The 52,252-nt window shown below is 41.7% G+C and carries 44 protein-coding genes and 1 tRNA gene; 17 read left to right on the forward strand and 28 right to left on the reverse strand.

Annotation, left to right across the window (positions count from 1 at the left end; all coding sequences use genetic code 11):
* Nucleotides 1-169 precede the first annotated feature (169 nt).
* From Aso01_RS12780 to Aso01_RS12795, 4 genes are all read left to right on the forward strand, one after another.
* On the forward strand, nucleotides 170-703 hold the full coding sequence (locus Aso01_RS12780) for a fimbrial protein (RefSeq protein WP_004938351.1): 534 nt from the start codon (nucleotides 170-172) through the stop codon (nucleotides 701-703).
* Between the two features lie 85 nt (nucleotides 704-788).
* The gene (locus Aso01_RS12785) at nucleotides 789-1,523 is read left to right on the forward strand and encodes a fimbrial biogenesis chaperone (RefSeq protein ID WP_004938353.1); all 735 of its coding nucleotides are present in this window, start codon (nucleotides 789-791) and stop codon (nucleotides 1,521-1,523) included.
* Between the two features lie 58 nt (nucleotides 1,524-1,581).
* Entirely contained in the window at nucleotides 1,582-4,143 is a 2,562-nt protein-coding gene (locus Aso01_RS12790; RefSeq protein ID WP_004938354.1) for a fimbria/pilus outer membrane usher protein, read from the forward strand.
* Nucleotides 4,140-5,156: a fimbrial protein gene (locus Aso01_RS12795; protein ID WP_004938357.1), complete on the forward strand. Its 1,017-nt coding sequence runs from the start codon at nucleotides 4,140-4,142 to the stop codon at nucleotides 5,154-5,156. Before Aso01_RS12790 ends, Aso01_RS12795 begins: the two co-directional genes overlap by 4 nt.
* Before the next feature lie 426 nt (nucleotides 5,157-5,582).
* On the opposite strand, the gene Aso01_RS12800 is transcribed toward Aso01_RS12795, so the two are convergent.
* The 7 genes from Aso01_RS12800 to efp form a co-directional block, all read right to left on the reverse strand.
* Nucleotides 5,583-5,659, reverse strand: a tRNA-Val gene (locus Aso01_RS12800).
* Nucleotides 5,660-5,677: 18 nt separating this feature from the next.
* Nucleotides 5,678-7,678, reverse strand: a complete 2,001-nt coding sequence (locus tag Aso01_RS12805; protein WP_004938358.1) for a transglutaminase TgpA family protein — start codon at nucleotides 7,676-7,678, stop codon at nucleotides 5,678-5,680.
* 1 nt (nucleotide 7,679) lies between these two features.
* The gene (locus tag Aso01_RS12810; RefSeq protein ID WP_228127982.1) at nucleotides 7,680-8,588 is read right to left on the reverse strand and encodes a DUF58 domain-containing protein; all 909 of its coding nucleotides are present in this window, start codon (nucleotides 8,586-8,588) and stop codon (nucleotides 7,680-7,682) included.
* Between the two features lie 8 nt (nucleotides 8,589-8,596).
* Nucleotides 8,597-9,559, reverse strand: coding sequence for an AAA family ATPase (locus Aso01_RS12815; RefSeq protein WP_004938360.1), 963 nt, complete (start codon nucleotides 9,557-9,559; stop codon nucleotides 8,597-8,599).
* Nucleotides 9,560-9,636: 77 nt separating this feature from the next.
* Nucleotides 9,637-9,939 carry a YbdD/YjiX family protein gene (locus tag Aso01_RS12820; protein WP_004938361.1) on the reverse strand — a complete coding sequence of 101 codons (303 nt, stop codon included), beginning with the start codon at nucleotides 9,937-9,939 and terminating at the stop codon, nucleotides 9,637-9,639.
* A gap of 2 nt (nucleotides 9,940-9,941) precedes the next feature.
* The gene (locus Aso01_RS12825) at nucleotides 9,942-12,041 is read right to left on the reverse strand and encodes a carbon starvation CstA family protein (protein ID WP_004938363.1); all 2,100 of its coding nucleotides are present in this window, start codon (nucleotides 12,039-12,041) and stop codon (nucleotides 9,942-9,944) included.
* Nucleotides 12,042-12,203: 162 nt separating this feature from the next.
* Nucleotides 12,204-12,773 (reverse strand): elongation factor P, encoded by a 570-nt coding sequence (efp, locus tag Aso01_RS12830; protein ID WP_004938364.1) that lies wholly within the window; start codon nucleotides 12,771-12,773, stop codon nucleotides 12,204-12,206.
* A 70-nt stretch (nucleotides 12,774-12,843) separates the two neighbouring features.
* Here efp and epmB point away from each other — a divergent pair, with 70 nt between their 5' ends.
* From epmB to Aso01_RS12845, 3 genes are read left to right on the forward strand one after another with little or no spacing between them, the layout of a single operon-like run.
* Nucleotides 12,844-13,860, forward strand: a complete 1,017-nt coding sequence (gene epmB / locus Aso01_RS12835; protein ID WP_004938366.1) for an EF-P beta-lysylation protein EpmB — start codon at nucleotides 12,844-12,846, stop codon at nucleotides 13,858-13,860.
* 21 nt (nucleotides 13,861-13,881) lie between these two features.
* Entirely contained in the window at nucleotides 13,882-15,585 is a 1,704-nt protein-coding gene (locus tag Aso01_RS12840; RefSeq protein WP_004938368.1) for a cyclic-di-GMP receptor FimW-related protein, read from the forward strand.
* A 24-nt stretch (nucleotides 15,586-15,609) separates the two neighbouring features.
* Complete coding sequence (locus tag Aso01_RS12845; protein WP_004938369.1) at nucleotides 15,610-17,742, forward strand: EAL domain-containing protein; 2,133 nt, start codon at nucleotides 15,610-15,612, stop codon at nucleotides 17,740-17,742.
* A 56-nt stretch (nucleotides 17,743-17,798) separates the two neighbouring features.
* On the opposite strand, the gene rpmE is transcribed toward Aso01_RS12845, so the two are convergent.
* The 4 genes from rpmE to Aso01_RS12865 all read right to left on the reverse strand — a co-directional run bounded on the left by rpmE (nucleotide 17,799) and on the right by Aso01_RS12865 (nucleotide 21,964).
* On the reverse strand, nucleotides 17,799-18,023 hold the full coding sequence (gene rpmE / locus Aso01_RS12850; RefSeq protein WP_004938371.1) for a 50S ribosomal protein L31: 225 nt from the start codon (nucleotides 18,021-18,023) through the stop codon (nucleotides 17,799-17,801).
* A gap of 203 nt (nucleotides 18,024-18,226) precedes the next feature.
* Nucleotides 18,227-19,219, reverse strand: coding sequence for a bile acid:sodium symporter family protein (locus Aso01_RS12855; protein ID WP_004938374.1), 993 nt, complete (start codon nucleotides 19,217-19,219; stop codon nucleotides 18,227-18,229).
* Nucleotides 19,220-19,361: 142 nt separating this feature from the next.
* Nucleotides 19,362-19,763, reverse strand: coding sequence for a lactoylglutathione lyase (gloA, locus tag Aso01_RS12860; RefSeq protein ID WP_004938378.1), 402 nt, complete (start codon nucleotides 19,761-19,763; stop codon nucleotides 19,362-19,364).
* A gap of 2 nt (nucleotides 19,764-19,765) precedes the next feature.
* The gene (locus Aso01_RS12865; RefSeq protein ID WP_004938380.1) at nucleotides 19,766-21,964 is read right to left on the reverse strand and encodes an AmpG family muropeptide MFS transporter; all 2,199 of its coding nucleotides are present in this window, start codon (nucleotides 21,962-21,964) and stop codon (nucleotides 19,766-19,768) included.
* Nucleotides 21,965-22,120: 156 nt separating this feature from the next.
* Between Aso01_RS12865 and Aso01_RS12870 the strand changes: the two genes are divergently transcribed.
* Nucleotides 22,121-24,769: a Lon protease family protein gene (locus Aso01_RS12870; RefSeq protein ID WP_004938381.1), complete on the forward strand. Its 2,649-nt coding sequence runs from the start codon at nucleotides 22,121-22,123 to the stop codon at nucleotides 24,767-24,769.
* A 71-nt stretch (nucleotides 24,770-24,840) separates the two neighbouring features.
* On the opposite strand, the gene yaaA is transcribed toward Aso01_RS12870, so the two are convergent.
* On the reverse strand, nucleotides 24,841-25,620 hold the full coding sequence (yaaA, locus tag Aso01_RS12875) for a peroxide stress protein YaaA (RefSeq protein ID WP_004938384.1): 780 nt from the start codon (nucleotides 25,618-25,620) through the stop codon (nucleotides 24,841-24,843).
* A 134-nt stretch (nucleotides 25,621-25,754) separates the two neighbouring features.
* On the opposite strand from yaaA, the gene Aso01_RS12880 reads away from it, so the two are divergent.
* The gene (locus tag Aso01_RS12880) at nucleotides 25,755-26,387 is read left to right on the forward strand and encodes an alpha/beta hydrolase (protein ID WP_004938386.1); all 633 of its coding nucleotides are present in this window, start codon (nucleotides 25,755-25,757) and stop codon (nucleotides 26,385-26,387) included.
* A gap of 73 nt (nucleotides 26,388-26,460) precedes the next feature.
* Here the strand turns inward: Aso01_RS12880 and pepD are convergent, their stop codons facing one another.
* The 4 genes from pepD to pheA all read right to left on the reverse strand — a co-directional run bounded on the left by pepD (nucleotide 26,461) and on the right by pheA (nucleotide 31,985).
* A complete protein-coding gene (gene pepD / locus Aso01_RS12885) occupies nucleotides 26,461-27,936 on the reverse strand; it encodes a beta-Ala-His dipeptidase (RefSeq protein ID WP_004938389.1) in 1,476 nt (491 codons plus the stop codon).
* Nucleotides 27,937-28,015: 79 nt separating this feature from the next.
* Nucleotides 28,016-28,393, reverse strand: coding sequence for a hypothetical protein (locus Aso01_RS12890; protein WP_004938392.1), 378 nt, complete (start codon nucleotides 28,391-28,393; stop codon nucleotides 28,016-28,018).
* A gap of 139 nt (nucleotides 28,394-28,532) precedes the next feature.
* Nucleotides 28,533-30,779 carry a bifunctional prephenate dehydrogenase/3-phosphoshikimate 1-carboxyvinyltransferase gene (locus tag Aso01_RS12895; protein WP_004938396.1) on the reverse strand — a complete coding sequence of 749 codons (2,247 nt, stop codon included), beginning with the start codon at nucleotides 30,777-30,779 and terminating at the stop codon, nucleotides 28,533-28,535.
* Nucleotides 30,780-30,875: 96 nt separating this feature from the next.
* Nucleotides 30,876-31,985: a prephenate dehydratase gene (gene pheA, locus Aso01_RS12900; protein ID WP_004938399.1), complete on the reverse strand. Its 1,110-nt coding sequence runs from the start codon at nucleotides 31,983-31,985 to the stop codon at nucleotides 30,876-30,878.
* Between the two features lie 170 nt (nucleotides 31,986-32,155).
* On the opposite strand from pheA, the gene Aso01_RS12905 reads away from it, so the two are divergent.
* Both Aso01_RS12905 and Aso01_RS12910 read left to right on the forward strand, forming a co-directional pair.
* A complete protein-coding gene (locus tag Aso01_RS12905; protein WP_004938402.1) occupies nucleotides 32,156-33,127 on the forward strand; it encodes an alpha/beta hydrolase in 972 nt (323 codons plus the stop codon).
* 149 nt (nucleotides 33,128-33,276) lie between these two features.
* The gene (locus Aso01_RS12910) at nucleotides 33,277-33,795 is read left to right on the forward strand and encodes a DJ-1/PfpI family protein (RefSeq protein WP_004938406.1); all 519 of its coding nucleotides are present in this window, start codon (nucleotides 33,277-33,279) and stop codon (nucleotides 33,793-33,795) included.
* 44 nt (nucleotides 33,796-33,839) lie between these two features.
* Here the strand turns inward: Aso01_RS12910 and Aso01_RS12915 are convergent, their stop codons facing one another.
* Nucleotides 33,840-34,985 (reverse strand): acyl-CoA dehydrogenase family protein, encoded by a 1,146-nt coding sequence (locus Aso01_RS12915; protein ID WP_004938410.1) that lies wholly within the window; start codon nucleotides 34,983-34,985, stop codon nucleotides 33,840-33,842.
* A gap of 165 nt (nucleotides 34,986-35,150) precedes the next feature.
* A complete protein-coding gene (locus Aso01_RS12920) occupies nucleotides 35,151-36,497 on the reverse strand; it encodes a dicarboxylate/amino acid:cation symporter (protein WP_004938414.1) in 1,347 nt (448 codons plus the stop codon).
* Nucleotides 36,498-36,950: 453 nt separating this feature from the next.
* On the opposite strand from Aso01_RS12920, the gene Aso01_RS12925 reads away from it, so the two are divergent.
* The gene (locus tag Aso01_RS12925) at nucleotides 36,951-37,952 is read left to right on the forward strand and encodes a glycosyl transferase family protein (protein WP_004938417.1); all 1,002 of its coding nucleotides are present in this window, start codon (nucleotides 36,951-36,953) and stop codon (nucleotides 37,950-37,952) included.
* 44 nt (nucleotides 37,953-37,996) lie between these two features.
* Here the strand turns inward: Aso01_RS12925 and Aso01_RS12930 are convergent, their stop codons facing one another.
* Nucleotides 37,997-38,269, reverse strand: a complete 273-nt coding sequence (locus Aso01_RS12930) for a YeaC family protein (protein WP_004938419.1) — start codon at nucleotides 38,267-38,269, stop codon at nucleotides 37,997-37,999.
* Nucleotides 38,266-39,189 carry an NAD(+) kinase gene (locus tag Aso01_RS12935; RefSeq protein ID WP_004938422.1) on the reverse strand — a complete coding sequence of 308 codons (924 nt, stop codon included), beginning with the start codon at nucleotides 39,187-39,189 and terminating at the stop codon, nucleotides 38,266-38,268. The genes Aso01_RS12930 and Aso01_RS12935 overlap by 4 nt, the downstream gene beginning before the upstream one ends.
* 427 nt (nucleotides 39,190-39,616) lie before the next feature.
* Between Aso01_RS12935 and mrcB the strand changes: the two genes are divergently transcribed.
* Nucleotides 39,617-42,010, forward strand: coding sequence for a penicillin-binding protein 1B (gene mrcB, locus Aso01_RS12940; protein ID WP_004938426.1), 2,394 nt, complete (start codon nucleotides 39,617-39,619; stop codon nucleotides 42,008-42,010).
* An 18-nt stretch (nucleotides 42,011-42,028) separates the two neighbouring features.
* The gene (locus Aso01_RS12945; protein ID WP_004938429.1) at nucleotides 42,029-42,592 is read left to right on the forward strand and encodes a tetratricopeptide repeat protein; all 564 of its coding nucleotides are present in this window, start codon (nucleotides 42,029-42,031) and stop codon (nucleotides 42,590-42,592) included.
* 30 nt (nucleotides 42,593-42,622) lie between these two features.
* Here the strand turns inward: Aso01_RS12945 and Aso01_RS12950 are convergent, their stop codons facing one another.
* A complete protein-coding gene (locus Aso01_RS12950) occupies nucleotides 42,623-43,519 on the reverse strand; it encodes a thiamine phosphate synthase (protein ID WP_004938431.1) in 897 nt (298 codons plus the stop codon).
* Nucleotides 43,520-43,658: 139 nt separating this feature from the next.
* Between Aso01_RS12950 and hemP the strand changes: the two genes are divergently transcribed.
* Entirely contained in the window at nucleotides 43,659-43,826 is a 168-nt protein-coding gene (hemP, locus tag Aso01_RS12955) for a hemin uptake protein HemP (protein ID WP_004938433.1), read from the forward strand.
* A gap of 81 nt (nucleotides 43,827-43,907) precedes the next feature.
* Here the strand turns inward: hemP and Aso01_RS12960 are convergent, their stop codons facing one another.
* The 4 genes from Aso01_RS12960 to tfpB form a co-directional block, all read right to left on the reverse strand.
* On the reverse strand, nucleotides 43,908-45,245 hold the full coding sequence (locus tag Aso01_RS12960; RefSeq protein ID WP_004938435.1) for a sensor histidine kinase: 1,338 nt from the start codon (nucleotides 45,243-45,245) through the stop codon (nucleotides 43,908-43,910).
* Between the two features lie 4 nt (nucleotides 45,246-45,249).
* Nucleotides 45,250-45,906: a response regulator transcription factor gene (locus Aso01_RS12965; protein WP_004938437.1), complete on the reverse strand. Its 657-nt coding sequence runs from the start codon at nucleotides 45,904-45,906 to the stop codon at nucleotides 45,250-45,252.
* Between the two features lie 110 nt (nucleotides 45,907-46,016).
* Nucleotides 46,017-46,373, reverse strand: coding sequence for a NirD/YgiW/YdeI family stress tolerance protein (locus tag Aso01_RS12970; RefSeq protein ID WP_004938439.1), 357 nt, complete (start codon nucleotides 46,371-46,373; stop codon nucleotides 46,017-46,019).
* Nucleotides 46,374-46,458: 85 nt separating this feature from the next.
* Nucleotides 46,459-48,216: a type IV pilus assembly ATPase TfpB gene (gene tfpB / locus Aso01_RS12975; RefSeq protein ID WP_004938441.1), complete on the reverse strand. Its 1,758-nt coding sequence runs from the start codon at nucleotides 48,214-48,216 to the stop codon at nucleotides 46,459-46,461.
* A gap of 178 nt (nucleotides 48,217-48,394) precedes the next feature.
* Here tfpB and Aso01_RS12980 point away from each other — a divergent pair, with 178 nt between their 5' ends.
* The gene (locus Aso01_RS12980) at nucleotides 48,395-49,348 is read left to right on the forward strand and encodes a sensor domain-containing diguanylate cyclase (protein ID WP_004938445.1); all 954 of its coding nucleotides are present in this window, start codon (nucleotides 48,395-48,397) and stop codon (nucleotides 49,346-49,348) included.
* On the opposite strand, the gene tsaA is transcribed toward Aso01_RS12980, so the two are convergent.
* A complete protein-coding gene (gene tsaA, locus Aso01_RS12985; protein WP_039910079.1) occupies nucleotides 49,340-50,059 on the reverse strand; it encodes a tRNA (N6-threonylcarbamoyladenosine(37)-N6)-methyltransferase TrmO in 720 nt (239 codons plus the stop codon). The genes Aso01_RS12980 and tsaA overlap by 9 nt on opposite strands.
* 104 nt (nucleotides 50,060-50,163) lie before the next feature.
* Between tsaA and Aso01_RS12990 the strand changes: the two genes are divergently transcribed.
* Nucleotides 50,164-50,943, forward strand: a complete 780-nt coding sequence (locus Aso01_RS12990) for a ferredoxin--NADP reductase (protein WP_004938452.1) — start codon at nucleotides 50,164-50,166, stop codon at nucleotides 50,941-50,943.
* Nucleotides 50,944-50,995: 52 nt separating this feature from the next.
* Here Aso01_RS12990 and Aso01_RS12995 read toward each other — a convergent pair whose 3' ends face one another.
* Both Aso01_RS12995 and Aso01_RS13000 read right to left on the reverse strand, forming a co-directional pair.
* Entirely contained in the window at nucleotides 50,996-51,826 is an 831-nt protein-coding gene (locus Aso01_RS12995) for a DODA-type extradiol aromatic ring-opening family dioxygenase (RefSeq protein WP_004938454.1), read from the reverse strand.
* Nucleotides 51,827-52,059: 233 nt separating this feature from the next.
* On the reverse strand, nucleotides 52,060-52,252 hold a 193-nt coding region (locus tag Aso01_RS13000; RefSeq protein WP_042065499.1), incomplete at its 5' end, for an FAD-dependent oxidoreductase.

Genomic DNA, 52,252 nt, shown 5'->3' on the forward strand with positions numbered 1-52,252 from the left:
ACTCAAGTTAAATCAAAAAGTATCAGTATTCTGCTTTCCACCTAAAATAGTGTGACATAGTTTGCATTTTGTTAAAAAAGTGTTATTATCATCGCATTACTTTTCAGAATTCTAACCTCTGGAAAAGTAAGAGATTAAACTTTTATCCAGACTTTTTTGAGAAAACACTATGAAAAAACTTGCCTTAATCGCTGCTCTTTCGGTTGTAGGGATTGCGAATGCTCAAGCGGCTGATGGTACAATTACAATTAATGGCTTAGTAACAGATAAAACTTGTAATATCGTAACACCTGCTGGTAAAGACTTTACAGTTACTCTTCCAACTGTTTCTAAACAAACTTTAGCAGCTGCCGGAAATGTTGCTGGTCGTACTCCTTTCCAAATCAAGTTAGCTAACTGTTCAGAAGGTAAAGTCGCAACTTATTTTGAACCTGGTGCAACTGTTGACTTTAATACTGGTCGTTTACTTAACCAAGATGCTACTGGCGCTAAAAACGTTAATGTTCAACTTTTAGGTAACAATAACCAAGTAATTCCAGTTCTTGCTGCTGGTGCAAACGGTGCTCAAGCTAACTCACAATGGGTTGACGTAGCTGCAGCAGGTAGCGCAGATCTTAACTATTATGCTGAATACTATGCAACTGGTGCTTCTACTGCTGGTAAAGTGAACACTTCTGTTCAATATACAATTATCTATCAATAATTGATGGTCGATAGGGTTTCTATATACGTATAGAAATCCTATTTTGAGTAGCAATTTACTAAACTTCATTGGCTGAGAATCTGAAATGAAATTGAACAATTATAATTTTTTGTTAGGTTTGACATTTGCTTCGGCGTTAGTTGTACCTGTCACTCATGCAGAAATTGTAATTCATGGTACTCGAGTAATTTATCCGTCAGATGCTCGTGAAGTGACGCTACAAGTTAGCAATAACGGTTCAAAACCATCACTGGTTCAGGCTTGGATTGACGAAGGTGATGCAAAAAGTACTCCTGACCAATCAAAAGTTCCTTTTATGATTGCTCCTCCAATTTCTCGTGTTGAAGCCACCAAAAGCCAGACTTTTCGTATTACGGCACTTCCCACTGCTTCTCAATTAAATCAAAAGCAAGAAACAGTTTTATGGTTGAACGTTTTGGATATTCCACCAAGACCGACATCAAAAAGTGCAGATACAATACCCGATAATTTTCTGCAATTAGCCATTCGTTCACGTATCAAGTTCTTTTATCGTCCTGCTTCGATTAAAGATGACGCGAATTTAGCAGCAGATAAACTTCAATGGGCTAAATCTGGCCAAAATTTAGTGGTGAAAAATCCTACACCTTTTCATATCACAATGACTTCTATTTTTCAGAAAGTTGGCGATAAAAAAGTTGATTTATTACCTGAAGGGCTAATGGTTAAGCCTTTCTCTGATGCATCCGTTCAGCTTAAGAATGGCAATGTTCAGGATATGAGTTTTATTAATGTGAATGACTACGGTGGTCGAGTAGAACACACAATAAAACTTCAATAATCAGATTTATATTTTTAACAAATTTAAGCACCTATTATGTGAGTAGGCGGACTTAGCTATGCCAAAAAAACGGCAAGAACCTTATAAATTATTAAAACGCCATATTTTTTATTATTTGGCTTCTGGCGTTGTTACAATGACAATGCCTGTATTCGTGCACGCTGAAGAAACAGCCGCTAGTGCTCCTGTCGAAGCTGAGTTTGATTCTGCTTTTTTAATTGGCGATGCCAAAAAAGTTGATATTTCTCGTTTTAAATATGGTAATCCCGTTTTACCTGGCGAATATAATGTTGACGTGTATGTAAATGGTCAATGGTTTGGTAAACGTCGAATGGTATTTAAAGCATTAGATTCGACACAACAAAATGCTATGACCTGCTTCACAGGAATGAATCTTCTAGAATATGGTGTAAAACAAGAGATTTTGTCTAAGCACGGTCCAGTTCAAAAAGAAAATAATACGTGTTACAAAATAGAAGATTGGGTAGAAAATGCATTTTATGAGTTTGATAATTCTCGCTTACGTGTAGATATCTCAATTCCTCAAGTTGCATTACAAAAAAATGCTCAAGGTTATGTCGATCCAAGTGTATGGGATCGCGGTATCAATGCTGGCTTTTTATCTTACAATGGTAGTGCTTATAAAACATTTACTAACTCTAACAATAGAAGTGAAACATCCAATGCCTTCATGGGGATTACAGCTGGACTAAATTTAGGTGGCTGGCAATTACGTCATAATGGTCAGTGGCAATGGCAAGATACTCCTGCTGAAAATCAGTCTAAATCAAGTTACGAAGAAACCAGCACCTATTTACAACGGGCATTTCCTAAATATCGTGGTGTTTTAACACTCGGTGATAGCTTTACTAACGGTGAAGTATTTGACTCTTATGGCTATCGTGGTATCGATTTTTCAAGTGATGATCGAATGTTACCAAATAGTATGTTGGGGTATGCTCCACGTATTCGTGGAAATGCCAAAACAAATGCAAAAGTGGAAGTTCGTCAACAAGGTCAGCTGATTTACCAAACAACTGTAGCACCAGGTAACTTTGAAATTAACGATCTATACCCTACTGGTTTTGGTGGAGAAATTGAGGTTACTGTTATTGAGGCAAATGGTGAAATACAAAAATTTGCCGTGCCTTATGCATCCGTTGTACAGATGCTACGCCCTGGTGTAAATCGTTATTCATTAACAATTGGTCAATTCCGTGATAATGATATTGATATCAATCCTTGGATAGTTCAAGGTAAATATCAACAAGGAATTAACAACTACTTAACTGGTTATACTGGAATTCAAGCTTCTGAAAACTATACAGCCTTATTGCTAGGTGCTGCTTTTGCAACCCCTATTGGTGCTGTTGCATTTGACGTTACCCACTCTGAAGCAGACTTCGAAAAACAAGCTTCTCAATCAGGTCAAAGTTTCCGTTTAAGTTATAGTAAGTTAATTTCTCCAACCAATACAAACTTAACACTTGCAGCTTATCGCTACTCAACAGAAAACTTCTATAAATTACGTGATGCTCTGCTGATTCGTGATTTAGAAGATAAAGGGATCAATACTTACGCTGCTGGTCGCCAACGCAGTGAATTCCAAATCACCTTAAACCAGGGTCTTCCTGAGGGTTGGGGTAACTTCTACATGGTAGGTTCATGGGTCGATTATTGGAACCGTAGTGAAACGACTAAACAATATCAAGTTGGTTATAGCAATAATTACCATGGTTTAACTTATGGCCTATCTGCAATTAACCGTCAAGTTGAATATGGTTCAAACACTCAATCGCGTGATACGCAGTACTTGATGACACTATCATTCCCAATGAATTTTAAAAGGAATTCAGTCAATGTCAACATTACTGCATCTGAAGATAGTCGTACAGTGGGTGCAAGTGGTACGGTGGGTGATCGCTTTAGCTATGGTGCTTCTATGTCGCATCAAGACTATACAAATCCATCGTTTAACGTAAATGGTCGTTATCGTACTAACTATGCAACTGTTGGTGGTTCTTATAGCGTAGCTGACTCTTATCAACAAGCGATGATGAGCTTAAGCGGTAGTGTTGTTGCACATTCAGAAGGTGTTTTGTTTGGCCCTGAACAAGGACAAACGATGGTACTTGTTCACGCACCTGAAGCAGCAGGAGCAAAAGTGAGTAATACGGTTGGTCTAAGTATCAATAAAGCGGGTTATGCTGTAGTGCCATATGTTACTCCTTATCGTCTTAATGACATTACGCTTGACCCTCAAGAAATGTCGAGCAAAGTAGAACTTGAAGAAACGAGTCAACGAATTGCACCGTTTGCTGGTGCAATTGCTAAAGTGGACTTTGCAACCAAAACGGGTTATGCAGTTTATATTAATACTAAAACTGTAGATGGCAACAGCTTACCGTTTGCAGCACAAGTCTTTAATCCAAAAGACGAAGCTGTGGGTATTGTTGCACAAGGTAGTATGATTTACTTACGTACTCCACAAGCTCAAGATCGCCTCTATGTAAAATGGGGTGATGAAAGCAATGAGCGTTGTTCGGTTGAGTATAATGTGAGTAACCAGTTGCAAAATAAGCAACAAAGCGTGGTAATGACTGAGGCTGTCTGCAAATGAAAAGAATATTATTAACGGGTGCTCTATTTACCGCTGGTCTTGGAGTGTATGGTGAAGCTAATGCATACTGTACACTTAGTTCTGGTTTTACAACTGTTGATATTTCAATGGCTGTTGGCCGAGTCGTAGTACGTCCAAGTGACGCGGTTGGTAAAGTTCTAACAAAAGCCACTTTTCCTATTAATTCAAATGGTTCAACAGTACGTTGTACTTCATATAGCGATACCATTACAGCTTCCTTGACTCAAAACTATCCTTTAAGTCCTCTAGGAAATAGTATTTATTCTACAAATATTCCTGGTATCGGTATCCGTTTATATCGTGAAGCTGAAAATGCGAGTAACTTTTCTGGATACTATCCATATACCCGTAATTTGACTCCTGGAACTACTTATAACCTTGCTCAAGGTTATTTTGTTGTTGAGATCGTAAAAACTGCTACTCAGACAGGTTCTGGTACTTTGGTTCCAGGTTTATATAGTCGTTATTACGTTAATGGCAATACGAATCGCCCTTTTTTAACAAGCACTGTGTATGGCAATGCAATTACTATTGCTTCATCTTCATGTGAAATCCAAGGTAATATCAATAAAGTTGTACAGCTTCCTACAGTTACAAAGACTGGTTTCAAAGGTATTGGTTCAACTCAAGGTGAACAAACATTTGATATGAATATTCTATGTAATGGTGGTATTAATCCTACTGGTTACGAAGAGAAAAATCTGATTAGTTTAACTTATGACTATACTCAAGATGGAACAAATAATCAGGTTTTAACAAATACTGCCGCTGCTTCTGAGAAAGCAAATGGTGTAGGTGTTCAATTACTGTGGAACTATCAAAATAAAAATCAAGTTATTAAAAAAGGTGATAAATTAGCACTAGGTACTTTGTCTTCTAACCAAACACTTCAATATAACGTACCAATGACTGCTCGCTATTATCAAACAGCAACAAATGTGACTGCTGGCAAAGTTCGTGCAATGGCAACTGTAACGATCGAATATGATTAATCATATTTGATCGTTCCTTGTGAAGTAAAACTATAAAAATCAAGTGTAAATTTGACTTTATCAAAACTTTCTAAATTTTATATTAGTTAGGAATTATTATAAAAAAATGAGTATATTTAGTATTAATATAAATATGTTCATACGAGTAGTAAACTTAACTGATATTAATTTAATTCTTATAATTTATCTATTAAAGTATCAGCATATAGCACATTAAAATTTCTAGATGATGAACAATGAGCATCCAATTAGAAATGAGCATCCAATTAGAAATGAGCATCTAATTAGATTTGATGCTCTCTTCTTAGTTGAATTTATTGTTTATTTCTGCAATTTTGTTGTCATTTTAATCAAAATCACAAACGCCAGACAATAAAAAAAGGGCTTACAAGTCATTGAAATTGCTTGTAAACCCTTGTTTTATCTTGGTAGGCATATCCAGACTCGAACTGGAGACCTCTACGATGTCAACGTAGCGCTCTAACCAACTGAGCTATACGCCTAAGTGGTTGCAATAATATTCAGTTTCCCTTACGAACACAAGCTTTTTCTAACGACTTTAATTCAGATGCACACAGTTTAAGCAATTCTTTGAATTTTATATAATCTTTGTCTGAAAATTCACCCGAAAACTGAATTTTTTCATGTACAGCAATCGCATCATCAAAAGGTTTTGTATATTTTACATGCATAGAGAGTCGCTGAAACCATGATTTGAAGGTTTCACTTTTATTTTTTTGCAGTGATTTATGAATCTTATGGCTAAAGCCATTAATCAAGCGCTCAAGTCTTGAGGGTTTAGGTCGATAAAAATAACCATGGCCCCACACAAAAATGATGACAACCACAGCAATCAAACTCAACATCATCAACATAGCTTTGGTACTGGAAAAAATCCCCAAACCTGCCAAAAAATTCTGCTGACGATTTACATCATAGCCCACTACTTTACTTTGCCATTGATAGTGAAAATAATCGCGCCAGATGATGAGTGTTTTTAAAAAATTAAAATTGTGTCTTGCCCATCCACTTTGCGCCTGATTACCCCAGACATTTTGGTTGCCCTCAAGATAGCGTTGCATACCTTCATCGATTCGAGCTGGTGCAATCACGGCAGTCGGGTCGATGCGTTGCCATGTATCATTTAAATAAACTTCGGTCCATGCATGAGCGTCAAGCTGGCGAACTTCCCAACTTTTTGCATCGGGTGCGAGCTGTCCGCCTTGATACCCCACCACTATTCTTGCCGGAATACCTGCATAGCGCATCAACAGTACAAAACTCGATGCATAATGCTCACAAAATCCTTCTTTGCGCTCAAAAAGAAACTGATCCATTCGATTACCGCTCAGTACGCCAGGCGATAAGGTGTAAACAAAACCTTGTGTTTGATACCAGTGTAGTACGCGCTCAATATAAAGAATTGGGCTCGAATTACTTTGCTGCCAGAGCTGTTGTGCAAGTGCAAAAGTCTGCGGTGCAAGCTGTTGGGGTGCATCTAGTGCTTGTCTTAATTGTATCGCTCGTGCAGTAGTATTGATCTGTGTTTGCATCCAATACAATTCGATAGGTACAGTGCCTGATGGTCTTCGAATTTGTTTAATACTGCCATCAGCATACTGCTGATAATTTGGATCGCGCACGCCTGATTGATCTAATCCCATGATCCATGACTGATTCGGCAAGGCCGATAAATATTGATAGCGAACTACCTGATGAGGGGATATTTCGTTACGTATTGGAAGCTGATTAACCGTATGGCTCGTCCAGACAGTACCATCATACTGATCTAGCACCATCGCACGCCAATAACGCTGTTGCTGTGGGGGCAATTGCGTAAGATCACCCATAATACGAAAAGCCAAGGCGGTCGATTGAGACAATTCTGCAATGTCACCCGGCGACATCTGGTCACTCATTCCAGTCATGCCTTGGTGAGAGGTAAGCGGAACATGCCAAAGTGGTGGAAAGCGGGGAAAAAATATAAATAAAATCAGGAAAAACGGAGTTGCAATCAAAATGGTTCGTATTGTTAAAATCACATCATGCTTGATAGATGATCGCGTAGAGTTTGTCTCTACAAAACCATGAATTTGAATGCGATATAATCCAATTAAACAAAATATCAGCCCAACCAAAACGCCAATGAGCATCAAGGCTGACTGACTATGTAGAAATAAACTGGCACAGACAAAGAGACCAAAATTAAATACAACCAATAAGTCTCGGGTACTTTTGCTTTCGATACATTTGGCATATAAGCAAGTCGTGAGTAATGCTACGCCCGCCTCGACACCCAAAAAGGTTTTAAAAGATAAATAAATCAGACCAAGGGCCGTACACACCAGTGCAACCAAAAATAATTTAGAAATAGGCTTTAGCGCAGCATAAAAATATCGCCATACGATTACCAGCAACATAATGAGCCAAATCAAAGACACCGACGCCGGCATATAAGCAAATTGAGCCACAAGCACCATGATCGTGAGTGGTAATACAGCAAAATAAAGTTGCTTATCCATATCAGGCCTGCGCCAGTAATTTTCGGGCCTGAATCGAGTGCTTAGCTCCCATGGATGGCTTTAAATGAGTTTGAGGTAAAATCAGTGAAAAAGAGCGATCAGCTTGCTCGCTCTTTTCAATCAAATGCATCATCCAGCTTAGTTTTTGTTCATGTTCGTGACCAGGGAGCGCGCTGTAATCAATCACCAGCTGATTGTGCTCAATGTGTGGTTCAAATTGTTTGGTTAGCCATCCCTGCCCACGTGCAAGATGCTTCCATGAAACATGCTGTAGCGTATCTCCTTCTCGATAAGCTTGCAGTTCACGAAAGTCATCCAAATCATGTTGCTGCTTAAGCTGCACATACTTGTCTTCCATCTCGATGCTGATACTTGCGGGTGCAATCCATATTTTTTGTGTCACCTGTAAATACGTCCAAGCTTGTACAATTCCAAACGGATAACTCGACATAATTTTTATCCGAGGCAATTCAAACGCACCTCGTGTGGTGGGTGTAAACTCCAATGCGATATTGCCACTCATTTCGTTGAGTAGTATACGTTGCTGAGATTCAGGCAAATGAATCATTAAGTATCTGATCGCGTGATTTGACTGTTTAAACTGAAGCTGGATTTGCAATACATGATTGACCTGTCCAACTTCAGGACAAAAAATTTCTAGTTTGAGTTGATGGAGTTGTTTAAAGCTAAGATACACACTCAGGCACAGCAATGACGTAATTAAAAAGCAAAATCCCAAAATCAGATTATTGGCATAATTAATCCCGGCAATAAATGTAATGACAATTAATAACAGAAACAAAATGCCTTGTGGATGCAAAAAAATCAAAATATCACGTTGCTTCAAGATGGTGCTTTGTTCCATCCGAAAACGTTTTTTTAACCATCGCTGCCAGAGTGTCCGCATCATCCAAACTCCTAATCATTGACCTCCACCTGGTCCAAAAGTAGGTGAGCATCCTGCTCAGTCATTTTCATACGGTGTGCAGCCACCGCTGGAAACACTGTTTGTATATCGTCTGTAATGACATATTCACGACCTTCCACAAATGCCAATGCCTGAGCAGCCATTTTAATTGCGAGTAAAGCGCGTGTTGAAAGACCATGTGATTGCAAGCGACTGTAAGAAGCCAAGTCTAATATGTAATTTAATACGACATCACTTAAATACACCTGCTGCACACACTGTTGCATCAACACAATATCGCCATGACTCAATACAGGTGTAATTTGCTCAAGTAGTGTCTGTCTTGAGGCATCGAGTAAGAGGCTTTTTTCTGCCGCACGTGACGGATATCCCAAGCTCAGTCGCATGAGGAAACGATCGAGCTGCGATTCAGGAAGTGCATAAGTCCCGCTCTGAAAAATTGGATTTTGTGTGGCAATCACCCAAAATGGCTCGGGGAGTTTATATGTCACACTATCTAAGGTCACTACGCCCTCTTCCATCGCTTGCAACAGCGCACTTTGCGTTCTGGGGCTACAACGATTGATTTCATCGGCCAGTAAAATCTGGGTAAAAATAGGGCCATGCTTAAACTCAAAATTAGATTCTTTTTGATTAAACATATTCATACCAATCACATCACTGGCCAGCATATCGTTGGTAAATTGAATCCGATTAAAGTGCAACCCCGCAAGCTTAGCCAAAGCACTGGCCAAAGTTGTTTTACCTAATCCCGGTAAATCTTCAAATAGCACATGCCCATTGGCCAGCAAACAGACCAAGGACAGCTTGGTTTGAGCCGGTTTATCTAAAATGATCTGATTAATCTGATTTAAAAAAAGCTGAATGCTTGGCTTGTAATGTTCAATATGATGTTGAAGAGATGAATGTTCTTTGAAATATGTCGATGATTCTAATTGTTGTTTTTTCCACATTGAAATGGCTCATAAAAAAACGGCATATGCTCAAACATACACCGTTTTTTATTTTTTCTAAAGCAATTACATAACGATTAGCACGGACATTTCTTCAAATTTCCACCTTTCGATGGATAGCGAGAGTCGACACAATAGCGATGAAAAGTTTTTTCATCCATCGGGGTCAAATCCGCGTGGTGCTTCTTCATATGATCCAAATAAGTCTGATAATCAGGCACCCCTACCATCAAGCGAAAACTTTGCTGTAAGCGCTTAAATAAATTTGCAATTCTCGACCAATTTTTAGGTGAGAGAAGCAGATCTTTTTGCGACATAATGGTCATTTTGATGATTTTCACAATCATCGCCTTACCATTTTTTCCAATTCTTAGTTCCATCGCTATTTTCCTTGTGTGACGGTAGACGCATCTGCATCCTCATACACAGCAGGTGCTTCATTGACCGTAGGGACTTTGCTTGCAAGCGCACGACGAATCACGCCAATCGACGCAATCACCATGACGATTGCAACCACCATAAAGAAACCACATAGCACTGCATTGATTTGGTTTGAAATCACTACAGCTTGCATTTCTGCCATTGTTTTTGCTGGTTTTAATAGCTCACCACGAGCAATTGCATCTGAAAAACGGTTGGCCTGTGCCAAAAAGCCAATTTTTGGATTTTCGTGGAAAATCTTTTGCCAGCCAGCCGTCATACAGGTAATAAGTAAGAAAATTGTTGGAACAATCGTGACCCAAACATACTTTTCTTTTTTCATCTTAAACAAGATGACTGTACCTAAAATCAGTGCCATTGCAGCAAGCATTTGGTTACCTACACCAAACAGCGGCCACAACGAGTTAATCCCACCAAGCGGATCAACTACGCCTTGATAAACGAAGAAGCCCCATCCACCCACAGCAACAGCAGTACCGATAATATTCCCCACGAAGGAGCCTGATTTTTTGATTGCGGGAATCACAATACCAACAGTGTCCTGAACCATAAAACGGCATGCACGGGTACCGGCATCAACTGCGGTTAAAATAAATAAAGCTTCAAACAAGATCGCAAAGTGATACCAGAAGGCCATCATCGAGCGATTGTTGAAAATTTCAGAGATGATGTGCGCCATACCAATGGCAAAGGTTGGTGCTCCACCCGTACGCGATAAAATGGTCGACTCACCTACTTCTTGAGCCAGCAAGGTTAATGCTTCTGGGGTAACCACAAAACCAAGGTTACGCACCGCTTCTGCTGCGGTTTCGACCGTGGTCCCTAAAACGGCTGCCGGTGCATTAATGGCAAAGTACACTCCCGGATCCAGTACTGTTGCACAGATCATGGCCATGATGGCCACAAATGATTCCATTAACATACCGCCATAACCAATCATACGAATATTGACTTCGTTGTCGACCAGTTTTGGTGTCGTGCCACTTGAAACCAAGGCGTGGAAACCTGAAATCGCACCACAGGCAATGGTAATAAACAAAAACGGGAACAAACTACCAGAAAATACTGGACCCGTCCCATCAATAAAATGTGTGACCGCTGGCATTTTGAGCTCAGGTAATGCCACCATAATGCCGATTGCCAAACCAGCAATCACACCAATTTTTAAGAAAGTCGATAAATAATCACGTGGCGCAAGCAGTAACCAAACCGGTAATACCGAAGCAATAAAGCCATAAACTATTAGGCACCAAGTGAGTTGTGTACCTGTCAGGGTGAAAAATGGCCCCCAATATGGATCGGCTGCAATATGTCCACCATACACAATGGCCAGCATCATCAGTACAAAGCCAATGATCGAGACTTCGGCAATTTTACCCGGACGTAAATAGCGCATATACACACCCATAAAGAGTGCGATTGGAATGGTTGCGGCAATACTAAACACGCCCCATGGACTGTGTGCCAATGCTTTGACCACCACCAGTGCCAGAACCGCTAGAATGATAATCATGACGCCCAGTGCACCCAGCATCACAACCACACCCGCAAAAGAACCGAGCTCTTGTTTGGCCATTTCACCCAGCGAGCGTCCGTCTCGGCGCGTCGAGATAAACAAGACCATAAAGTCTTGTACTGCACCAGCCACCACAACACCGACCAAAAGCCAGATAGTGCCTGGCAAATAACCCATCTGCGCAGCAAGAATAGGACCAACCAAAGGCCCTGCACCTGCAATTGCAGCAAAGTGATGCCCAAACAATACATATTTATTGGTTGGGACATAATCTAAGCCATCGGTTAAACGATGTGCAGGGGTTAACCGTCGAGAATTTAATTCAAATACTTTGGTAGCGATGAATAAACTGTAAAAACGATACGCAATGCTGTAAACACAGATGGCCGCGAGCACGAGCCAAACGGCGTTGACATGCTCACCTCGACTGATGGCAAGGATCCCAAATGAAACTGCGCCAATAATGGCAACCAAACTCCAACCAAGTTTTGCGCTGAGGGTAGATTTCCTTTGTATATTATCCATTTATAACCTCATTGTTTGAAACACGAAATGCCCTTTAAAACGTATTTTTGTGAAACTTAAGCTCGTGACTTTACTCCTTATTTTGTTATTTTAATGTACTACTTTGGCATAAAAAAAGGGTGATAATCTATCACCCTTTCATCATAATCTATTCAATCAAGATTATGCACGCTCTAAATATTCACCTGTACGGGTGTCTACACGAACGCTTTCTTCTTGCTGAACAAATAAAGGTACGCGTACTACAGCACCTGTTTCAAGTTTCGCAGGCTTACCGCCACCGCCAGAGGTATCGCCACGAACACCCGGATCGGTTTCAACAATTTTTAATACCACAAAGTTTGGCGCACTAACGTTTAATGGAACACCATTAAACAGCATGATGGTGCACTTCTCGTTCGAGTCGTCTTTTAACCATTTCGCTGCATCGCCCATTGCAGTTTTGTCTGCTGCAATTTGTTCAAACGTAACAGGGTCCATGAAATTCCATAGCTCGCCGTCGTTGTAAAGATAGTCCATCTCAACTTCAACAATATCAGCAGCTTCTAATGAATCACCAGACTTGAATGTTTTTTCTAAAACTTTACCTGTTTTAAGGTTACGAAGTTTTACACGGTTGAACGCTTGACCTTTACCAGGTTTTACATATTCATTTTCCATGATTGAACATGGGTTACCGTCAAGCATGACTTTAAGGCCTTGCTTGAATTCATTTGTAGAATAACTGGCCATGACTGGCACACTCCAAACTTACTAACTTAAATGTATTAATGCTAGACTAGCATTATTTTTTCCGTGTCGCATGATAAACTATTTATATCAAGAGCAAAACTGGCAATCGCAACTCAGTGATCTAATCACCGATCCTTTTGAGTTACTTGATCAGTTAGAGATCTGTTCAGATGCATTATTGTCTGGGGCAATTTTAGCATCCAAAAGCTTCAAATTACGGGTTCCTCGTGCTTTTGTAGGTAAAATGCGTAAAGGTGATCCACTCGATCCTTTGCTGCTGCAAGTATTGCCGCATCATCTTGAACTTGAAGAACATCCTGAATTTGTGACTGATCCACTGGGTGAAGAAGCAGCCAACCAGCTCCCCGGCGTTTTACATAAATATCAATCTCGTTTTTTACTCACCCTGACCGGTGCCTGTGCTGTTCACTGCCGTTATTGCTTTCGTCGGCATTTCCCTTATCAGGAAAACTTACCTAAACAGGATGACTGGCCTCAAATTAAAACCTATATCGAGCAAAACCCATACATCAATGAAGTAATTTTAAGTGGTGGAGATCCGCTCACTCTCAGTAACCGTAAACTTAAACTCTGGATCGAACGCCTAGAATCACTTCAGCAAGTGAAAATTTTACGTATTCACTCGCGTGTTCCAGTGGTGATCCCGCAGCGTCTTGATACTGAACTGCTTGAAATTTTAAAAAGTACGCGCTTACGCATTATTATGGTCATTCATGCCAACCATGCCGCCGAACTTAATGATCAAACCTGTGCATATTTAGAGAAATTAAGCCAACATGGGATTACCGCCTTGAATCAGGCAGTATTGCTTAAAGGCGTAAATGATGATGCACAAACTTTGATTGAACTCAGTCAGCGCTTGTTCGATGCACGCGTGATGCCGTATTATCTGCATGTACTTGATAAAGTAAAAGGTGCTCAGCATTTTGATCTGAGCGGATCGAAAATCGATGAGATTTATCATGACATTTTGGCGGGCCTACCGGGTTATCTTGTTCCAAAACTGGTTCGAGAGATTGCTGGCGAAAAAAACAAAACACCGTTATTTGGCAAGCTGACTTTTTAATTAACACATATTACAGCCAATATGAATAAAGTTTTTACCGACATTCTTCAACGCCCCATCATTTTCAATCGAAATGAACTGAGCTTTGCTGCCGCAGAGCCAGACGCCGTGGCATGTTGGGTTAGTTCGCTTTCACTTTTACCGCTCGGTGATGCTGCCAAAGCATTATTTGAAGCACTGATTGAAATCAACGAACTTGAATGTTCAGAGACGCTTCGATTTGATTTTTTACAGATTTTATCACCGCAATTCAATCATGTACTGCAACATCTAGAAAGCCACTTTTTTAATCAAGGTCTGATTCATAGCGATCGAAACGATCATATTATTGAACTTGCTTTTCGCTTAAGAACCTGTCTGGCGAATGGTTATATCATTATCGCCAAGCAAAGTTCAGCACAATTGGCACAGCAAAAGTTTTCACTTTTTGCACTGAATAAAAAGAAAAATCTCAAGGCAGCCAAAACATTATCGATTTACTATGCCATGCATGAGTTAACTCAACTGGTGTATCAGCAGCAAATGATGTACAGCAAACCTGCTACAGGCCAATGGTTATGCATTCACTGGTTATTTGATCTGGCACAAAAAGGCAAAGTAGAGCTCGAAAACATCAACCAGCTGCAAGGTCTTAATCGACCTCTTAAAAATATTTTACGATCCTATCATCAAGTCATTTTGCTGCATATTCTCAATACCAATCAGATTCGTCAGTCTGAAATTCAGTCTTTATACGAATGTAGTTTTGAATGGGCAAAGCTGATTCAACTCGAATATAAAGAATCTCAAAGCTCGAAGTATGTTATTGATAAAACCAAAGATCTGCCGCCAGCCTATAATCGAAAGCAATATCCGGCAATTTTTCCTAATTTATTTATTTCAACACAACCTTTGCTCGAACATATCACTGCAACACTACACAAGAGTGATGATTATCTCTCTACAATAGAAAAACAGTTTTTAACGCCTGCGCTTAAGTTTCATGTACAAAATATTTTAGGAAGTATTGGCGAGCGTCGTCATGAGCGTTTTGAATCATCAGGCCAATTACATATTTGCTTTGGTCTTCATACTGCTCATTTTTACTTGTCAAAAAGCAAAAACTTTATCGACACCCTTGAGCACGACATCGTACTAAACGAAACTACAGATCACTTCTCCATTGAAAATATTGATAAAACACTGTTTTCACTACCATCACGCTTATCACGTGAGGCAAAAAAAATCTATATGACTGATATCCTCGATATGAGTGTAAGTGGTTACCGTATCAAATGGCCTGAGGAAATCCCTGCTCATTTAAAAACTGGCGAGTTGATTCTGGTTAAAGAGAACATCCATGGCAAATGGCGTGGTGGTGTGATTCGATGGATCAAACAAGCCTCAGAAAAAAATCTTGAAATGGGGCTCGAAATTTTAACCAAAGACATTTTGCCCTGTGCGGTGCGTCTAGAAAATCAAGATCAATCACATTATATGCCCGCTCTACTGGTTCAAAGTCAACATTTAGATCATGCAAAACTCACCTTAATCATTGCCAACTATTCTATTTTTCAGCAACAAAATACCCTAAAACTTCAAATAGGCACCGAGGAATTTGTACTTTATTTACTCAAAGCTCAATTAATTACGCAAAGTTTTATTCAGTTTGAGTTTGATTTACCCGATGAAGCACAAAAAAATACGCTAAAAAACGTTATGATACGTCACAGCAGAGTGAACTAACGATACGTTAAGGACAAAATTGAAGTGAGAAACGCGTTGCTTAATAAAAATTCAAAACACTCCGACCTCCGCATTCTCTTCATAGACGATAATCAGCTTCGCTATAATCAATTTATTGATCTTTTGGCGGCCAAGGATTACAGCGCTCAAGCGATTTTGCTCGATGATCTGATCAGTTTTGAAAAATATCTTAAGCAGCGCTGGGATCTGGTCATTTTTGCAAATGCTTATGATCTTGATCTGGCGCAGACGATTGCAATAGTGCAGCAACAGGCAGAGCCGAGCTTACCAATTCTATTTCTCACTACCGGCACCCTTACTGCTATCGAGCAAACGCACTTGATACAACAAGGCCTGTATGATTTGATCGATCTTTCTCAGCCTGAGCAGTTTTATGTGGTGCTGTCACGTGCTTTAAATTACAGTGCCTTGCTTCAAAACGAACATCGTTTAAGCAATGAGTTAAATGCAGCTCACCTTCGAACTCAGTCATTGGTCCGTCAAAGTCGTAAAGCCGTCGCATTGATTGAAGAAGGCATTCATATTCAAGCCAATGCCGAATATTTGGCACTCTTTAAGATCGCACACCAAGATCATGTAATTGGCTTGCCTTTACTGGATATACTGCAACCTGAAAATGTAGCTGCATTTAAACAGTTTTTTAAACGGATTAGCGTGCAACATCCCGAACGAAACCGCATCGTTCTTCAATCTCAGCATCCCGAACTGATTAATAACGACCCTTTACGTTTGAATTTTTTGCCACATGGCGATGATACCGTTCAACTGAGCATCGATTGTGAGCAGTTCGATACACCATTATTTGATTTTGAATTTGAATCACTTGAGTCACAAAAAATTGATGATGTTGATCTGCCAGATCTTGTGCAAAACAGTCCATTTGATACCGTTGAATGGCTCAATCAACAGCTTAAACGCGCGCCAGCCAAACTGAACAGTATTGTCATTTTTGCACCACTCTATCACTTTGAAGCGATTTATTCACATGAATGGCGTGCAATACCAGCTTACTTTAATGAGATCGAAACAATCATTGAACGTTTTTTAGAAGCCGTTGCATTTCAAAAACTCGATCACGGCGCATATCTCGCCATTTTTCAGGCGGTTTCAATTGAAGCCTTACGCACAGAACTCATGCAGCTAGAAACTAAAATTAGCAAGACGTTCCCTTATGTTAGCCAAAGTTTGAATCTAGAAACTTCACTTAAAACAGGATACTGCCTTATACCAAGCCAAGTTGAACATACAGAGAGTCTTGAAAACTATATCAACAAAGCCTTGCATCAGGCATTACCTCACAAGGAAACCACTCAAGCTTCTCCAAAAAGCACACCACACGTTCAACTACAACGGCATGTTGTCACAGCACCTGCTGAATTGAATACAAGTTTTGCACAGCAGATCAAAAATCAACTCGAACAAAATACACTCGAGCTTCGCTATCAACAGCTCTACGACAAACAAGACCAGACATTATATATTTATGAAGTCAGCTATGGTCATTTAAACAATAATCAATGGGATAGCCTGCTCGATCATGTAGATCTTCAAGATGCACCTGAATTGATGCTCCAGCTGGATCGTTATGTACTTGAACAGTCAGTCAAGCAACTCAAACAATTTATTCAGCAGTATCCATCTGCCAAACTGATCATTAATTTAAGTGAATTTTTCTTGGCTTTACCGCAACTTTCTACACTCATGCAACAGCTACTCTCTATATTAGGAAGTAAAGAACAGCATCCAATTGTGATTCAACTGCCTTTTTCAGCACTAAATAAAATTACGCCTCAAGCACAGCAGCAACTTTCAATACTGCACCAGTGCGGTGTATTCATTTCGATTCGTAATTATATGCCAGATCCGCAACTCAGTTCGATTTTGCAAAAGAGTAATGTGCGTTATTTGCGTCTCAATGCGAAGTTTAATCAGGACTTATCAGTTGAACAATCAGCACTGGATTTACAGGCTCAAATCGAACATGCCCAGCTTCCTGCGGCCATTGAACTCATTATGCCCGAGCTTAATGATGTCAATGTATTTGCAAATGCGTGGAATATTTGCGCGCGTTATCTGCAAGGCAACTACTTTCAAGTTAAACTTGATCGTCTGGTCGATGTTCAAGATCAACACTGAGCCGTATAACAGACATAAAAAAACGGGCATAAGGCCCGTTTTTTTGTTTTTCAGTATTAACGTTTGATAGAACGTGACATACCAGAGAAACGTTGTTTGAACTTGTCGATACGACCGCCTGTATCTACGTTCTTTTGCTTACCAGTGTAAAATGGGTGGCAAGCTGAACATACGTCAAGGTAAAGAGTGTCTTTAGCAAGTGCAGAACGAGTTTCAATAACGTTACCGCATGAACAAGTAGCAACTAATTTTTCGTATTTTGGGTGAATATCGGCGCGCATGGTCGATGACTCCTAATTGAAGAAAGGCTTAAGCTGTCATCGCAATCAACCACTCTCAATATAAAAACTGAGGAAAAAGGCTAAATCATTAGCAGGTTAACACGACAACAGACCATTCTTTTGGCCCACCGAGGCTTATAAGCCAGAGCTAAGCACAACAAGTGGGTAAGATTATACGCCTTTTAAAGCAAAATTGCGAATCTTTATTCTGATCTTACCAGCGTTTCTTCATCAGATTGCTGCTTGGCCAAATAATTCGCGATAATTCCACAGGTCATGAGCTGAATTTGATGGAAAATCATAATCGGCAATACAATCATACCTAGCGGCTGACCAATGAATAAGATCTGCGCCATAGGTACACCACTGGCCAAAGTTTTTTTGGAGCCACAGAAAAAAATAGAAATTTGGTCTTCGCGGTTAAAGCCAAGCAATCGAGAAATATAAAATGCACTCAGCATAATGATGGTGAGTAGCACTGAGCATGAAATAATCAATGCGATCAGTGTTCCAATCCCAACCTGATGCCACAAACCGGCAATCACTGCACTACTAAATGCACTGTAAACCACCATTAAAATAGTGCCCTGATCAAATGCTTTTACAATACTTGGCACTTTTGCCATGAGTGGGAAAACATAAGGTCGAAGAAGCTGCCCTAAAATAAATGGCACCAACAACAAAAGTGCAATTTGAATAATTGAAGATGTTGGATCGTAATCATGCTTTGAATGACCAAAAATAAATAGACTGACCATTACAGGTGTAATGAACATTCCGATTAGATTTGAAAACGATGCACTGCATACTGCTGCTGCAACATTGCCTTTAGCTACTGAAGTGAAGGCAATTGATGATTGGACGGTAGAGGGCAAAAAGCACATAAACAAGAAGCCCCAATATAGCTCTTGTCCTAAAATATGTACCAAAACAGGCTTGGCCAATAAGCCGAGTGCAGGAAAAAATACAAAGGTAAAAATAAACACTAAACCATGTAGCCGCCAATGCATGATGCCTTGAACAATCGCTTCACGAGATAGTTTGGCGCCATGTAAAAAGAATAAAATGGCAATCGCAATATTGGTTACGACGCTAAATATATCTGCAGCATGCCCGTAAATTGGTACAAAAGAGGCCAACAATACCATCGTAAAGAGTAATAAAGTGAAGCGATCTAAAGCCAACAGCTTAAGCATGGAACAATATCCTTATGTATATGTAAGAAGACCAGTAACACTGTGTTTACTAAAAGGTAAACGCTATGTTACTGGTCTGACAGCATAAATCCAGTTTTTTGAAGAAATGCGCGTTATTTAGTTAAACTATTTCACTCAAGCGTTAATTATTACGCGCATTATTATCTTGCTGGATCAATTCGATTTTATAACCATCTGGATCTTCAACAAATGCAATTACGGTTACGCCGCCCTTCATTGGACCTGCTTCACGTACCACCTTGCCACCACGTTGCTTGATTTCTTCACATGCCTTATAGGCATCTTCAACACCAATGGCGATGTGACCATACGCATTTCCTAACTCATAGCTAGAGGTATCCCAGTTATGTGTCAGCTCTAAAACAGTATGATCATCTTCACTGCCATAGCCAACAAATGCCAAAGTGAAACGGCCTTCTTCGTAATCACGTTTGCGCAGTAAGGTCATGCCTAAAACTTCGGTATAAAACTGGAGAGAGTTCTCTAAATTGCCTACTCGCAACATTGTATGAAGCATTCGCATTGTTAATCACCTGTGCCTTTCGTTTGAATTTGCTTGAGTTCATGCGCCTTGAGCAACTTGGCAACCCAAACCACCAAAACAAGAATTGGAATTCCAATTAAGGTCGTCATTAAGAAAAATTGAGGATAGCCAATGTGCGTTACGATGGTGCCTGAGTACCCACCCAGAAGTTTTGGTGTGAGCGTCATCAGTGAACTAAAGATAGCATATTGTACCGCTGTAAAGGACACACTCGTCAAGCTAGATAAAAATGCAATAAATGCTGCACCGGCTAAACCAGAAGCCAAATTATCGACCACAATGGCAAAATATAACCAGAGCGAGCTATATGGCTTGATGACTTTCCCTTTAAGCTCAATATTGCTTTGATCATTCGGATTGATCAATGCAACTGGTTCAACACTGATATCGAGTTCATTTTTAGCCCCTACTCCCTGTGCAACATGATAAGCCAGCGAAGTATTCACTAATATACGCGATCCATCTGTCACTGTGGCCTGGAGCTGTTTCGTGCTGGAGCCAGTTAACATTTTAGTCTCAACAACAGCACTAAAAGCACCTGTTTTATCAAGCTTGGCTGGATATGGCTTGCCATCAAGCTGTAGCACAATTTTTTGTGCGTCTGTTAGTGCTGGCCCAAAATACTGCCCTTTAACCACAATACTGTTTTGTGACTCGTTTAGTGAGATGATATTTCGTCCCATGACAGGCAATAACATCAAATGCGCCTGATTGATATTACCCACAATATAGGGTTGAACCACCGCAACTTTACTTTGTTGTGCGGCATCGGCATAAGCGGTAGATACCTGAAACTGGGTTGTATTTTTTAGTACTTCGGTTGGCACCTTAACCGTCCAGTATCCTACTTCATCGGTATCCGCCAAATATTGCTGACCACCAACATTTACCTGAACCTGCCCAAGCGGGTGCCCCGACTTAACCAAGCCAATAAAAATCAAGTTGGTTGAGCTTGCTAATACTGCACCTACAAACATCAATTTCATGATGTTCATACGTTGTGCCAGTAAGCCTCCCAAGAAACCACCCACCAAACTAAAAATAACACCATAAATTTTAACTGCTTCTGCAATCTGTTCTTTGGTGAAATTAAGATCTTGATAAAAAACGTTGGAAATTACACCCGCGATGATATCGGAAATACGATAAAAACCAATCAGTAACAGAAGGACCAATGCCAGCTTGGTGCCATAACGCTGAAAAAAATCGAGGACTGGATTAATCCATGTCTCTTTGGCCATCTGCTTGTTGACGACACCTACACGAACCAGAAGTGTGCCTACAGCCAGTGCTACGGCAGCCGCAGTAATAAAGCGTAGCGCCTCAATTAAAAATAATAAAATATTGTCTTGAATCGATAGCCAACTCACTAATTGTTCAGCCAAATGACCAGTAAACAAATAGCTAAAAACAAAGCAAATTACAGCAACAAAAAAGACCAGCACCAAACGAAAATAATCGCGGCGCTGATAGCTTTTATAGACACGATCAACCTTTGGTTCTCGAATGATTAAGGTGGTTAGAATCCCCACCAGCATCACTGCTGCCATAGTTAAATACGTATATTTCCAAGCTTCATATATGTAGTTCCCTTTGGCAGTTCCCAAATAGGCAGCTAAAAACAAAGCACCCGCACCCGCCACAATCATTCCGATTCGATAACCTGCGTTATAGGTTGCAGCAAGAACCGTTTGCATCTGGGTTTCAGCCAATTCAATACGGTAAGCATCAATTACGATATCTTGCGTAGCAGCTGAAAAACCAAGCAACACTGCACCAACCGCCATTTGGATGAGATAACTCTGGCCGAGCGCCGGATCTGAAAAAGCCATAATCGAAATAGCAACAATGATCAGAATTTGCGCAATTAATAGCCATGCGCGGCGTCGACCGAGTGTTTTGGTCAAGACGGGTACTGGAAGTTCATCGATTAGTGGCGCCCACACAAACTTAAATGAATATCCCAAAGCCGCCCAACTAAAAAAAGTGACCGCGCTCTTATCAATTCCAGCCTCGCCTAACCATAACGATAAGCTTGAAAAAATCAGCAGAATGGGAATCCCCGCCGAAAATCCGAGAAACAGCATAATCAGAGCACGGCGGTCAAGAAATGCAGCAAACGCAGCTTTCCATCCTGTAGTTTGTGTAGTCATTCGCTTATTATTTTCCGAAATTTTCATCTAAGCGCCTATTCAATCGCTTTATTGGCACGGTTTCAATATTGTTTATGCAAAGCGCCCTACTTTTGACGATTAAATCAGCATCAACGCTTGATCTTTTAGACTAAACCTGTATACCTTTAAATCTCAACTCTGTTTATTTTTTGGATTTCACCTGTGACCCAAAGACTCGATCAAATGGCTTCAACTCTTTCTTCAACCACAACAACAGCGAATACCTCAAAAACCAATAACGTTCCGTCTGCATTCGAGCAAAATGAGATTCAGAGTACTTTAGAGAAAACGGCACTTAAAGCAGCACAGCTTACTCATATTCCAAAGCTCGAAGATATTCCGTCTTCGACTCGACGCATCAAGCCGCTCAATAACTTTCTAGGGCAAGATCGCGCCAGAGCATCAGTCGAGGCAGGCATTTCGCTGCCTTATTCAGGCTACAATATCTTTGCCGTTGGTACGGCGGGTTTGGGCAAACGCACCATGATCAAGCGTTTGCTGCAACAGCACGCAAAAAGTATGCCTACGCCAGATGATTGGGTGTATGTCAATAACTTTAAAAACGCCAGACAACCACTTGCGCTGCGCTTTCCTGCCGGTACGGGCCCAAAATTCCAAAGCGCATTGCATCATGCTTGGCAAACCATTTTAAAACAGCTAGAGCGTCGTTTTACCGCAGAAACCTATCACAACCGAATTGAACAAATTCGTCAGGAAACTGGTAAAGAGCAGCAAGATGCGCTAGTCGAACTCACCAAAGAAGGTGAGGAACTTGATCTAAAACTGATCTCGCGCAATGAAGAGCATTGCTTTGTGCCTGTTCAGTATAAAGACGATCAAGTACATGAAATGACACAAAACGATATCGAGGCATTGTCGAGTAAAGAACGTGCTGAAATTGCCTCCAATATTCGTTATATGGACAAAAAGCTTGAGCGTTTAGGGTTACACCTCGGCTCACTTGAAGATGATGCACGTGATCGTGTGTCGGTGCTGAATCGTGATATCGCCAAACAAGTGGTGATACCGCGTATGGAACAAATCCTGAACAAGCACAAAACAGTTCAAGGCTTGGATGAGTTTTTAAAGCATTACGCCGACGATATTATTCAAAATGTCGAAATGATTTTAGAACAGGAGGAAGATGATTTCTCGCCTGCGTTATTTAATCGCGTTCCATCTCGTTATCAAGCCAATACCATTGTGACCAACAAGCCAAACAGTGGCGCACCGGTTATTTTTGATGATTTCCCAACACATTATAATCTGCTTGGTCACGTTGAGCAGCTCACACAAAATGGCACCATCACCACAGACTTTACCTTGATCCGTCCGGGATGTCTGCATCAGGCGAATGGCGGCTTTTTAATGCTTGAAGCCGAGCAATTACTTGAGCAGCCGTATGCTTGGCAGGGTTTAAAGCGCGCGCTTAAATCTGGACAGCTTAAACTTTCATCACTTGAACATATGCTGACCCTTACAGGCAGTATCTCGATTGAACCTGCCGCCGTACCACTTGATGTAAAAGTAATTTTGATGGCCGAACCTGAAATTTATTATGAAATTTTAGAGGTAGAGCCAGAGCTTGGCAGTGTATTTAAAATACGTGCAGACTTCACCGATACCTTACAGCGTAACGAAGTGAATGAACAAGCGTACATGCAGCTCATTGCAGATTACGTTCAGGCCGACAAACTCTTGCCATTTGATCGCTCTGCGCTGGCAGCCCTACTCACCGATTCAAGCCGTCAAGCCGAAGATCAGAGTTCGCTTTCTTTACATGCCTCAACCTTGGGTGATCTGATCCGTGAGGCGCATCATCATGCCTTCAAAGCGGGTGACAAAATTGTATCGGACAAGCATATCAATCTTGCATTACAACATCGTCAATATCGCTTAGGCTATTTGCGTGAACTGTATTGGCAAGACCTCTCGCGCGGAACACAGCTGATTGAAACACGTGGGCATCGTCTTGGTCAGATCAATGCTTTATCGGTCATTCATTATGCCGATGTCGAATTTGGCTTACCTTCACGCCTGACAGCTTCTGTCTATCAAGGTGGCGGCGATATTCTAGATATTGAACGCAGTGTCGAACTCGGCGGCTCGCTGCATGCCAAAGGCGTGTTACTGATGTCTAGCTTTCTTAAAGCTCATTTTGGTCGCTCTCAGATTTTACACTTCTCTGCGGCCTTGGCATTTGAACAAAGCTATGGTCAGGTCGATGGAGATAGTGCAACTGTTGCAGAGCTTTCAGCACTCATTTCTGCAATTAGTCAGTTGCCAATTGATCAGTCGTGGGCGATTACGGGTTCAATGAATCAGCTCGGTCAGGTACAACCAATTGGCGGCGTTAATGCCAAAATTGAAGGCTTCTATGATGCCTGTAAATTACAAGGTTTGACTGGCAAGCAAGGCGTGATCATTCCACGTCAAAACATGCAGCATTTGATGCTTCGTCAGGATGTGATTGAGGCTGTAAACAACGGGCAGTTCCATGTACATGCGATTGAAACTATAGATCAGGCACTCGAAATTCTGATGGCCCGCCCTGTTGGTGTTTTAGATAAAAAAGGACGCTACAGCAAAGGCTCAATCTATGCAGCCGTCATGGAGCAGTTAGAATACTGGCAAGCCATTGAAGATGGTGATGAGGTCGAGGATGAACCGAAAAAGAAACGTAAAAAAAAGAAAAAAACCAAATCTGAAGATAAAAAAGCGTCTGAAGATGAACATAACACCGCTCAAGTTGAAGAAAGTGTTGCGGTCTTCCCGTTTGCCAAACGTAAAGCGCGTCGTAAAAACACTTAAGTAAGACTTTAGATCAATTAAAAAAGGCGGATCATATGATCCGCCTTTTTTATGATTGAGGCATCATTCAATTAAGTAGTTTGCTCATGACGCTTAAACACCAACTCTTGCGCTGTAGAGTTTTCTTTATCGAAGAAATAGCCTTCCGAATCAAATTCTTGAAGCGCTTTCACCTCATTGATTTGATGTTCAATCATAAATCGTGCCATTAAGCCTCTGGCTTTTTTTGCATAAAAACTGATGACTTTAAATTTGCCATTCTTTTCATCCAAAAACACTGGCTTAATGATTTTGGCCTGAATCTTAGATTCTTTTACCGATTTATAATATTCATCTGAAGCCAGATTCAGCAAAATTTCACTTTCTGCTTCTTTTAAATCTGTATTAATGAGGTCGGTAATTTGACTTCCCCAGAATTCGTAAAGATTGTGTCCGCGCGAATTATGCAGTTTGGTTCCCATTTCAAGGCGATACGGCATCATCAAATCAAGCGGTCGAAGTAGTCCGTATAAACCTGAAAGCATACGTAAGTGCGTTTGGGCAAATGCAATATCTTTTTCTTTAAGATGATACGCATCGAGCCCTGTATAAACATCACCTTTGAAAGCAAAAATCGCCTGTCTGGCATTGGCTAAATTAAACTCAGGAGACCAATCACGAAAGCGTTCTACATTCAAATTGGCTATTTTTTCACTCACACTCATCAAACTGGCGATTTCAGTCGCAGATAAATTACGACAAAAGTCGATAAGCTCTTGTGAATGGTCTAATAGTCTTGGTAATGTATGTTCATCGGTAGGAAGTGTAGATTCGTAATCTAAAGTCTTAGCAGGAGAAATGAGTGCGAGCATATACATCCTTAGGTAAATTGGTTAAATAATAGTTAATCAGACTATATCAGTAGATAAATTTTAACGCCAATCTGTGTTTTTGTTGGCGTTAATCGGTAAAATACCGCATTCTCCTGCTACTAATCGATCGTCCTATGTCCGAACAGATGTTCATTCAGGGTCCTGTGGGTCAAATTGAAGTTTTTGTAGACCGTCCACAGGGTGAAGCGAAAGGATTTGCTGTCGTTTGTCACCCCCATCCGTTGCAAGGCGGAACCCCTCAACACAAAGTTCCAGCACTCTTGGCTCAACTTCTTGTCGAGCAAGGTTGTATTGTTTACCGACCAAGTTTTCGTGGTTCAGGTGAAAGTCATGGTGAGCATGATGAAGGTCATGGCGAAACAGATGATATTCTGACTGTCATTGATCATGCACGAAAAGCCCATATCACACTTCCGTTTTATGCAGGTGGGTTTAGCTTTGGCGCACATGTAATGGCCAAAAGTTATGCCGCCCTACCGGATGAGTTAAAACCAAAACAAACCATCTTATGTGGATTGCCAACTGCAACCGTGGCAGGCGTACGTCATTATGTGACTCCACCTCTCAAAGGTGACATTCTCTTTATTCATGGCGAGCAAGATGAAGTCACTTTGCTTTCTGATATGATTGAATGGGCCAAACCGCAGCGCCACTTAATCACAGTGTTACCAGGCGCCAACCACTTCTTTACGGGTTATCTAAAACAATTACGAATCGCTATTTCGCGCTTCTTATTTGTTCAATAAAAATTATTTTACAGTTTGATCTAAATTGTAAGTATCTAAAGATGCTCATTTTGTAATGAGCATCTTTTTTATTTTAATGTACTTTTGGAACCTGTTCTAACGCGGTGACCAATAATTTCCAGCATTTCTCTACAGTATCTACTTTCACTCGCTCGCCGGGTGCATGCGCCCCTTTAATATCTGGACCAAATGACACCATTTGCAAGTGCGGATAATGCTGGGCAATAATGCCGCACTCAAGTCCAGCATGAATCACCTTTAGTTCAGGCTCGATATTAAAGGCAGTTTGATAAGCATCTTGTAAACATTTCAAAGCTGCCGAATCCGGATTAGGCGTCCAACCAGACACCAATTCAGCGCGTGTGGCTGCTAAATCATACTTTGCAAAGTGCTCTACGATCTGCTGAGAGAAATGCTCTGCCGATTCATTTCGCATGGATCGAACCATTATCACTGCTTTAAAACCCTGTGCTTGGTCGATATGCACCACACCGATATTATTTGATGTTTCAACCACATCACTGAGCACTTCGCTCCAAGTGACCACGCCATAAGGGCAACCCGACAATGCGGCCAGCACGTGATTTTGTTGCTGAGTCTTCAGTACATCATGATGTGTATCTTGAATTAAACGTAAATCTATATTGAATTGATCGTCTATCCCCTTGAGTGCTTGCAACCACTGTGCCTCGTATTCATCCAGACGTTGCTCAAGCAAATCAATATTCTTTTTAGGTAAAATGATTTTGGCACTGGCTTCACGCGGTAAGGCATTTCGGGCAGTGCCTCCATGAAACTCAATTAAATAACCTTCAAGCTCAGCTAAATGCTGGTGCAAAAACCGCGATAAAATCACGTTCGCGTTGCCACGGCCTAAGTGAATGTCAATGCCTGAGTGACCTCCTCTCAAACCAGTCACACAGATCTCTACCGATTCCAAATCCATCTGAGGTGCCGCGACGTATTCAAGTGCTTGTGATACCTCAACATCCTGACTACCTGCACAGCCTAAATACAACTCTCCCCACTCTTCGGTATCGATATTAAATAGCCAATGACCTGTCAGGACACCTTCTTCTAATAACCGTGCACCACTCATGCCAGCTTCTTCATCCACCGTCAACAGCACTTCTATGGGGCCGTGTGAAATATCGGTAGACTCTAAAACTGCCAATGCCAGTGCAACACCAATACCGTTGTCTGCGCCAAGTGTGGTCTCGGGTGTCACGGGCCAGTCCTGCTCAAGTACCGGACGAAGCGGATCGCGCATAAAGTTATGATTACTGCCTCGGTTGGCTTGCGTGACCATATCCAGATGGCCCTGCAAAATAACGCCAACGTTATCTTCATTGCCAGATGTGGCAGGTTTTCGAATAATTAAATTCCCGATACGGTCGATATAAACCGTCAAACCCTGCTGCTTGGCCCAATTTGCAAGGTGCTCACGTAATACATGTTCTTGTTTTGATGGTCGGGGAATTTGGCATAACGTCTGAAAATGCTTCCAGACAATTTGAGGTGAAAGCTGTGAAAGGTCGACGTGCTGCATGGGTGTGTACTCGAAAAAATTGCAAGAACATTCCTAGACTATACACAACCTTAGCAAAATAAACTGGCTTTTTTGTAGTTTAGTTTTTCCACTCAAAACAGCTAAAATAGTGGTCACTTTTAAGGCTGTTTTCAATCGCATGTGCCAACTGGCGCATTACACTTTGCATTTCAATTTTTTCAAACCAGTCCTGCTGTTCATTTCGATCAGCCGAGATTTCACACATCATTTGTCCTGTGGCATCGCTGGATTGGCAAATGACCGACAATGGTAGACGCTGGTTGATAATTCGCACAGCAACATTATGATCTGCATGATCGATTTGCTGAGCATCAAATCCATAGTCACCCAACTGTTTAAATAACAAGGCTGCCACATACTCTTGCGTCATCAATGCCTCTCGATCTGCCATCGATTGGTTATGGGGATGATGAGACATAAATTCTAGTTTTTTCATCACATATCCTATGCGTTATTTTAAGGCGAAATATCTTGTGTCCTACTTTAGAATAGCCAAAAAATAAACAGCAGCCAAGCATCGCCTGACTGCTGTTTTCATTTTATGTTACCGATTATATCGGATTACTTAGCTAATTTTATTGACTGACAGTAATACTCAAGCCAGCACGATTGGCCAGTTCTGTAAATGTCGGGAAGCTGGTTGCTACAGTTTCAGTTCCAATAATTTCAATTGCCCCCCCAGTTCGCAGACCGGCAATACTAAAACTCATTGCAATACGGTGATCGTGATGGGATTCTACTTGACCACCGTTAAAAATAGCTGACCAATCGCCTGATTTGCCCTTACCTTCAATAATGATGCCATCTGCTGTTGGTGTGCAGTCAATTCCCATAATTTTCAAACCATCTGCCATGACCTGAATACGATCGGATTCTTTCACACGTAACTCAGCCGCTCCAGTCAATACGGTCTGACCTTCAGCACAGGCCGCAGCAATAAACAAAGCTGGAAACTCATCAATCGCCAGTGGCACTTGGTCTTCTGGAATATGGATTCCTTTTAGAGTACGCGAGCCTTTAATATGAATATCGGCAATCGGCTCACCACCTGCAATGCGTTCATTTACAACGGCAATATCGGCACCCATTTGTTTGAGAATTTCAATCACGCCTGTACGCGTTGGGTTGATACCTACAGCTTCAAGCACGACGTCGGAATTTTCACAAATTGCAGCACCCACCATAAAGAAAGCGGCTGATGAAATATCAGAAGGCACTTGAATGTTGGTACCGACCAGCTTACCACCGCCTTGCAAACTGATTTTGTTTCCTTCGGTTTTTACATCATAACCAAAAGCACGCAACATACGCTCGGTGTGGTCGCGTGTTGGTTCTGGCTCAGTTACAGATGTTTCACCTTGTGCCCAAAGACCCGCCAGTAAAATACCTGATTTTACTTGTGCAGAAGCCATTGGCAGATCATAGGTAATCCCTTGAAGTGCTTGGTTACCTGTAATGCTTACAGGTGGTGTGCCTTTTTCTCCAGTAGTCTGAATGTGCGCACCCATTGCACGTAACGGCTTGGCAATACGTTCCATAGGACGCTTCGATAACGACGCATCTCCAGTCATGACCGAATCAAATTTTTGTGCAGAAAGCATGCCTGAAAGTAAACGCATGCTGGTGCCTGAATTGCCCATATACAATGCACCTGCAGGTGCTTTGAGGCCCTGCATTCCCACACCATGAATGGTCACTTCACCATTTTTTGGCCCTTCAATACTTACACCCATATCACGAAAGGCCTGTAACGTAGCCAAGGCATCTTCGCCTTCTAAAAAGCCAGTCACATGGGTTGTGCCCTCTGCAATCGCACCAAACATAATGGAGCGATGTGACACGGATTTGTCACCAGGAATGGTAAAAGTACCCGTAAATGATTTAGGTCCTGGCGAAATGGTAAATTGCTGTGTCACCTTGTTTTTCTCCATCAACGGTTTTTTTGCTAACATATGATTAAAGTGTTGTCTGGCAGCTTGAGCATGTCCAAGCAGCCCCATCAATGCATGTGAATCTTCAGTTTCGATCAGTACTTTAATTTTACTGAGCTGTTGTTCAAAACCTTCCACAGCATTTAAAATTGCGGTTTTATTGGCAAAGAAGATGTCGTGCCACATTTGAGGATCGCTGGCCGCAATTCTGGAAAAATCACGAAACCCGCCGGCAGCATAACGAAAAATATCAAGATTATCTTCACGATTGGCCAGTTGCTCAACCAGATTAAATGCCATTAAATGTGGCAAATGACTGGTATGCGCCAAGACTTCATCATGCTTTTGCACATCCATGCAAATCACTTCAGCTTTGGCAGCAGACCACAGTTGAATTAGTTTATCCACTGCCCAAGCAGCACTGGTTTCTACAGGGGTTAAAATCACTTTATGGTTGGCAAACAAATCCACCTTGCCTGCATGCACACCGGTATGTTCGCTTCCAGCGATTGGATGGCCGGGTACAAATCCGGCAGGAAGTGCCTCACCAAAAACCGCTTTGGCCGCCTCGACGACATTACCTTTGGTGCTGCCAACATCGGTTAAAATTGCATCGGGATGCAAGTAAGGCTGAATTTGTGCCAGCACGGCATGTGTTGCTCGCACAGGAAGCGCTAAAACAACCAGATCGGCATCTTGGACAGCTTCGACTGGATTGCTATACCCTTGCTGAATCAAACCTAAGGCTTGAGCATCGGCCAAAGTTTTTGCTGAACGGGTCGATGCAACTACACACGTTGCAAGTTGCTCTGACTGAATCACACGTGCCAGACTAGACCCTATCAGTCCAAGACCAATAAAGGCGACTTTTTTAAATAATGGTTGGGCCATACCGCTTAACTTTCATCTCGTAAAAACAGATCAACACTGATCTATAAAGTGTTCAATATGAAGCAGACCATCCTCATCTATCTGCTTCACTTACGTTTATAACACAGCCGCAGGATATGAACCTAATATACGAAGCTCTTTTACCAAGGGACGAATTTCATCCAGTGCTTTGGCGACGTTTTCTTGATCGATATGACCTTCTAAATCGATAAAAAATACATACGCCCACTTTTCAGGTAATGCTGGTCGGGTTTCAATACTGGTCAGGCTAATCTGATGTTTTGCAAACGGTGCCAAGATTTCAAGTAAGGCACCTGCCCGGTCATGTGCCGAAATAAGTAATGAAGTTTTATCGCTTCCACTTTGTGGAATTTTTTCCCGACCAATCACCAAAAAGCGCGTGGTATTTTCTGGGTTGTCTTCAATGTTACGATGAAAAATTTCAAGATCATACATCGAAGCTGCAATATCCGATGCAATTGCAGCCGAATGCCATTCATTACGAATACGACGCGCAGCTTCAGCATTAGAGTTCAGTGCCACACGCTCCACACCCGGATAATGCGCATCGAGCCACTGGCGGCATTGCGCTAGGGTTTGTTGATGTGCATAGATCTGTTTAATGCTATCCTTACGGGTGTTTTTCGATACTAGAAATTGATGATGGATGCGAAGTTCCACTTCACCAATTACATTGAGTTGAGACGTTTTAAAGCAGTCTAGAGTATGGTTAACCACGCCTTCAGAGGAGTTTTCAACAGGGACGACACCATAATGCGCACTGCCTGCTTCAACTTCACGAAACACTTCATCAATGGTAGGCAATGGACGCACTACCGCATCGTTACCAAAATGCTTCAGGGCTGCCGCTTGTGTAAAGGTACCTTCTGGCCCTAAAAACGCAATACTCTGGGGTGCTTCTAATGCCAAACACGCCGACATGATTTCGCGAAATAGACGTGCCATCGTGACATCGGAAAGTGGGCCTTCGTTGCGCTCCATGACTTTACGCAAAACCTGTGCTTCTCGTTCTGGTCGATAAAACAAGGGATTTTCTTCAGAGGCAAACTTGGCTTTGGCAACCGCCTCAGCGAGTTTGGCACGACGGTTAATCAGCGACTGAATCTGCTGATCGACACTGTCGATCTGCTGGCGAATTTCTTGTAAGTCGAGAGAAGATGAAGGATTCTGATCATCATGGACCATTGCAATGCAGCTCCTGCAAATTGTTTTGCGACAGTATAGCAAGAGTTGATTGGAATTGTTCTATCTCTAAGCATTTGAGCATGAATAAAAGTTTAGTTTTTTGAGCCAAATTACAGTGTTTTTATGATTTAATGAGAACGGCATAAATTACAAACAATTTCATTTATAACATGAACATTTTAAAGCTGCCTCGATTATTTAAAACACAACATTTAACGCTCCTTATGGGGCTTATGCTCGGTGCAACATCAGTAACATGGTCAGCCACAAATAATCAGAACAAAAACACGATGGATATCATCACTGAGCAGCAGCTTAAAGGCACATCACAACAGTTTATTTTAACCTCGCAATATACGCCGCATCACTATTTAATCAATCTGTACATCCCTCAAGCACCCGCCCCCAAAGCGGGTTATCCGGTGCTGTACTTACTTGATGGCAATGCTACATTTGAAAGCGCTCGCGCAATTGCTCAAGCGATGGCAGGCGGCAGCAACAAGTTTGGAACAGATCCATTGGTCATTGTTGCAATTGGATATGCAGGCGATGCTTTGTTTTCCGCTCAAAATCGCGCACTTGATTACACGTCAACTGTGGCTACAAATGATAAACCCAATAAGCAATACAGTTATGGTGGAGATACTCAGTTTTTAAAGTTTATCGACAATGAGCTCAAGCCACAGATTTTTAATCGTGTTCGCATCAATCGCGATCACCAAACCTTATTTGGTCACTCTTTTGGTGGATTATTTACTTTAAATACCTTCTTTAAACGTCCTGATTCCTTTCAACGTTACTTTGCTGCCAGTCCATCACTTTGGTACAACAATCATGTATTGCTACAAGAGCAAGATCTGTGGCGCAAACAGAGCAATCAAATAAAAAAATCAATCTATCTGATGACCACGGTCGGCACCTCAGAAAGTAGTAGCGATATGCAGCGCTCGATCAGTAAAAATGCAGCCCGCGACTTCTTTTCAGGTTTTAGCCGGGTCAATACCAACAAGTTGCATTCGTGGCACTTTTACCATCCGAGCGAACAGCATATTGGGAATTTGTATGCCAGTTTGCCAAAAGCGATTTTATTGGCCAGTTGCAATAGTTTAAATAACTGCCAAAAACTTTTTGACGAGCAATAGTTTGCATCAAAAACTTACTTACTTTTGGCAAGTTTTTTGACTATTTTTTACACGATTTGACGTTTTATCAACAAAACACGTCATTCAATCTTCATGTGATATGACTACTCTAAAAAGCGGGTTGAATGATGAGTCACATGGAGCATTTTATGTCAAAAAAAGTGGCTGTTTTATTGACGCATGACTTTTCAGATACAGAATACGTCGAGTCGATTCATGCTTACCGCGCTGCCGGACACAGTATTTTGAATATTGAAAATTGTGAGGGAAATATCGTCTACGGTTTAAAGCGTAAAACGTCGGTCACGATCGATTGTAGTATTCAGCATAGTTGTGTACACGACTTTGATGCCTTGTTTATTGCAGGCGGTATATCACCCACACAGCTTAGTTTAGACACACAATTTATTGAATTTGTCCAAAAGTTTGCCAATGCACAAAAACCAATTTTTAGTAGTTGTGATGATCCTTCACTGCTGATACATGCGAACATCGTACGCGGACGACGCCTCACCGCAATTGATCAAGTCAGCTCTCAACTGGTAGAGGCAGGTGCAGTTTATCTAGATCAAGATGTGGTGAATGACAACAATCTATACGTCAGTTCACACTCGCCTGATGTACTTCCGTTATTTTTAAATGAAACATTAAAAGTATTACGCTTGTAAAACCGACTGGAATCTTGGTAGCAAGATTCCAGTCAATGTTGGTCTTATACTTTTCCTAAAATTCCGCGTGCTACAATTTCTTTCATAATTTCATTGGTTCCGCCATAAATACGTTGGATACGCGCATCCACAAAGAAACGTGAAATTGGATACTCGGCCATATAGCCATATCCACCAAAGAGCTGGAGCAAATTATCGGCAACTTTCATTTGCATATCTGTACTAAAGCTTTTTAATGCGGCTGCTGTTTCTACATCGAGCTGCCCCTGTTGATACAAACTGACATTACGCTCATAAAATGCTGCGGTCGCCAACTCGTCAATTTTGGCTTGCGCCATCACGAAACGAGTATTTTGAAAATTTGCAATGGGTTGACCAAATGCCTGACGCTCTTTGATATATGCCGTTGTAATATCAATTGCACCGCGGATTGCTCCGAGTGCGGTAGCCGCAATGGAGGTTCGCTCACGTGGTAGCTCTTGCATCAAGTAGTTAAATCCTTGGCCGGCTTGTCCTAGCAATTGATCTTTGGGTATTTGGACGTTATCGAAAAACAACTCCGAAGTATCTTGTGAATGCAAACCGATTTTTTCCAGATTCGTCCCTTTTTTGAAGCCTTCGAGATGCGTATCTGCCAACAGCAGCGATACACCTTTAGCACGCGCCTGAGGATCGGTTTTTACTGCTAAAACCACAAGATCGGCATGTTGGCCGTTTGAAATAAATGTTTTGGATCCATTTAATATATAATGTTCGCCATCTAAAATCGCTGTCGTGCGCATGGCTTGTACATCCGAACCTGCTCCCGGTTCGGTCATACCGATTGCACCTACCACTTCGCCAGTTGCCATTTTGGGTAACCAGTACTGTTTTTGTGCTTCGCTACCAATATTTAAAATATACGGTGCAGCAATTTCAGAGTGACACGAGATTGCTGTAGACAGTGCACCATAGCCCGCTCTGGCAGACTCTTCAACTAACATCAGTGAGTAATACGTGGGAACACCATAGCCACCATATTCTTCAGGTAAATCTATACATAAAAAACCATTTTCGCCCAGACTATTCCAAATCGATCTAGGCATGATTCCTTCACGCTCCCATTGATCATAATGTGGCGCGATATGTTCTTTCATATAGCGTTTGAAATTGTCACGGAATAATTCTAATTCGGCATCATATGGCAACATCACTTATCCTCAATTTTTTGTTTTCAAATATCCATCTATTGCATGCTAAACAGTTTTGCTAACACTGTCATGCCTTGTGCCCACAAAAGCACTGAACGCTTCAGTCGGATAAAAATCGAATAAAAAAAGGAGGCTCATGCCTCCTTTTTTAACTTTATACATCTATCATGCGTGCGCAGGATTGTCTGTTTCAAGCATTTTACGATCAACTTCAGCTGGATTATTCAATGCTTCATTGAGTTTGTCTTTGTCTAATGCACCCACCCACTTCGCTACCGCAATGGTCGCAAGCGTGTTACCTGTAAGGTTAGTCAATGCACGAGCCTCTGACATGAAGCGGTCGATACCCAAAATAAGTGCCAAGCCCGCAACCGGAATATGTCCAACTGCCGACAAAGTTGCTGCCATCACAATAAAGCCAGAACCTGTTACACCTGCTGCGCCTTTTGATGAAATCAAAAGCACAAGAAGCAAGGTAATCTGATGTTGAACATCGAGTGGTGTATTGGTCGCCTGAGCAATAAAGATTGCCGCCATAGTCAGGTAAATCGATGTACCATCAAGGTTAAACGAATAACCTGTTGGAATCACCAGACCCACGACTGATTTTTCACAGCCTGCGATTTCCAGTTTACGCAACATACGTGGCAGTACAGATTCAGAAGAAGATGTACCCAGTACAATCAGCAACTCTTCGCGGATTAAGCGAATCATTTTCAAGATACTAAAACCACAGATACGGCTAATCGTTCCCAAAATAATGAAGATAAACAGTAAACAAGTGATATAGAAGCAGATAATCAACTGGCCAAGCTGTACCAGTGTACCCACACCGTACTTACCAATGGTAAATGCCATCGCACCAAATGCACCGATTGGCGCAAGCTTCATTATCATATTTACGATGTTGAAGAATACATGCGACACTTGGTCAATGAATTTAAGTACAGGACGTCCAGCATCACCAAGTTTATGTAGCGCAAAACCAAATAAAATGGCAAACATCAAAACTTGAAGAATCTCGCCATTTGCAAATGCACCGACGACGGTATCTGGAATAATATGCATCAAAAATTCGATGGTCGACTGCGACTCACCTGAAGATACATATTTTGCAATACCAGATGTATCCAGAGATGCTGGATCAACGTTCATGCCAACACCAGGTTTGACGACGTTAATCACCAGCAAACCGATCAACAATGCAATGGTCGATACCACTTCAAAGTACAGTAAAGCCACACCACCTGTTTTACCTACAGATTTCATGCTTTCCATACCCGCGATACCACTGACCACAGTACAGAAGATGACAGGTGCGATGATCATTTTGATCAGCTTAATGAATGCGTCACCAAGTGGTTTAAGTTGCTCACCTAAACCTGGAATATGTTCCTTGACTCCATCAACGACTACATTTGAACTAGGGTAAAAGTGTCCAACCAAGATACCTGCGATAATAGCAACAATCACTTGGAAATATAGAGACTTATAAATTGGTTTTTTAGCCATAACTTTACTTCAATCTGTATTTCTAAATCCTTAGAAATATGCAAATGAAAAAATCTATATCGTCGATATAGACAGCCCTTTAGTCCCTTACAGCACAAACAACGGTTCCTGATGTCATGCTGCAAAAGCAAAGTAAATTTTGTCAGACAAAAAATACTTTTCCTCGATGTGAAAACAATATGTTTTCAAAAAATGTTCAGTATCAAAATCTCAACCTATTATCAAGATTTACGAAACATAAACAAGGAGATCATTAAAAAAAAATAAATAATTTTTTAAGCGTGAAAAGTTTACTGCAATTAGTCAAATAGTCGATGAAGCAATCAATTTAATGGCTATATTTTGATCAAAATTAAGTTAGACATTAGTCTAATAGAATATTTCGCGATCCATTCATTTAATTTTTATGTCATAGTGAGGAAATCCATTTCCTTATGAAATATCAAAAAAGATATGAATACGAAAAAAAACCTTTATCGAGATGCTGAACATCCCTTTGCGCAGTACGTAAGAATCTTGGGGAAAGGCAAAACAGGCTCTCGATCTTTAAGTTATGACGAAGCTTATCAAGCTTTCACCATGATTTTAAAGGGTGAGGTTCTTGATGTTCAGCTGGGTGCTTTTTTAATGTTACTGCGGGTCAAGGAAGAATCGGTCGATGAACTGAGTGGATTTGTTCAGGCCACGCGTGACCAACTTAATTTTGAAGCTCTTGATGTCGATTTGGATTGGTCATCTTACGCAGGTAAACGTAAACATTATCCATGGTTTTTGCTTGCTGCTCTCACCCTTGCACATCATGGGTATAACATTGTGATGCATGGTGCTTCCGGGCATACACTCAACCGTGTTTATACCGAACAAGTTCTGGAGTTTTTGGGTTATCCGATCTGTCAAAACCAACAAGACGTGAAGCAGCAACTTGCTCAGCAGCACTTTGCCTATTTACCTTTAGATGTGATTTCGCCTGTACTGAGTGATCTGATTTCTCTTCGTAACGTGATGGGACTTCGTTCTCCTGTTCATACTCTGGCCCGACTCATTAATCCATTTAATGCAAAAGCAACTTTACAGGCGATTTTTCATCCTGCTTATCGTGCTTCGCACCAGCGCACTGCCTTTCAGCTCGGCTATCAAAATAGTGCTGTAATTAAAGGTGAAGGTGGCGAATTCGAACGTAACCCTGATGCCAAAACACTCATTTGCGGTATTAGATCGGGTGAACTCTATGAACACGAATTACCCAAGCTCACTCCCGAGCGTAGTCCCATCGAAGATGAACTGAATCTAGAAACCTTTAAAGCAGTCTGGTTAGGGCAGCAAACGCATGAATATGGTGAAATCGCGGTGACTGAAACCATCGGGATTGCGCTCTATACCATGAATGTCTGTGATAGCTATGAAAACGCGATGCTTCAGGCAAAGGCGTTATGGTTAGATCGCTTTAAAAAATAATATTAAAGATTAAAAAAGCCCAGTGAATTCTGGGCTTTTTGGATTTATACGAATCGAATGGGTTTAAATTCAGGCTCGTTTTTGTGATGGTCATCATCACATTCTTCACCTTCTTCTTTGCTGCCACGGTCAATGTATCCCGAGCGCTCTTCCTCTGGCAAGTTCTGGTGTTCCCACACCATCACGGCCTGCATGCAGATTTGTCTTTGTTCAGCTGTAAGCGCGACGCCATTGGGCCATTTGCCAATCTCAACTGCTGTTTTTAAGCGCTGAACGATCTCTGGATCTAATACGTTAAGCATTTGTTCAATATTCATGAGTCATCCTGCTCTTTGATTAAGTCAAAATCTTGATTCCATCCCAGCTTGGTACGACACGCCATATAAAAATCATAACCAGGTGGATGCAACAGGTTTAGTTTAAACGGATGTTTACGGATATGTACACAGTCTCCCACATTGAGTGAGACACTATGTTGACCATCAGCACTTACCATCGGTAAAACACGATTTTCACGAATGGTTAGTTTGATTTCACTTTGTCCACCTACCACAATCGGGCGAGAAGACAACGTATGTGGATGCATTGGAACGAGCGCAATCGCATCCATGCTTGGATGTAAAATAGGACCACCACCTGACAGTGCATAGGCTGTCGAACCGGTTGGTGTCGAAACAATCAAACCATCACTATGTTGACGATATACAAATTGACCGTCAATTTGCAGATCAAAATCGATCATGTGCACTGATTTTCCTGAGTGCAGCACGATGTCATTGAGTGCGATGGCATCATAATGGGTTTCCCCTTTGGTACGCACTTCAATTTCGAGCAAGAAACGGCGATCAAGCTGAAAATGACCTTGCAATACCTGATCAAGCTTAAACAAAACATCCGCAGGGCGGATATCCGTTAAAAACCCTAACCGCCCGCGGTTAATGCCAATGACTGGCGTATGATGGCGCACCAGTGCTCGTGCAGCATGCAGGAGTGAACCATCGCCACCCACCACAATCACTAAGTCCACCACCTCACCCAATAACGAGCGACTAGCAGTTTGGACATTGTTGTAAGGGACAAGTTCTGCGGTTTGTTGATCAAAGATCACATGCAGACCTAAACCTCTTAAATGATCATAAATCAAACAAAGAGTTTCAACTACAGATATTTTATCGGGGCGGCCAATCAAACCTATGTTTCGAAAAGATTTGGCGGACGAAAGATTAGCAGATTGCATTGGATGCCTTATATATGCCTATCGGTTAAATTGAGCTGAGCCAAAAATTTGGTGATCGCAAATCTAATCGCGTTACAACGTATCACCTTATGATCTCACCCGCTATTCATCAACATTCAGCATGTGATTTGACAAATTAATATAGCATAACTTTATGAAAATGCTGTTCAAGATGGCGACCCCACTCTCTTAAGCTCATCATTTCAGTACAAAACTGAATGAGCACAGAGATGTTATGGCTTCATATTTTATTCATAAATTGTGTTAACGACTTTTATTTTGCTTTTTAATTCTGCAAAACAAAAGAAATATCAATCAGATTTTCATGAATTTAGACTTTTTCTATCTGTTCACAGTTTTATCATTGCAATGCCTGTATAGCTATCGCATGATTGGCAAACTAGATTGAATTTTTTATGACAGATTTATGAAGTTTGAACGCGGCATAGGTTTTTTTGCGCTTATTTTTTCCGTTCTTGTGATTGGCGGTTTTATTGCATTTAGTATTTATGTGATTCGCCTAGACACGGTTATACGAAACAAATTTGAAGGCCAACGCTGGGATATTCCCGCCAAGGTATTTGCACGGCCACTCGAAATTTACACCAATGCTTCTATTTCACAAGCCAACTTTACCCAAGAGCTGAATATGCTCGGTTATAAGAGTTCAGATAGCTACACCAAACCTGGAAGCTACGTCAATCAGGGTAGTAGCATGTATGTGCATACTCGTGGCTTTGATTTTGGTGATAGCAGTGAACCAGAACAAGTACTTGAAGTGACTTTTAGTGCCGATCAGGTGACTGACGTGCGGGCAACCAAGCCATCTAGTACGGGTATTGCGCGCTTAGAACCGATGTTGATTGGTGGGATATACCCACAGCATAACGAAGACCGCGTTCTGATTAAACTCAATAAAGTACCAAAAACGCTTATTGAGGCACTGATTGCCACGGAAGACCGTAACTTCTATCATCATCATGGACTTTCAATTCGCGGAACTGCACGTGCACTGGTCAGTAATGTGACGGGCGGTAAGCGTCAGGGTGGCTCTACACTGACCCAACAGTTGGTTAAAAACTTTTATTTAAGCCCGGAACGAACCTTAAAACGTAAGGTGAATGAAGCATTAATGTCTTTATTACTTGAGCTTCATTACAATAAAGATGAAATCCTTGAAGCTTATTTAAATGAAGTCAATCTGGGTCAAAACGGCAACTACTCGATTAATGGTTACGGACTGGCTTCACAATTCTACTTTGGATTGCCTTTACGTGAACTGAATGTCGCGCAGCAAGCCTATCTGGTCGGACTGGTGCAAGGCCCGTCTTTGTATAATCCTTGGCGCAATCCAGAAGGTGCTTTAAAACGTCGTAATACTGTACTGAACAATATGCTGGTCATGGGCTATTTGAGCCAAGCAGAATATGAGCAAGAAAGTGCACGCCCACTTGGTGTATTGTCTAAACCAAGCGTAGGCACAGCAAAGTTTCCAGATTTTCTCGATATTGTGCGTCGTCAATTGCGTTCTGAATATCAAGAAACCGATTTGACCAATCAAGGTTTGCGTATTTTTACAACGCTTGATCCAATCGCGCAAACACGTATTCAAGACGCTTTCAAAGCCTCTGTCGGTCAGCTTGCCAAGGGTAATCCATCGCGCTTACGTGATTTGCAAGGTGCTGTATTGGTCTCTCACCCTGAAAATGGGGAATTAGTTGCTGCCGTTGGCTCGACACAAGACTTTACAGGCTTCAACCGTGCTGTCGATGCCAAGCGTCAGGTAGGTTCATTACTTAAACCTGTCATTTACCTCAATGCAATTGAATCTGGTCGTTATAATTGGGCAAGTCGTATTCAAGACAGAGCAGTCAATGTTCCTACTGGCAGTGACCAAAGCTGGACACCGAAAAACTATAGTGGCGGTGAGCACGGCGAAGTCACTATGGCACAAGCCCTTGCCAACTCTTACAACTTATCGGCAGTGCGTTTAGGGCAAGAATTTGGTGTTTCAGCATTTACCAATAAATTGAAAAAATTTGGTGTGACCTCTGAAATACCATCTTATCCATCTGTGTTCTTAGGTGCGGTGAATATGTCACCGATGGAAATGCTCAGTATTTACAGTAACTTTGCAACAGGTGGCTTTAAGTATCCAACCCGCGCTATTCGTTCGGTGGTCGATGCTAACGGTAAGGTTTTAGAGCGTTTTGGTTTAAATGTTGAACAAACCATTGAGCCTTCATCTGCCTATGTACTCAATTATGGCTTACAACAGGTCATGGCTTCGGGTACGGGTCGCTCTGCATATAACTCGCTTCCAAGTTCACTTAAACTGGCTGGAAAATCAGGCACAACCAACGATACACGCGACTCGTGGTTTGCTGGTTATTCTGGCAATTACGTGGCTGTGGTCTGGCTTGGCTTAGACAATAACAAAGTGACTGGCTTAACAGGCTCATCGGGTGCCCTACCTGTATGGACCAACGTTATGCGTCAGCTTCGCCAGCAACCCGTGAATCTAAAACAGACCGATGATGTGCAGTGGCAATGGATTGATGTTGCATCTGGTAATTTGTCTGCTCAAGGCTGTGGCGGTGCAATGTATATTCCAATGTTGCGCTCTACTGTGCCGCACCAAGCAACCTCATGTGCTTATCCGTATTATCAATCTGCACCAGTAAGCGCACCTATGTCCGATGAAGATCCAAGCCAAAATAATGGCGACAACATGGATCAATACATCAATGACAGTGAAAATCAGATGCAAGAAGATCTATCGCAAAATAAAGTTATATCTAGCGGTAGCTACGGCTATTAATTCATGATGAGAGTAACAATGCTAAAACAGAGTCTTTTTATTTTTGGAACCGTCTTGCTGGTGGGGTGTTCAACTCTCTCCGGCACAGATCAATCCAAGAGCAAAGCACCTTCCCCTGCTGCTCAAAATGAACCTAAAGATAAATCGATTGTGACACCGTCTGGGGTGAAAATTACCCCTTATGAAGAAGAACAAATCAAGCGACAAAAGATGCGCGTGGTGGTTCCTCCTCAAAAAGCGACACAGCAATTTAATGATGGCAAACAGCTTCCCGCCTTTCGCAGCTTGATGCAAAAAACCCAGCAAGCTTATAGCCAAATGCAATGGGACGACGCAGAGCGCTACGCACTCCAAGCACAGCGCCTTGCGCCTCAGGCACCAGAAACCTTTTTATTTCTTGCAATGGTGGCCAATCAGAAAGGTCGCTATGCCTCAAGTGAATCTCTGGCAAGGCGCGGGCTCAGTTTTGCGCAAACCAATGCCATGAAAAAACAGTTGTGGCTGAATATTCTCAATGCAGCACAGAAGCAAAACAACAGTAAATCCATCGCACAAGCCCAACAGGCACTGAAGTCTCTTTAGACTTCAGTAGTGGTTTGTTCGCTTTATATTTTAAATATTTCGAATGCCCGCAATACCATATGCGCCGTGCTTCTTCGCCAGATCGAGCATAGAACGATGCATACCACCTAAAGCAAAAACCGGCAGATGACTGCGCTGTGCCAGATGCTCAAAGCGCTCCCAGCCTAGTGGGGCTTGATCTGGATGAGTTTGGGTGGCTTGTACCGGGCTGATCAAAATCGCATCACAACCAATTTTGTGTGCCTGCTGAATCGACACCAGATCATGACAGGCAGCGATATAACGTCGTCCACAAATCAAATCGCCTTTACTGAGCTGCATCAGTTGAGATTGTTTTAAATGAATGCTTCCAATCTTATTTTGTTGCTCTGGATCAAGTTGTAAATAATGCTCTAGATTGACGATGTACGACGCATAGTGGTGTGAATCTAACTCGAACTGGAGTGAAACACCCTCACTTGAATTAGTCTGTTCTGGGCGCCAGTAAATTAGCTCCTCTTTTTTGGGCACAATTTCAGTACTTGAAATCTTGATGATATTGGGCCACGACAGACGCGCTAAGATTGAGTGATTTGCGGCGGGAAAATTTAATTGCTGCAATTCTTCACGGTGATACCATGACCATGGCTGCTGGATCAAATCTAGCAATTTATCTGGTACATAAGCAGAAAATAAATGTAAGACCACCACGACATCATCATACTCGTGATGAATCACATCAAAGCAATGCCAGTCTGATAATCCGACCCCAACTTCTTCAAAAATCTCTCTGCGACAAGCATCGACAGGCTGTTCATGTGTCTCGACTTTACCGCCTGGAAATTCATGTTTATTTCCCTGATGCTGACTGGCTTGTCGCCACCCAACCAATACTTTATTTTTGTGCAGCAAGATTCCAATAGCAACGTCTACGACGGGTTTAAACATAGTTCTCTCGAGATCAATTTATTACGTGAAGTGTAAGGAAGTTTTATTTTTTATAAAATGCTAAAATTTTAATTGACAGGCCTATTCGATAATGATTATCATTTAAATCGTTAAATAAACATACCACGGAGCAACAACAATGAACGCACCTTTTAACCTGTTTACACGTAACAATGAAGCCCAATCATTACCTATGCTACATTCAAACAATCTGTTCGCCCTCGGTCGCGAAATTCGAATTATGCATGCTGGAGAAGAATATCGCCTGCGTCTGACACGTAATAATCGTTTAATCTTAACTAAATAAACCGAGAGTTTGAGTTAAAAAATAATAACAATCGTGGTGAGAATAAATTAAACCGTATGCAAATATTCATACGGTTTTTTCTTATGATGCATTGGGTAAAATCAATTTCACAATCAATCCACCTTGAGCTGAGAGTGAAAAATCCACCCGTCCCTGATGAAGTTCTATAATTTTTTTGGTAATTGATAGACCTAAACCTGTACCGGGTTGCTTTGTGCCGAGTGCCCGAAAAAATCGCTGACCCAATTGTGTCAGTAAGGCCGCATCAAGTGTATTGCCCTCATCTTGTATTTTGATGATCAAATGATCCTGCTCATTGAGCAATTCAACATCAATCTGCCCACCGACTGGCGTATAGCGAATTGCATTATCTAATACATTACGCATACAGGTATAAATGAGCTCATAGTTGCCGTAAACATGAGTACTTTGTGCATACTGATGCACGGTATATCGAATCGCTTTCGCTTGAGCAAAATTCTCAAGTTGTGTATACACATCCTCCATCAACACGGTCATATCAAGCTGAGTTTTAGGTAATTCTTCGGCTTGTGATGGATCTAGGCGAGCAAGTAACAGGAGATTTTCCAAAATGCGCGTGCTGCGCTGAACATCATGTTGGATGATCTTTAAATCCTCATTCAACTCATTCATATCTGCAAATTTACGCTGCATCACCTGTACACGCATTTGTATCGCCGATATAGGCGAGCGCAGCTCATGTGAAGCGTCTGCGGTAAAGCGCTGTTCAGCACTCAGTGCACGCTCAAGACGAATCAATAACGAGTTGAGCGAATCTATAACTGGTTGTAATTCGGTAATGCTGTGCGGCTCTTGCTGAATCGGTTCAAGGTTTTCTGTCGAACGCTGTGCAATTGAATGTGACAGATCACTTAAACTCGATAACTGCTTTTTAATGGTCCATTTCAGTAAGATCCATTGAATCATCCATAAGATCACCAGCCCTAAGGCATACCAAAATATACTTTGAAAAATTTCTGAAAAGCGTGCGCTTAATGGCTGAATCACCACCACGTTTAGCTCTGCTTCTGACTTGCTCGCATGTAAACTACGCCAGAGCTGACCCTTATAAAAAAAATAATCAAAATCAGAAGCATAAAGGTTGATAGGTTGAATATCTTCATGCTGATCGGAATGCACCAATTCTCGGCCTTTCCAGTAGAGACTGTATTGCAAATCAAATTCTTCTGTGAGCTCGTTTAAATCTCTTGCTGAGGGAATATTCAGATCTGAAGCCAGAAGCAGATCGGATACTTCGTCCATGATCTCATCTTGAATATTCATGGTGTGTACCACCGTAATGGCGATCAGCAACACGAAAGCAATTAGCCCCGCAATGATACTGCTGATCAGCGTGCCACGTATCAGGCGAGTTTGCAGTGACGATGATTTTGGCATGGATTTATTTACTCATTCGATATCCTAAACCGCGAATGGTTTTGATATATCCCGATCCGATTTTTTTTCGTAGCTGGTAAATAAATACTTCAATGGCATTACTTTCAATCTCATCGCCCCACGCATATAGGGTATTTTCAAGTTGTTCGCGCGTCACCACTCGCTCAGGATTTTGCATCATACGATGCAGCACCTTAAATTCTTTTGCAGTTAAATCAATCAAATGCCCTGAAATTTTCACCCATTTGGCCTGTGTATTCAGCTCAATCTCTTTCCAGCATAAGGTATCTGTTAATTGTTTTTGACTGGCACGCAAATGACTACGAATGCGGGCAGACAATTCTTCTAGACTAAACGGCTTCACCAAGTAATCGTTTGCCCCCAAATCCAAGCCATCGACACGATCTTGAATACTGTCACGTGCGGTAATCAGAATGACCGGCGTTTGAGATTGATGCTTACGAAGAGTATTTAAGACCTGATCACCTGTTGCTTTGGGCAGGCCACGATCTAATAAAATGCAATCGTATTCATGCTGTTCAATCGCAGCGATCGCATAATCGCCACGTTCAACCCAATCTACTGTATAGCCATCAAGTTCTAACCATGACTTTATACTTTCTGCTTGCGATATATCATCTTCTGCAATCAAAATTCTCATTTTAATCGTGCTCTAAAAACCGTGGGGAATCATCAAAACAATAAAAAACCGTATATCCCACAAAGGATATACGGTTTATACGCTACAAGATTGATTGTGCACACAATAGTTTAGAATTGTATTTGATCGACATCAATTTCAACACGCTTGGTAGGCTTGTAATCAATATCGACTTCACCTATCAATGTGAGTTGTGTTGTTGGTGAAACCGGGCGCCCTTGCCAAAGTTCATCGTCGATATCGACGGTGATATAACCCGTTCTGTCGCGAAATTGATATTTTTCATCGCCCAGTGACTTCACCACCTGCCCTTGTAGTTTAACCGGCGTGTTATCTTTGTAGCCTAAAGCATCTTTTACACTGACGATGGTCGTTGGTGCCAAAGCACTCTGGTTGACGGGCTGTGCATAACTAAAGCCTGCAATGGATAGGCCTGAAGCTAAAACTAATGTGGCAAAACGTTTCATTTTCATCTCTCTGATCTGCTCATTTGATAATGGTAGTAAATCAAAATTACATGAGGCGAATCTTAAGATGCATCATTTGCAATATTTAGCTGAGCGGAACCACACGTAATACTTCTTCAAGACTGGTCACGCCTTGCAATACTTTTTTCGCACCCGCAATTCGAAGTGGCTCAAATCCTTGCTGTTTGAGCTGTGCCTTTAATTCGCCCAGATCATCTGTATGACTCAACCACTGCTTGAGCGTCAGATCAATCGGCATCAACTCATAGATCCCGATACGACCTTTATATCCCGTTTGGCGACAATGCTCGCAGCCAACGGGTTGAAACATTTCAACGGGCGTATCAATCTCGTAGCCTTCCGTAAGATATTGCCATTGCTGCAAGTTCACCGAGGTGGACACTTTACAATGCGGACACAGCTGTCGAACCAAACGCTGTGCCAGCACGCCCAGCAGCGTAGCCGCAGTTAAAAAAGGCTGTACACCCAAATCGTGTAGTCGAGTCAGGCTAGAAGGCGCATCGTTAGTATGTAAGGTCGACAGTACCAGATGTCCCGTCAGTGCCGCCTGTATTGCCATATTGGCGGTATCCTGATCGCGAATTTCTCCCACCATAATAATGTCTGGATCTTGACGCATCAGTGCCCGTACACCTTCGGCAAAGTCTAAGTCGATGGCATGATTCACCTGCATCTGGTTAAAACTCGATTCCAGCATCTCAATAGGATCTTCAATGGTACATACATTGACTTGATCGGTTGCCAGCTTTTTAAGCGATGAATAAAGCGTTGTGGTTTTACCCGAACCAGTCGGCCCTGTCACCAAGATAATACCGTGTGTATTTTGACTCAAGGCTTGCCATTCGCTGAGAAGCTGATCGGGAAAACCCAGTTTTTCAAAACTTCGAACCAGCACATCTGGATCAAAAATTCGCATCACCAGTTTTTCACCAAATGCTGTTGGCATGGTTGAAAGACGTAGTTCGGTTTCCTGCCCTTTGGGTGTTCGGGTTTTTAAACGTCCATCTTGGGGTTTACGTTTTTCAGCCACGTTTAAGCGACCCAGAATTTTAATCCGAGCAATCACTGCTGAAAGCGTATTTGCAGGCATATGATAAATCGTGTGGAGTACGCCATCGATTCGAAAGCGTACATTGCCTTTTTCTTTTCTTGGCTCTAAATGAATATCACTGGCACCTTGTTCAAATGCAAACTGTAAAATCCAGTCGACCAGTTTGACGATGTGCTGATCGTTGGCATCTGGATTTTGCATATCGCCAATTTGAAGCAACGCCTCAACGCCCTTGTTCTCACGCTCATAACTCTTACTGTTTTTTGAGGAATGAACCGCTCGGCTCACCTGATAATATTCGGGTAAATAACGTTGTAACTGATCGGGTGAAATGATCACACGCTCTATTTTCTTGGGTGCCAGACTGCGCTCTAAATTTGCAAGCCAGTCGGTTTGAAAAGGCTGATCGGTTCCGATCACTACGCGATCAGCATGTACTTCAACCGCTAAAATTTGATTACGCTCGGCAAACTCTTGCGACATGACCGCAGTCAGTGCATTTACATCTGCTTTGAGTGGATCAATTAAATAAAATGCCAATCCTGATTTTTCTGCCAACCAGCGACTTAGACACAGTAAGTCTATGTTCTGCGTAGAATGTTGTTGATCTTTTAAACCAAAGTGAGCAATCCACTGCAACGGATGCCATTTCATCTGTTGTTTATTGCGCTGGGTTGTTTGTACCAGCAACTTGTCTCGCTCACTGATTCGGTGTGCTTTTAATAATTCTTCTAGGCACCAAACCGTATCAATTTCAAAGTTATAAGTCATTATTTTCCCTCTAGCGCTACTTTTAATATATCAGAGTTGACTGTTCAACACGCGAATAATCCAAAAACTCACGCGATTTGGTTGATCATTTGTATAGAGGATAGGCATAGAGTAAAAATTGCTTTAAAGTCTTACTTAAGGCATTAAAAAAATATCATTTAAAAGTACGGGTGACTAGATGGCGTTTAGCGCATTTAAAAACTTTCAGGAAGCCGGACAAGCAGTTTTGCATTATTTGCATCAAAAGTTTGGTTTTGATCTCTGGATGATCACTCGCGTTGAAGGTAATGACTGGATTGTATTGCAATCTGAAGATCACGGCTATGATGTAAAACCCGGTCGGGTTTTTAACTGGGCAGATTCGTTTTGCTCCCACATGGTGTTGGGAAAAGCGCCACGCATCGCGCCGCGCTCGGAAGAAATTCCGCTTTATGCGTCAGCCCCGATTGCACAGCAAGTCAACATTAAAGCTTATATTGGGCAACCTTTAGTCAACGAAGATGGTAGCCTTTTTGGTACCTTATGTGCGATTGACCCACAGCCGAAATCTGACAAAATTATTGAAGATGGTGGGCTGGTTGAATTGTTCGGCAACCTACTGAGTCATATCTTACAGCGTGAAATTCGTGAAAATGAACATATTCGCCAGCATGAACGTCTGCAAACCGAAGCGATTATGGACAGTATGACCCATGTTTATAATCGTCGTGGCTGGGAGCAGTTTATTGCTGCTGAAGAAGAACGCTGCCGTTTATATGGCAATACAGCAGCTGTATTCATGATTGATCTCAATGATCTCAAAAAAATAAATGATCTTGAGGGTCATGATTGTGGTGATCAATACATTCAACACGCTGCTCAGGTTTTAAAGCGTACGTTACGCAAACAGGATCTTGTCGCACGTCTTGGTGGCGATGAATTTGGCATCTTAACGCTCAATCTTGACCTTCAAGATTTGGAACAGCTTCAACGTCGGTTACTTCAACATTTTTTAGATGCCAAAATCAGTGCTGCGGTTGGCTATGCAATCCGTCATCCTGCCAAGGGACTGGTCATGGCATGCAAAGATGCCGATCTGGCCATGTATGCCCACAAACGTGAATGCAAGCAGTCCTTAAAGTTCTCAATTTAAAGAATCCAGTCCGATAATTTCAATCGTCGATTCATTCACTATAAAGCTCACATCAAGTCCGGCAAATTTCATTTTATATATACGTGAAGGATCATCTTGATATGCTGGACGCGGATCAAGTGATAATACTTGTTCCAGTTCGGCTGCATATTGCTCATTCATCAATTGCAGCGCTGTGAGTTGCTGTTTTTGTTGTTGTGCATTGTCTTGCCAAATCACGATTTTTCGCGGAGGTTGATCTTGTGCATAGCCACTGGTGGCATCCAAAATGGCATCGGAATAATGAATGTAAGGCTTAATATCAATAATCGGGGTGCCATGCAACAGGTCACTCCCCGTGACATACAGTCGAAGCGTTTTACCTTGTCGTTTAAGTGCTTTAAATTTCACGACGGATAAGCCAACTGGTGATGGGCGATACATGCTGCGGGTCGCAAATACGCCTATTTTCTTGTTACCGCCCAATCGAGGAGGACGCACCTGTGCCCGAAACTTCTCTGGCTCATTTGAGTGTTTGTTATCGTGAAATTGCCACAACAGCCATAAATGACTAAATGACTCGATTCCTTCAAATGCCAGCTCATCATCATAAGGCGCATGAAGTTCTATACAGGATTCGACCTCAACCAGATTCGGCTGCCGCGGAATACCAAATTTTTCCATATAAGGCGAATGCATGGTACCTATGATCGGGAGTGTTAACGACATCATCATCACTTTTTCTTATAAACACAATTAAATATATTCAGTTTATCGAGAATGATTTTAGATTAGAATAGCATACTGTTTTCTTTTGATCGTAATTGAGACCTTTAATGGCTGCTTTTAACGTTGAACGCATTACCCATGTTCACCACTGGAATGACACTCTGTTTAGTTTTAAAACCACGCGCGATGTTGCCTTACGTTTTAAAAATGGTCAGTTCGTAATGATCGGGCTTGAGGTCAATGGCAAACCATTAATGCGTGCCTACTCAATTGCCAGCGCCAATTATGAAGAAGAACTTGAGTTCTTTTCAATTAAAGTACAAGACGGCCCACTTACTTCGATCTTGCAAAAAGTACAGGTTGGTGACGAAATTCTGATTTCTAGAAAACCAACAGGTACTTTGGTTCATGACGATTTAAATCCGGGTAAAAACTTGTATCTGTTGTCGTCTGGTACAGGTTTGGCACCATTTTTATCATTGATTCGTGATCCAGAAACTTACGAAAAGTTTGAAAAAGTGATTTTGGTTCATGGTACACGCTGGATCAGTGAACTGGCTTATCAAGACTTAATTTTGAACGAACTGCCAAACAATGAATGGTTTGAAGAGCTCGATATCAAAAATAAATTGATTTACTACCCAACCGTTACTCGTGAGCCATTTGAAAATGAAGGCCGTGTAACGACTGCAATCGAAACAGGCGCTATTTTTGAAAAAATTGGCTTACCCCCATTTAACCCAGAAACAGACCGTGCAATGCTTTGCGGTAGTCCACACTTCCTAACTGATGTGGCTGCATTACTCGACAAAGCTGGCCTAAAAGAATCACCACGTATGGGTGTTTTAGGCGACTACGTGATTGAACGTGCCTTTGTTGAAAAGTAATTCTGAATCGCATAAAAAAACCGAGGTCACACATCCTCGGTTTTTTTATGCCTTATGTATTGCCCAAAGTGTTACCAAAAACAAAACTCGATACAGATAATCCACCCATAAAAGTAGACTCATGATAATTACGAGCACCGTTTTCGTTTTCTGCCGCTCCCACAGCCACCATTAACGGCAATAAATGCTCCTCCCGTGGATGTGCAATACGCGCAGCGGGTGCCTGCTGCCAATCGATCAGTCGCTGCTGACGTTCGCCTCCCTGACATTCCACTACGCTTTCATACAACCACTGATCAAACATTTTTGAAGGTTCAGTGGCTTGAGCATTAAACATTCTTAGGTTGTGATAGCTTAACCCACTCCCAACAATCAGAATATTTTGATCACGTAAGGGCGCCAAGGCCCGGCCTAAATCGAGATGCTCCTGCGGATTCAAGCCTTTTTTGAGTGATAACTGAACCACAGGAATATCTGCCGCAGGGTTAATCACCTGCATCGGAGAAAACATACCATGATCGTATCCACGTCTCTCATCTGTCTTTACTGCAATAGCGTTTTGTTCAAGCAATTGCGTCACTTGATGGGCAAGCTCGGGAGATCCGGCAGACGGATAATGAATCTGATACGTATGGGCAGGAAAACCACGATAGTCATAAATCATCTCAGGTTGAGTCGCTGTTTGGACAGTAAAGACCTGCTCTTCCCAGTGTGCAGAAACCATCAAAATTGCCTGTGGTCTTTGAGGCAACGTTTTGAGTAAGCCAGAAAGTGATTGTGCCAGTTTTGCATAGGTTGTTGCAAAAACTTCAGGCATCCATGGCCATGGCCCACCACCGTGAGAAATAAAAAAAACAGGTTGTCGTGTACTGGCATTTAACATATTTCCCTCTTTCTTTGCTTGATACTTAGAATGATGGTATTGATTCAATTACGACACGACAAGCGCAAAACCAGAACATATTGAAGTAAATTTAGAACGATATAATCTGAGCTAACCCTATGAGATAAAGGCTAAATAAAAAAAGGAACTGAATCGTTAGCCTATTCAGTTCCTATAAACTCAAAATTTGTTTCAGGCACCTTCTACGTCTGGATGCCTTGAATCATTGTTGATTAACCGTTGCGAATAATATAATCAAAGGCAGACAATGCGGCTTTAGCCCCTTCACCTGTTGCAACAATAATCTGCTTGTACGGTACCGTGGTACAGTCACCCGCAGCAAATACACCCTTCACATTGGTTTCGTTACGCTCATCAATGATGATCTCACCACGTACATTTAAATCCACTGTGCCTTTTAAGAAG

The organism is Acinetobacter soli (assembly GCF_000760595.1).
GTDB lineage: Bacteria > Pseudomonadota > Gammaproteobacteria > Pseudomonadales > Moraxellaceae > Acinetobacter > Acinetobacter soli.

Excerpts from the sequence above, each read along its gene's own strand:
- Aso01_RS12780 (WP_004938351.1), top strand. The coding sequence starts at position 170 with ATGAAAAAACTTGCCTTAATCGCTGCTCTTTCGGTTGTAGGGATTGCG.
- Aso01_RS12785 (WP_004938353.1), top strand. The coding sequence starts at position 789 with ATGAAATTGAACAATTATAATTTTTTGTTAGGTTTGACATTTGCTTCG.
- Aso01_RS12790 (WP_004938354.1), top strand. The coding sequence starts at position 1,582 with ATGCCAAAAAAACGGCAAGAACCTTATAAATTATTAAAACGCCATATT.
- Aso01_RS12795 (WP_004938357.1), top strand. The coding sequence starts at position 4,140 with ATGAAAAGAATATTATTAACGGGTGCTCTATTTACCGCTGGTCTTGGA.
- Aso01_RS12805 (WP_004938358.1), bottom strand. The coding sequence starts at position 7,678 with ATGGATAAGCAACTTTATTTTGCTGTATTACCACTCACGATCATGGTG.
- Aso01_RS12810 (WP_228127982.1), bottom strand. The coding sequence starts at position 8,588 with ATGATGCGGACACTCTGGCAGCGATGGTTAAAAAAACGTTTTCGGATG.
- Aso01_RS12815 (WP_004938360.1), bottom strand. The coding sequence starts at position 9,559 with ATGTGGAAAAAACAACAATTAGAATCATCGACATATTTCAAAGAACAT.
- Aso01_RS12820 (WP_004938361.1), bottom strand. The coding sequence starts at position 9,939 with ATGGAACTAAGAATTGGAAAAAATGGTAAGGCGATGATTGTGAAAATC.
- Aso01_RS12825 (WP_004938363.1), bottom strand. The coding sequence starts at position 12,041 with ATGGATAATATACAAAGGAAATCTACCCTCAGCGCAAAACTTGGTTGG.
- efp (WP_004938364.1), bottom strand. The coding sequence starts at position 12,773 with ATGGCCAGTTATTCTACAAATGAATTCAAGCAAGGCCTTAAAGTCATG.
- epmB (WP_004938366.1), top strand. The coding sequence starts at position 12,844 with ATGATAAACTATTTATATCAAGAGCAAAACTGGCAATCGCAACTCAGT.
- Aso01_RS12840 (WP_004938368.1), top strand. The coding sequence starts at position 13,882 with ATGAATAAAGTTTTTACCGACATTCTTCAACGCCCCATCATTTTCAAT.
- rpmE (WP_004938371.1), bottom strand. The coding sequence starts at position 18,023 with ATGCGCGCCGATATTCACCCAAAATACGAAAAATTAGTTGCTACTTGT.
- Aso01_RS12855 (WP_004938374.1), bottom strand. The coding sequence starts at position 19,219 with ATGCTTAAGCTGTTGGCTTTAGATCGCTTCACTTTATTACTCTTTACG.
- gloA (WP_004938378.1), bottom strand. The coding sequence starts at position 19,763 with ATGCGAATGCTTCATACAATGTTGCGAGTAGGCAATTTAGAGAACTCT.
- Aso01_RS12865 (WP_004938380.1), bottom strand. The coding sequence starts at position 21,964 with ATGAAAATTTCGGAAAATAATAAGCGAATGACTACACAAACTACAGGA.
- yaaA (WP_004938384.1), bottom strand. The coding sequence starts at position 25,620 with ATGCTCGCACTCATTTCTCCTGCTAAGACTTTAGATTACGAATCTACA.
- Aso01_RS12880 (WP_004938386.1), top strand. The coding sequence starts at position 25,755 with ATGTCCGAACAGATGTTCATTCAGGGTCCTGTGGGTCAAATTGAAGTT.
- pepD (WP_004938389.1), bottom strand. The coding sequence starts at position 27,936 with ATGCAGCACGTCGACCTTTCACAGCTTTCACCTCAAATTGTCTGGAAG.
- Aso01_RS12890 (WP_004938392.1), bottom strand. The coding sequence starts at position 28,393 with ATGAAAAAACTAGAATTTATGTCTCATCATCCCCATAACCAATCGATG.
- Aso01_RS12895 (WP_004938396.1), bottom strand. The coding sequence starts at position 30,779 with ATGGCCCAACCATTATTTAAAAAAGTCGCCTTTATTGGTCTTGGACTG.
- pheA (WP_004938399.1), bottom strand. The coding sequence starts at position 31,985 with ATGGTCCATGATGATCAGAATCCTTCATCTTCTCTCGACTTACAAGAA.
- Aso01_RS12905 (WP_004938402.1), top strand. The coding sequence starts at position 32,156 with ATGAACATTTTAAAGCTGCCTCGATTATTTAAAACACAACATTTAACG.
- Aso01_RS12910 (WP_004938406.1), top strand. The coding sequence starts at position 33,277 with ATGTCAAAAAAAGTGGCTGTTTTATTGACGCATGACTTTTCAGATACA.
- Aso01_RS12915 (WP_004938410.1), bottom strand. The coding sequence starts at position 34,985 with ATGTTGCCATATGATGCCGAATTAGAATTATTCCGTGACAATTTCAAA.
- Aso01_RS12920 (WP_004938414.1), bottom strand. The coding sequence starts at position 36,497 with ATGGCTAAAAAACCAATTTATAAGTCTCTATATTTCCAAGTGATTGTT.
- Aso01_RS12925 (WP_004938417.1), top strand. The coding sequence starts at position 36,951 with ATGAATACGAAAAAAAACCTTTATCGAGATGCTGAACATCCCTTTGCG.
- Aso01_RS12930 (WP_004938419.1), bottom strand. The coding sequence starts at position 38,269 with ATGAATATTGAACAAATGCTTAACGTATTAGATCCAGAGATCGTTCAG.
- Aso01_RS12935 (WP_004938422.1), bottom strand. The coding sequence starts at position 39,189 with ATGCAATCTGCTAATCTTTCGTCCGCCAAATCTTTTCGAAACATAGGT.
- mrcB (WP_004938426.1), top strand. The coding sequence starts at position 39,617 with ATGAAGTTTGAACGCGGCATAGGTTTTTTTGCGCTTATTTTTTCCGTT.
- Aso01_RS12945 (WP_004938429.1), top strand. The coding sequence starts at position 42,029 with ATGCTAAAACAGAGTCTTTTTATTTTTGGAACCGTCTTGCTGGTGGGG.
- Aso01_RS12950 (WP_004938431.1), bottom strand. The coding sequence starts at position 43,519 with ATGTTTAAACCCGTCGTAGACGTTGCTATTGGAATCTTGCTGCACAAA.
- hemP (WP_004938433.1), top strand. The coding sequence starts at position 43,659 with ATGAACGCACCTTTTAACCTGTTTACACGTAACAATGAAGCCCAATCA.
- Aso01_RS12960 (WP_004938435.1), bottom strand. The coding sequence starts at position 45,245 with ATGCCAAAATCATCGTCACTGCAAACTCGCCTGATACGTGGCACGCTG.
- Aso01_RS12965 (WP_004938437.1), bottom strand. The coding sequence starts at position 45,906 with ATGAGAATTTTGATTGCAGAAGATGATATATCGCAAGCAGAAAGTATA.
- Aso01_RS12970 (WP_004938439.1), bottom strand. The coding sequence starts at position 46,373 with ATGAAACGTTTTGCCACATTAGTTTTAGCTTCAGGCCTATCCATTGCA.
- tfpB (WP_004938441.1), bottom strand. The coding sequence starts at position 48,216 with ATGACTTATAACTTTGAAATTGATACGGTTTGGTGCCTAGAAGAATTA.
- Aso01_RS12980 (WP_004938445.1), top strand. The coding sequence starts at position 48,395 with ATGGCGTTTAGCGCATTTAAAAACTTTCAGGAAGCCGGACAAGCAGTT.
- tsaA (WP_039910079.1), bottom strand. The coding sequence starts at position 50,059 with ATGATGTCGTTAACACTCCCGATCATAGGTACCATGCATTCGCCTTAT.
- Aso01_RS12990 (WP_004938452.1), top strand. The coding sequence starts at position 50,164 with ATGGCTGCTTTTAACGTTGAACGCATTACCCATGTTCACCACTGGAAT.
- Aso01_RS12995 (WP_004938454.1), bottom strand. The coding sequence starts at position 51,826 with ATGTTAAATGCCAGTACACGACAACCTGTTTTTTTTATTTCTCACGGT.